Annotated in this window: 48 protein-coding genes (2 of these 48 only partly in view); 22 read left to right on the top strand and 26 right to left on the bottom strand. The window is 73.1% G+C overall.

All coding sequences use genetic code 11. The features are described from left to right. Positions 1-1461, bottom strand: the 5' portion of a protein-coding gene (lpdA, locus tag ACZ7N4_RS24110; RefSeq protein ID WP_471361123.1) for a dihydrolipoyl dehydrogenase. 6 nt of this gene lie to the left of the window's left edge; the window shows 1461 of its 1467 coding nt (coding positions 1-1461); its start codon is at positions 1459-1461; its stop codon lies beyond the left edge, outside the window. An 88-nt stretch (positions 1462-1549) separates the two neighbouring features. On the opposite strand from lpdA, the gene ACZ7N4_RS24115 reads away from it, so the two are divergent. After that, on the top strand, positions 1550-2509 hold the full coding sequence (locus tag ACZ7N4_RS24115) for a LysR family transcriptional regulator (RefSeq protein ID WP_471361125.1): 960 nt from the start codon (positions 1550-1552) through the stop codon (positions 2507-2509). Between the two features lie 214 nt (positions 2510-2723). On the opposite strand, the gene treY is transcribed toward ACZ7N4_RS24115, so the two are convergent. Further along, complete coding sequence (gene treY / locus ACZ7N4_RS24120; RefSeq protein ID WP_471361127.1) at positions 2724-5093, bottom strand: malto-oligosyltrehalose synthase; 2370 nt, start codon at positions 5091-5093, stop codon at positions 2724-2726. Positions 5094-5173: 80 nt separating this feature from the next. On the opposite strand from treY, the gene ACZ7N4_RS24125 reads away from it, so the two are divergent. Next, positions 5174-6499 (top strand): MFS transporter, encoded by a 1326-nt coding sequence (locus ACZ7N4_RS24125; protein ID WP_471361129.1) that lies wholly within the window; start codon positions 5174-5176, stop codon positions 6497-6499. Between the two features lie 98 nt (positions 6500-6597). Here ACZ7N4_RS24125 and glgX read toward each other — a convergent pair whose 3' ends face one another. Beyond that, the gene (gene glgX / locus ACZ7N4_RS24130) at positions 6598-8709 is read right to left on the bottom strand and encodes a glycogen debranching protein GlgX (protein ID WP_471361131.1); all 2112 of its coding nucleotides are present in this window, start codon (positions 8707-8709) and stop codon (positions 6598-6600) included. A gap of 199 nt (positions 8710-8908) precedes the next feature. On the opposite strand from glgX, the gene ACZ7N4_RS24135 reads away from it, so the two are divergent. The 4 genes from ACZ7N4_RS24135 (at position 8909) to ACZ7N4_RS24150 (ending at position 13578) form a co-directional block, all read left to right on the top strand. Next, the gene (locus tag ACZ7N4_RS24135; protein WP_471361133.1) at positions 8909-9721 is read left to right on the top strand and encodes a Tat pathway signal sequence domain protein; all 813 of its coding nucleotides are present in this window, start codon (positions 8909-8911) and stop codon (positions 9719-9721) included. 54 nt (positions 9722-9775) lie between these two features. Further along, entirely contained in the window at positions 9776-11143 is a 1368-nt protein-coding gene (locus ACZ7N4_RS24140) for a copper amine oxidase (protein ID WP_471361135.1), read from the top strand. Between the two features lie 116 nt (positions 11144-11259). Further along, a complete protein-coding gene (locus ACZ7N4_RS24145) occupies positions 11260-12498 on the top strand; it encodes an SAV2148 family HEPN domain-containing protein (RefSeq protein WP_471361137.1) in 1239 nt (412 codons plus the stop codon). A 354-nt stretch (positions 12499-12852) separates the two neighbouring features. Continuing rightward, complete coding sequence (locus ACZ7N4_RS24150; protein ID WP_471361139.1) at positions 12853-13578, top strand: exonuclease domain-containing protein; 726 nt, start codon at positions 12853-12855, stop codon at positions 13576-13578. A 25-nt stretch (positions 13579-13603) separates the two neighbouring features. On the opposite strand, the gene ACZ7N4_RS24155 is transcribed toward ACZ7N4_RS24150, so the two are convergent. Beyond that, complete coding sequence (locus ACZ7N4_RS24155; protein ID WP_471361141.1) at positions 13604-14470, bottom strand: phosphotransferase enzyme family protein; 867 nt, start codon at positions 14468-14470, stop codon at positions 13604-13606. A gap of 176 nt (positions 14471-14646) precedes the next feature. Here ACZ7N4_RS24155 and ACZ7N4_RS24160 point away from each other — a divergent pair, with 176 nt between their 5' ends. From ACZ7N4_RS24160 to mgt, 4 genes are all read left to right on the top strand, one after another. Then, positions 14647-15579, top strand: coding sequence for a carbohydrate ABC transporter permease (locus ACZ7N4_RS24160; protein WP_471361144.1), 933 nt, complete (start codon positions 14647-14649; stop codon positions 15577-15579). Beyond that, entirely contained in the window at positions 15576-16490 is a 915-nt protein-coding gene (locus ACZ7N4_RS24165; protein WP_471361147.1) for a carbohydrate ABC transporter permease, read from the top strand. Before ACZ7N4_RS24160 ends, ACZ7N4_RS24165 begins: the two co-directional genes overlap by 4 nt. Beyond that, positions 16490-17770: an ABC transporter substrate-binding protein gene (locus ACZ7N4_RS24170; protein ID WP_471361150.1), complete on the top strand. Its 1281-nt coding sequence runs from the start codon at positions 16490-16492 to the stop codon at positions 17768-17770. Before ACZ7N4_RS24165 ends, ACZ7N4_RS24170 begins: the two co-directional genes overlap by 1 nt. Before the next feature lie 69 nt (positions 17771-17839). Then, positions 17840-19054: a macrolide-inactivating glycosyltransferase gene (mgt, locus tag ACZ7N4_RS24175; protein ID WP_471361153.1), complete on the top strand. Its 1215-nt coding sequence runs from the start codon at positions 17840-17842 to the stop codon at positions 19052-19054. A gap of 242 nt (positions 19055-19296) precedes the next feature. Here the strand turns inward: mgt and ACZ7N4_RS24180 are convergent, their stop codons facing one another. Then, the gene (locus ACZ7N4_RS24180) at positions 19297-21540 is read right to left on the bottom strand and encodes an MMPL family transporter (RefSeq protein WP_471361155.1); all 2244 of its coding nucleotides are present in this window, start codon (positions 21538-21540) and stop codon (positions 19297-19299) included. Between the two features lie 425 nt (positions 21541-21965). On the opposite strand from ACZ7N4_RS24180, the gene ACZ7N4_RS24185 reads away from it, so the two are divergent. After that, on the top strand, positions 21966-22982 hold the full coding sequence (locus tag ACZ7N4_RS24185) for a ketopantoate reductase family protein (RefSeq protein WP_471361158.1): 1017 nt from the start codon (positions 21966-21968) through the stop codon (positions 22980-22982). A 1073-nt stretch (positions 22983-24055) separates the two neighbouring features. Continuing rightward, positions 24056-24379: a hypothetical protein gene (locus ACZ7N4_RS24190; RefSeq protein ID WP_471361161.1), complete on the top strand. Its 324-nt coding sequence runs from the start codon at positions 24056-24058 to the stop codon at positions 24377-24379. A 209-nt stretch (positions 24380-24588) separates the two neighbouring features. Here the strand turns inward: ACZ7N4_RS24190 and ACZ7N4_RS24195 are convergent, their stop codons facing one another. The 15 genes from ACZ7N4_RS24195 to ACZ7N4_RS24265 all read right to left on the bottom strand — a co-directional run bounded on the left by ACZ7N4_RS24195 (position 24589) and on the right by ACZ7N4_RS24265 (position 39619). Beyond that, entirely contained in the window at positions 24589-25329 is a 741-nt protein-coding gene (locus ACZ7N4_RS24195; RefSeq protein WP_471361163.1) for a sirohydrochlorin chelatase, read from the bottom strand. 2 nt (positions 25330-25331) lie between these two features. Next, positions 25332-26210: an ABC transporter permease gene (locus tag ACZ7N4_RS24200; RefSeq protein ID WP_471361166.1), complete on the bottom strand. Its 879-nt coding sequence runs from the start codon at positions 26208-26210 to the stop codon at positions 25332-25334. Next, positions 26197-27000 (bottom strand): ABC transporter ATP-binding protein, encoded by an 804-nt coding sequence (locus tag ACZ7N4_RS24205; RefSeq protein ID WP_471361168.1) that lies wholly within the window; start codon positions 26998-27000, stop codon positions 26197-26199. Before ACZ7N4_RS24205 ends, ACZ7N4_RS24200 begins: the two co-directional genes overlap by 14 nt. A 12-nt stretch (positions 27001-27012) precedes the next feature. Further along, positions 27013-28122, bottom strand: a complete 1110-nt coding sequence (locus tag ACZ7N4_RS24210) for an aliphatic sulfonate ABC transporter substrate-binding protein (protein ID WP_471361170.1) — start codon at positions 28120-28122, stop codon at positions 27013-27015. 234 nt (positions 28123-28356) lie between these two features. Continuing rightward, on the bottom strand, positions 28357-29691 hold the full coding sequence (locus ACZ7N4_RS24215; RefSeq protein WP_471361173.1) for a sulfate adenylyltransferase subunit 1: 1335 nt from the start codon (positions 29689-29691) through the stop codon (positions 28357-28359). 2 nt (positions 29692-29693) lie between these two features. Beyond that, complete coding sequence (gene cysD, locus ACZ7N4_RS24220) at positions 29694-30629, bottom strand: sulfate adenylyltransferase subunit CysD (protein WP_471361176.1); 936 nt, start codon at positions 30627-30629, stop codon at positions 29694-29696. Further along, positions 30626-31162 carry an adenylyl-sulfate kinase gene (gene cysC / locus ACZ7N4_RS24225; RefSeq protein WP_471361178.1) on the bottom strand — a complete coding sequence of 179 codons (537 nt, stop codon included), beginning with the start codon at positions 31160-31162 and terminating at the stop codon, positions 30626-30628. The genes cysD and cysC overlap by 4 nt, the downstream gene beginning before the upstream one ends. Positions 31163-31245: 83 nt before the next feature. Then, a complete protein-coding gene (locus ACZ7N4_RS24230) occupies positions 31246-31956 on the bottom strand; it encodes a phosphoadenylyl-sulfate reductase (RefSeq protein ID WP_471361181.1) in 711 nt (236 codons plus the stop codon). Continuing rightward, positions 31953-32135, bottom strand: a complete 183-nt coding sequence (locus tag ACZ7N4_RS24235) for a hypothetical protein (RefSeq protein ID WP_471361183.1) — start codon at positions 32133-32135, stop codon at positions 31953-31955. Before ACZ7N4_RS24235 ends, ACZ7N4_RS24230 begins: the two co-directional genes overlap by 4 nt. Beyond that, positions 32132-33829: a nitrite/sulfite reductase gene (locus ACZ7N4_RS24240; protein WP_471361186.1), complete on the bottom strand. Its 1698-nt coding sequence runs from the start codon at positions 33827-33829 to the stop codon at positions 32132-32134. The genes ACZ7N4_RS24235 and ACZ7N4_RS24240 overlap by 4 nt, the downstream gene beginning before the upstream one ends. 123 nt (positions 33830-33952) lie before the next feature. Then, the gene (locus tag ACZ7N4_RS24245; RefSeq protein ID WP_310739661.1) at positions 33953-34036 is read right to left on the bottom strand and encodes a putative leader peptide; all 84 of its coding nucleotides are present in this window, start codon (positions 34034-34036) and stop codon (positions 33953-33955) included. A 127-nt stretch (positions 34037-34163) separates the two neighbouring features. Continuing rightward, positions 34164-34736 (bottom strand): GNAT family N-acetyltransferase, encoded by a 573-nt coding sequence (locus tag ACZ7N4_RS24250; RefSeq protein WP_471361189.1) that lies wholly within the window; start codon positions 34734-34736, stop codon positions 34164-34166. 121 nt (positions 34737-34857) lie between these two features. Continuing rightward, a complete protein-coding gene (locus tag ACZ7N4_RS24255) occupies positions 34858-36192 on the bottom strand; it encodes a hypothetical protein (RefSeq protein WP_471361191.1) in 1335 nt (444 codons plus the stop codon). 167 nt (positions 36193-36359) lie between these two features. Continuing rightward, positions 36360-37643 (bottom strand): GAF domain-containing protein, encoded by a 1284-nt coding sequence (locus ACZ7N4_RS24260; protein WP_471361193.1) that lies wholly within the window; start codon positions 37641-37643, stop codon positions 36360-36362. A gap of 341 nt (positions 37644-37984) precedes the next feature. Beyond that, complete coding sequence (locus ACZ7N4_RS24265) at positions 37985-39619, bottom strand: acyl-CoA dehydrogenase family protein (RefSeq protein ID WP_471361196.1); 1635 nt, start codon at positions 39617-39619, stop codon at positions 37985-37987. 140 nt (positions 39620-39759) lie between these two features. On the opposite strand from ACZ7N4_RS24265, the gene ACZ7N4_RS24270 reads away from it, so the two are divergent. Together ACZ7N4_RS24270 and ACZ7N4_RS24275 are read left to right on the top strand one after the other, a co-directional pair. Beyond that, positions 39760-41073, top strand: coding sequence for a YihY/virulence factor BrkB family protein (locus ACZ7N4_RS24270; protein WP_471361199.1), 1314 nt, complete (start codon positions 39760-39762; stop codon positions 41071-41073). 557 nt (positions 41074-41630) lie between these two features. Then, the gene (locus tag ACZ7N4_RS24275; RefSeq protein WP_471361201.1) at positions 41631-42320 is read left to right on the top strand and encodes a helix-turn-helix domain-containing protein; all 690 of its coding nucleotides are present in this window, start codon (positions 41631-41633) and stop codon (positions 42318-42320) included. Here ACZ7N4_RS24275 and ACZ7N4_RS24280 read toward each other — a convergent pair. Genes ACZ7N4_RS24280 through ACZ7N4_RS24290 form a run of 3 tightly spaced genes read right to left on the bottom strand, consistent with a single transcriptional unit; the run spans position 42300 to position 44639 of the window. Continuing rightward, the gene (locus ACZ7N4_RS24280) at positions 42300-42704 is read right to left on the bottom strand and encodes a VOC family protein (protein ID WP_471361203.1); all 405 of its coding nucleotides are present in this window, start codon (positions 42702-42704) and stop codon (positions 42300-42302) included. The genes ACZ7N4_RS24275 and ACZ7N4_RS24280 overlap by 21 nt on opposite strands. Before the next feature lie 4 nt (positions 42705-42708). After that, positions 42709-43599 carry a DUF817 domain-containing protein gene (locus ACZ7N4_RS24285; protein ID WP_471361206.1) on the bottom strand — a complete coding sequence of 297 codons (891 nt, stop codon included), beginning with the start codon at positions 43597-43599 and terminating at the stop codon, positions 42709-42711. A gap of 35 nt (positions 43600-43634) precedes the next feature. Further along, positions 43635-44639, bottom strand: coding sequence for a LysR family transcriptional regulator (locus ACZ7N4_RS24290; protein WP_471361209.1), 1005 nt, complete (start codon positions 44637-44639; stop codon positions 43635-43637). Positions 44640-44769: 130 nt separating this feature from the next. Here ACZ7N4_RS24290 and ACZ7N4_RS24295 point away from each other — a divergent pair, with 130 nt between their 5' ends. The 5 genes from ACZ7N4_RS24295 (at position 44770) to ACZ7N4_RS24315 (ending at position 49230) form a co-directional block, all read left to right on the top strand. Beyond that, a complete protein-coding gene (locus ACZ7N4_RS24295; RefSeq protein WP_471361211.1) occupies positions 44770-46224 on the top strand; it encodes an MFS transporter in 1455 nt (484 codons plus the stop codon). A gap of 414 nt (positions 46225-46638) precedes the next feature. After that, positions 46639-47208: a membrane lipoprotein gene (locus ACZ7N4_RS24300; RefSeq protein WP_471361214.1), complete on the top strand. Its 570-nt coding sequence runs from the start codon at positions 46639-46641 to the stop codon at positions 47206-47208. A 67-nt stretch (positions 47209-47275) separates the two neighbouring features. Then, positions 47276-47932, top strand: coding sequence for a ThuA domain-containing protein (locus ACZ7N4_RS24305; protein ID WP_471361217.1), 657 nt, complete (start codon positions 47276-47278; stop codon positions 47930-47932). Positions 47933-48091: 159 nt separating this feature from the next. Then, positions 48092-48955, top strand: coding sequence for an isocitrate lyase/PEP mutase family protein (locus ACZ7N4_RS24310; RefSeq protein ID WP_471361220.1), 864 nt, complete (start codon positions 48092-48094; stop codon positions 48953-48955). After that, positions 48952-49230, top strand: a complete 279-nt coding sequence (locus tag ACZ7N4_RS24315; protein ID WP_471361222.1) for a hypothetical protein — start codon at positions 48952-48954, stop codon at positions 49228-49230. The genes ACZ7N4_RS24310 and ACZ7N4_RS24315 overlap by 4 nt, the downstream gene beginning before the upstream one ends. Before the next feature lie 82 nt (positions 49231-49312). Here ACZ7N4_RS24315 and ACZ7N4_RS24320 read toward each other — a convergent pair whose 3' ends face one another. Both ACZ7N4_RS24320 and ACZ7N4_RS24325 read right to left on the bottom strand, forming a co-directional pair. Further along, positions 49313-49516 (bottom strand): hypothetical protein, encoded by a 204-nt coding sequence (locus ACZ7N4_RS24320; RefSeq protein ID WP_471361225.1) that lies wholly within the window; start codon positions 49514-49516, stop codon positions 49313-49315. Positions 49517-49807: 291 nt separating this feature from the next. Beyond that, a complete protein-coding gene (locus ACZ7N4_RS24325; RefSeq protein ID WP_471361228.1) occupies positions 49808-50821 on the bottom strand; it encodes a hydroxyacid dehydrogenase in 1014 nt (337 codons plus the stop codon). Positions 50822-51254: 433 nt separating this feature from the next. Here ACZ7N4_RS24325 and ACZ7N4_RS24330 point away from each other — a divergent pair, with 433 nt between their 5' ends. Beyond that, the gene (locus tag ACZ7N4_RS24330; protein WP_471361230.1) at positions 51255-52826 is read left to right on the top strand and encodes a carboxylesterase/lipase family protein; all 1572 of its coding nucleotides are present in this window, start codon (positions 51255-51257) and stop codon (positions 52824-52826) included. Positions 52827-53016: 190 nt separating this feature from the next. Here the strand turns inward: ACZ7N4_RS24330 and mmuM are convergent, their stop codons facing one another. Beyond that, on the bottom strand, positions 53017-53943 hold the full coding sequence (gene mmuM, locus ACZ7N4_RS24335) for a homocysteine S-methyltransferase (protein WP_471361233.1): 927 nt from the start codon (positions 53941-53943) through the stop codon (positions 53017-53019). A gap of 461 nt (positions 53944-54404) precedes the next feature. Here mmuM and ACZ7N4_RS24340 point away from each other — a divergent pair, with 461 nt between their 5' ends. Continuing rightward, the gene (locus ACZ7N4_RS24340) at positions 54405-55493 is read left to right on the top strand and encodes a glycoside hydrolase family 43 protein (protein WP_471361236.1); all 1089 of its coding nucleotides are present in this window, start codon (positions 54405-54407) and stop codon (positions 55491-55493) included. A 1-nt stretch (position 55494) separates the two neighbouring features. Next, a protein-coding gene (locus ACZ7N4_RS24345) for an RICIN domain-containing protein (RefSeq protein ID WP_471361238.1) crosses the window boundary here: on the top strand, positions 55495-56900 show its 5' portion. 4 nt of this gene lie beyond the right edge of the window; the window shows 1406 of its 1410 coding nt (coding positions 1-1406); the start codon lies at positions 55495-55497; its stop codon lies beyond the right edge, outside the window.

Genomic DNA, 56900 nt, shown 5'->3' on the forward strand with positions numbered 1-56900 from the left:
CTGGTGCAGGCCGCGTCCCGCGAGCGTCAGGAACACCTCGCCCACCGCCTCCGACAGCGTGGGGTGCGCGTGCACGTGCCGGGCCACGTCCGCGGGCTCGGCGTCCCAGCCGACGATCAGCTGGCTCTCGGCGATCATCTCCGACACGTGCGGGCCGACCAGGTGGACGCCGAGCACCTGTCCGCCGCCGGCCTCCGCCACCACCTTCACCATGCCGCCCTGCCCGTGCACCATCCCCTTGGCGACGGCGGTCAGCGGCATGGTGTCGACGTCGACCTCGTGCCCGCGCGCGCGTGCCTCGGCCTCGGCCAGCCCGACCGAGGCGGTCTGCGGCGAGGAGTACGTCACCCGGGGCACGGCCGCGTAGTCGACCGGCGCGGACTCCAGCCCGGCCAGCGTCTCGGCCACCAGCAGGCCCTCCGCGAACGAGGCGTGGGCGAGGCCGAGCGAGGGCGGCGGCAGCAGGTCGCCGACGACGTGGACGCCCGGCACGGCCGTCTCCAGCCGGCGCCAGTCCGCCGGTACGACGAACCCCCGCTCGTCCGTCGTCAGGCCGGCCGCCTCCAGGCCCAGCCCCTCGGTGACCGGCGTCCGGCCCACGGCCATCAGCAGGCGGTCCGCGGTCACCGTCCGGGTCTCCCCCCGCGCCGTGCGCACGCGTGCGCGTACGCCGTCGTCCAGCACTTCCGCGTCGAGCAGCCGCGCACCCGCCTGCACGTCGATCCCGCGCTTCTTCAGGCCGCGCGTCAGATGCCGGCCGACATCGGCGTCCTCCAGCGGCACGATCCGGTCGGCGGCCTCCACCAGGGTGACCTCCGCGCCCATGGACCGGTGGAAGGAGGCGTACTCCGCACCGATCGCGCCCCCGCCCAGCACCAGGACGGACGCGGGGAGCCCCGGCGCGAACAGCGCGTCGTCGCTGGTCACCACGCGCCGCCCGTCGGGCGCGAGCCCCGGGAGCGTGCGCGGGCGTGAGCCGGTCGCGAGGACGATCCCACGGCGCGCGGTCAGGTCGCGTACGCCGGGCGCGATCTCGCCATGCGCGCCCATGCCGTCCGCGCGCACGCCCTCCACGCGCATCGTGCGCGCTCCCGTCAGCCGCGCGCTGCCCCGCACCACTCGTACGCCCGCGTGCGCGAGATGCGCCTCCACCCCCTTGTGGTTGCGCGCCACGATGTCGTCCCGGGTGGCCACCAGCGCGCCCCAGTCGACGGAGTCCACGGTCGCCTTCACGCCCCAGCGCTCGCGGGCCTCGGTGATCCCGTCGACCAGTCCGGCGGCGTGCAGCATCGCCTTGCTCGGGATGCAGCCCCGGTGCAGGCACGTCCCGCCGACCTTGTCGCGTTCGACGAGGACGACGTCAAGCCCCAGGGAGGCGGCACGCAGGGCGGTGCTGTAGCCGCCGGTGCCGCCGCCGACGACGATCATGTCGGATGTGTGGATGCCCGTATCGATGGTCATGGCATCCACCCTCCGTCCACCCCTTGTCATGAGTCCAAGGCAATGTTCTTGTGGAATCCATGCATGATCCTTATGGGAGGGCGTGAGGGTGAGCCTGCGTCAGATGGAGTACTTCGTGACGGTCGCCGAGGAGGCGTCGTTCACCCGCGCTGCGGACGCCCTGCACGTCACCCAGCCCGCGCTCTCCCACCAGATCAAGGCGCTGGAGAGGTCGGTCGGCGGCGCCCTGCTGGAGCGCCTGCCGCGGGGCGTGCGCCTCACCCCCATGGGCCGCGCCTTCCTGCCGCACGCCGAACTCGCCGTCCGCAGTGCCGCGCAGGCCCGCCGCGCGGCCCGCGCCACCGCGGGCGCCGAGGGCGGTGAACTGCATGTCGCCGCCCTGCACTCCATCGCGGTCGGCGCCCTGCCCGACGTCTTCGCCCGCTGGCGCACGGCACACCCGAGGGTCCTGCTGCGCCTGCACGAGTACGCCACCGCCGAGGCCCTGGAGGAGGCCGTGCAGCGCGGCACCGCCGACCTCGCCGTCGGCCCCGAGCCCACCGGCCGGCCCGGCACCGTCGTACCCGTCGGCGAGGAGGAACTGGTCCTCGTCGTGCCCTTCGACGACCGGTTGGCGGGCCGGAGGACGGTCGCGCTCCCGGAACTCGCCGACCGCCCGTGGATCCGCTGCGCCATGGAACCCGTCGTGCACGGCGAGCGCTTCCTCGACTGGGCCTGCGGGAAGGCCGGCTTCCGCCCCCGTACCGCCGTGTGGACCGAGCACACCTCGACCGCCGTCCGCATGGCCGCGGCCGGCGTCGGCGTGTGCACCGCGCCAGCCCACCTCGTGCGCGGCGCCGTCGGCGAGGACTGCGTGGTCCTGACCCCCGACCCGGCCTGGAAGCGCCCCCTGGCCGTCTACGCGCGCGTACCGCCCACCGGGGCCGCCGCGGCCTTCGTGGACCTCCTGAGCGCGACCTGGCCGGCCCTGAGCGCCGCTGGACCCTACGAGGACTGCGAGCTGCCCGCCGTACCGGCCACCCGACCCTTCCGGTCTGCGGCTACCTGATCCCTTCGGCCTGCGGGCACCTGACCCCGTCGGCCCGTGGCCACCTGCCCTTGCGGCCCGTGGCCGCTGACCCCGGCCCGCGGCCACCTGACCACCCCGGTCCACGGCCACCTGATCCTTCGGCGCGCGGGCACCTGATCTCCGGCCCGTGGGCACCCCTTCGGCCCGCGGGCACGGACCTCGGCCCGCGGGCGCACGGACCCCTCCGGCCCGTTCAGTCCTCCGCGACCCGCTCCAGCAGGGCCACCGGCAGGCGGTCCAGGAGGTCCGCCACGGGTACGTCCCCGGTGAACTCCCGTCCGGGGACGAGCGCGTCCGCCCACCGGCCGGGCGGCAGCGGCAGCCGTGTCTCACGCCAGCCGCCCGCCTCCGTCAGCCGCAGCGACAGCCGGGTCACCACCGTGACCGCCTCACCGGAACGCGCGAACGCGAGGCAGTGCTCGGCCGCCGGGCCCTCGGCGGCCAGCGGGCCGTACGTCGCGCCCGCCCCGAACGCGGCCGGCCGCCGGGCCCGCAGCCGCAGCGCCGCCGCCGTCACCGCGTCCTTCTCGCCGGGTGCCTCCGGCGGGAACGCCACCGGCCGCCGGTTGTCCGGGTCCACCAGCGCCCGGTACTCGCCCTCCGTGCCCTGGTACACGTCCGGCACCCCGGGCATCGTCAGGTGGACCAGCGCCGTACCGAGGACGTTGGCGCGGACGTGCGGGTCCAGCGCCTTGCGGAACGCGGCCACACGCTCGCCGGGCGGCCCGCACGGCCCCGCCGCGACGAAGGCCGCCACCGCCTCCTCGTACGGCGGCTCCTGCTCCGTCCAGCTGGTGTACATGCCGGCCTCGCGCACGTGCTTCAGCAGCGCCTCCCGGACCCGCTCCTCCTCCGCCGGACCCAGTCCGAACACCGTCTGCCAGGCCGCCCACGCCAGCTGCCCGTCCGGCACGCCCTCCTCGGCCGTCGTGACCTCGGCGAGCAACTTCGCCCAGCGGTCGGGGCACTCGGTGAGCACGGCCAGCGCGGCCCGCACGTCCGCGCTGCGCTTGGTGTCGTGCGTGGACACGACCGTGCCGGTGAGCGGCCAGTCGCGCTGCACGCGCGCGCAGTACGCGTGGAACTCCTCCGGCCACACACCCGGACTGCCCGGGTCGCCGCCCACCTCGGCCGTCGACAGCAGCGGCACGTAGCGGTAGAAGGCCGTGTCCTCCACCGACTTGGCGCGCAGTGCCGACGCGGTCTGCGCGAACCGGGTGCGGAACTCCACCCGGTCGGCGTGGTCCGGCGCCGACACCTCGCCGGGCGGTTCCACCAGCAGCCGGCGCACGATGCCGACGGCCTCGGCCTCCTCCGGCACCACGAACGCCAGCCGGGCCTCCTCGGCGGCCTCCTCGGTGACCACGGCCGAGGCGTCACCGGAGGCGTACGGCCGGTACACCCGCATCCGGACCAGCAGCTCCTCGACGGCCGTACGCAGCGCCCAGGGCGCCCGGTCGCGCAGCGACAGGTCGGGCGAGGCGGCGCACAGCCGGGCCGCCACCCGGGTGAGCCGGTCCGCCTCGGTGGCCAGTTCGTGGGTGAGCACCTTGTACGCGGCCCGTCGCGCCGTGGCCTCCCAGTTGCCGCCCCGGTCCGTCTGCGGCGCCGCGAACGCCCGGTAACGGCCCAGCAGTTCGTACGCTCCGGTGCGGTCCGTGAACAGGCCGTCGACGTGCCGCAGGGCGTCGTAGCCCGTGGTACCCGCGACCGGCCAGGAGGACGGCAGGTGCTCGCCGTCGGCGAGGATCTTCTCCACCACCGTCCAGCGCCCGCCGGTCGCCTCGTGCAGCCGCGCCAGGTAGCCGTCGGGGTCGGCGAGTCCGTCCGGATGGTCGATCCGCAGCCCGTCGACCACTCCCTCCGCCAGCAGCCGCAGGATCGTGCCGTGGGTGGCCTCGAACACCTCCGGGTCCTCCACCCGCAGCCCGATCAGCTCCGAGATGCTGAAGAACCGCCGGTAGTTCAGCTCCGTACGGGCCAGCCGCCACCACACCGGGCGGTACCACTGGGCGTCCAGCAGCTGCGGCAGCGGCAGGTGCTCGGTGCCCGGGCGGAGCGGGAAGACGTGGTCGTGGTAGCGCAGCACGTCACCGTCGACCACCAGGTGCGCCAGCTCCGAGCCGATCGGACCGCCGAGCACCGGCAGCAGCACCCGGCCGTCCTGTGCCTCCCAGTCGATGTCGAACCAGCGCGCGTACGGTGAACCGGGGCCCTCGCGCAGCACCTCCCACAGGGCCCGGTTGTGCCGGGGCGACACCGCCATGTGGTTCGGCACGATGTCCACCACCAGGCCGAGGCCGTGCTCCCGCGCGGTGCGTGCGAGCGCGCGCAGCCCCTCCTCGCCGCCGAGCTCCTCGCGCACGCGCGCGTGGTCCACGACGTCGTAACCGTGCGCGGAGCCCGGCACGGCCTCCAGGACGGGTGACAGATGCAGGTGCGAGACGCCGAGCGACGCCAGGTACGGTACGGCCGCTTCGGCGGCGGCGAACGGGAACGCGGGCTGGAGCTGCAGTCGGTAGGTGGCCGTGGGCACCCCCGGTCCGGGACGCGCAGAAGTCATGGGAACCTACGTACCCCGCTCACCGGCTTTCGTGTCATCGGCCGCTGCCCGGATCACGCGCGCGTGTCTACGTTCGAGCGATGGGGACGACGGGGGAACCGGGACGGCGCGGCACACGGGACACCTACCGGCGGGTGATCCGCCTGACGGGGCCGCTGCTGCCGTGCGTGTCGTTCCTGGGGCGGCTGCCGACGGCCACCATCCAGTTCGGCAGCGTGCTGCTCGTCGCCCGCACCAGCGGTTCCCTCGGCGCGGCCGGCCTGACCGGCGGCGCGCTCGCCCTCGGCCAGGTGGTCTGCGGACCGCTGGTGGGGCGGCTCGCGGACCGGCACGGCCAGCGGCCGGTGGTGTTCGCCTTCTCGCTCGCCAACGCCCTCGCCGTGGCCGCGCTCGTCACCGGCGCGCTCGCCGGGCTGCCGACGTTCGTCCTGGCCCTCCTGGGGGCCGCCGCGGGCGCCACCGTGCCGCTCGTCGGCCCGCTGGCGCGCGCCCGGCTGGTCGCCCTCGCCCGCCGCGCCGACGCCCCGGAGACCGTCGTCGGCGCGGCCCTCTCCTTCGAGAGCACGCTGGACGAACTGTCGTTCGTCCTTGGCCCCGCGCTCGTCGGCCTGGCCGCGGTACTCGCCCACCCGGCCCACGCGATGGCCGCCGCGGCGGTGCTGGTGGCCCTCTGCGGCAGTGCGTTCGCCCTGCACGGGACGGCCCGAGCGGTGGCGCCCGCGCGCGTGGCGCCCGGTCCCGGCGGCGCGGCCGCGTCCGAGCGCACGGGGCCGCACCCCGCCCGGACGCGGGCCAGGCATGCCCCCATGCCCCGCTGCGTGCCCGCCCTGTTCACCGCGCTGGCCCTCCAGGGCGCCGTGTTCGGGGCCTGCCAGGCGGGGATCACGGCGCTCACCGCCCGGCTCGGACAGGAGGACCAGGCCGGGCTCGTGTACGCCGCCATGGGGGTGATGAGCGCCGTGGCGGGGCTCGCCATGGCGGCCGTACCGGAGCGAGTCGGGGCCCGGACGCGGTGGCGGCTGGCGACCGCTGCCGGCTGCGCGCTCTCCCTGCCGCTGCCGGGCACGAGCGGCCTGCCCGGTCTGTACGCCGTCGTGACCGTCCTGGGCGTCGCCTACGCCCCGCACCTGATCACCGTGTTCGGCCTCGTGGAGCGCGCGGTCGCGCCGTCCCGGCTGGCCGAGGCGATGGGCGTGGCCACGAGCGCCCTCGTCGGCGGTCAGGCCCTGGCCGTCGCCGTCACCGGGCGCCTCGCGGAGGCCCACGGTCCCCGGGCGGCCTTCGCGGTGGCGAGCACGGCGGCCGGCCTCGCCTTCGTGCTCGCCCTCACGGTGCGCCCGACGACGTACGCGGCGGAGCCGGGGGAGGCGCCCCACGCGCGCGTGCGGGACGCGCAGCCCCGCTGAGGGCCTCTCTTCCGGATCGTGCCGGGGTCGCCCGACAGGCACGCTCACCCGGAGCCTGTCTGATCCGCGAGAGAGGCCCTGGGGGCTGCGGCACCCCGCTACGCCGGCCGCTGCAGCACGGTCAGGCTGCGGTCCGGCAGGGTGATGCGGTCGCCGGCCGCGACCTTCGCGCCGGCGCCCGGTGGCACCCCCTCCGGGCGGGCCGTGTCGACCACCACCTGCCACTGCCGGCCGTGGTCGACCGGCACCACGAAGTCCAGCGTCTCGGGCGAGGCGTTGAACATCAGCAGGAAGGAGTCGTCGGTGATGCGCTCCCCGCGCGGGCCGGGCTCGGAGATCGCGTTGCCGTTCAGGAACACCGTCAGCGCCGACGCCTGCGCCGAGTTCCAGTCCCGCTGCGTCATCTCGGCGCCCTCCGGGGTGAACCACGCGATGTCCGACAGGTCGTCGTGCGTGCCCTCCACCGGACGGCCGTGGAAGAACCGGCGCCGGCGGAAGACGGGGTGGTCACGCCGCAGCCACACCATCGCGCGCGTGAACTCCAGCAGATCGCTCTCCAGGGACTCCGGCCAGTCGACCCACGACAGCTCGTTGTCCTGGCAGTAGGCGTTGTTGTTGCCGCGCTGGGTGCGCGCGAACTCGTCCCCGTGGCTGATCATCGGCACGCCCTGGGACAGCATCAGCGTGGCGATGAAGTTCCGGATCTGCCGGGCACGCAGCCGCAGCACCTCCGGGTCGTCGGTCTCGCCCTCCTCCCCGCAGTTCCAGGACCGGTTGTGGCTCTCGCCGTCCCGGTTGTCCTCGCCGTTGGCCTCGTTGTGCTTGTCGTTGTACGACACCAGGTCGTGCAGGGTGAAGCCGTCGTGGCAGGTGACGAAGTTGATGGAGGCCAACGGGCGGCGGCCGTCGTCCTGGTAGAGGTCGGAGGAACCGGTCAGCCGGGACGCGAACTCCGCCAGCGTGCGCGGCTCGCCCCGCCACAGGTCCCGCACGGTGTCGCGGTACTTGCCGTTCCACTCGGTCCACAAGGGCGGGAAGTTGCCCACCTGGTAGCCGCCCTCGCCGACGTCCCACGGCTCGGCGATCAGCTTCACCTGGGAGACCACCGGGTCCTGCTGCACCAGGTCGAAGAACGACGACAGCCGGTCCACCTCGTGGAACTGCCGGGCGAGCGTCGCCGCGAGGTCGAAGCGGAAGCCGTCGACGTGCATGTCGGTGACCCAGTACCGCAGCGAGTCCATGATGAGCTGGAGCACGTGCGGGGACCGCATGAGCAGCGAGTTCCCGGTGCCCGTGGTGTCCATGTAGTACCGGGGATCGTCCGTGAGCCGGTAGTACGACGGGTTGTCGAGGCCCTTGAAGGACAGCGTCGGACCCAGGTGGTTGCCCTCGGCGGTGTGGTTGTAGACCACGTCCAGGATGACCTCGATCCCGGCCTCGTGCAGCGCCCGGACCGCCGACTTGAACTCCAGCACCTGCTGGCCGCGGTCACCCCAGGAGGCGTACGCGTTGTGCGGTGCGAAGAAGCCGATGGTGTTGTAGCCCCAGTAGTTGCTCAGCCCCATGTCGGCCAGCCGGTGGTCGTTGACGAACTGGTGCACGGGCATCAGTTCGAGCGCCGTCACGCCGAGCTTGGTCAGGTGTTCGATGATCGCGGGGTGGGCGAGGGCCGCGTAGGTGCCGCGCAGTTCCTCCGGCAGCCCCGGGTGGCGCATGGTGAGGCCCTTGACGTGGGCCTCGTAGATCACGGTGTGGTGGTAGTCGGTGCGCGGCGGACGGTCGTCGCCCCAGTCGAAGTACGGGTTGATCACCACGGAGGTCATGGTGTGCGGCGCCGAGTCCAGGTCGTTGCGCCCCTCCGGCGCGCCGAAGTGGTAGCCGTACACCTCCTCGCCCCACCGGACCGCGCCGCTGACCGCCTTCGCGTACGGGTCGAGCAACAGCTTCGCCGAGTTGCAGCGCAGCCCGCGCCCGGGGTCGTACGGGCCGTGCACCCGGAACCCGTACCGCTGTCCCGGCATCACGCCCGGCACGTACGCGTGCCGCACGAACGCGTCGCTCTCGCGCAGTTCCACCGCCGTTTCCGAGCCGTCGTCGTGCAGCAGACACAGCTCTACTCGGTCCGCGGCCTCCGTGAAGACCGCGAAGTTGGTTCCGGCGCCGTCATACGTGGCGCCGAGCGGATACGCCTCTCCAGGCCAGACCTGCATGGTGACGACTCTCCCAGGTGTGCCGTCCGACCGGGGCCGTGTCGGCCCCGAGTCTCGTCCGAAAGTGAGGCAACCTTCCGCGGCTCACCCGCCCTCTTATCAAGTGACCAGTACGCACGGCGGTTCTGGTACCCGCCGTGCGCCGAACATGCGGGGCAGACACGTACTCCCGGGGACCAGGGGGGAGTAGGGGGCAAATGTGCGCGAGAAAGTCCACCGCCATCTGGGCAAAGTACTGACCGGTGCGGCCCTCGCGGCGGCGGGTACCGCCGCCATGGTCGCGGTCACGCTGCCGGGCACGGCGGGTGCGGACGACTCCGGAGGGGCCGGCGGCGGTACGCGGGCCGCGGGGCGGACCGGGCAGGGCCCGGACGCCGCACCGCCGGGCGTCGTGGAGCAGGCACCCACCGAGCAGAAGCAGGGCACCGGCCGTGACCCGCTCACCGACGACGAGCTGCGGCGGGTCGAGAAGATCGCCGTGGCCGGACGGCTTTCGGCCACGGGCCGGGACGTCGAGGGGGACCGCGGACCGCAGAGGCTGAGCGTCGACCTGGCCGAGCCCGAGGCCGCCGAGGCGGACGACCCGCAGGCGCCACGGCGGGCCGACGTGACCTACTACGACTACAGGAACGACACACTCGTCACCAAGACCGTCGACCTGACGACCGGGAAGGTCGAGCAGACCGGCGTCCAGCACGGAGTCCAGCCGCCGCCCACCCGCGCCGAGAACGCCGAGGCGGCCCGGATCCTGATCGCCGACCCGCTGGGGGCGGGCCTGAAGGCGGACTACAAGGACGCCACCGGCAAGGCGCTCACCTCGCCGGACCAGCTGGACCTGAGCGGCGGTATCTACGAGGCCTCGCCCGGCGCCCAGCCCGCGGTGCTCGACAAGTGCGGCGAGCACCGGTGCGTGCGGCTGTTCTCCAAGGCCCTCAACGGGCCCTGGATCGACACCCGGGACCTCGTGATCGACCTGAGCGCCCGCAAGGCCGCCGCCCTCGACCGCGGCTGACCGGCCGCCGACCGACCTTCACACCCGTACCTCCGGTAAGGGAGTCACCTCTTCATGCCCGAACAGCACCTGCCCGGCGGTGTCCGGCCGCGGGCCCTCGGCCGCGCCGCCGTCAAGAGCCGCGCCGCTCGCAAGACCGCGGCCGTCGGACTGACCCTGGCCGCGCTGGCCGCCGGCGCGACCACGATGGCCGGCCCCGCCGCGGCCGGGCCGCAGACCGCGCCCGCGGCGGCGGCCCCCGGCTGCAGCGCCGCCTACACCATCGAACAGAAGCTCTCCACCGGCACCACCTGGCGGATGTGCTGGCGCTACGACAGCAAGGCCGGCCTCGTCCTGGAGAACGTCTCCTACCAGCCCAAGGGCGAGAGCAAGCCCGTCAAGGTCCTCAACAGCGCGAGACTCGCCCAGATCCACGTCCCCTACGACGACGGCAAGCACGAGTACTACGACCTCACGGGCCAGGACTTCGCCGCCGAGCTGATGGACCTGTCGCCCGCCGAATGCCCCGGCGGCACCATCAAGACCGTCAAGGTCCCGGACGGGGACCCGCGCCACCCCGACGTCAAGGGCCTGTGCACCACCACCCGTTCGCGTGGTCACGCCTACCGCATGCACGACCTCTTCCAGCCCGACAAGACCTACCAGCAGCAGGGCAAGGACCTGCTGGTCTACACGGTCAACCAGGTCGGCTGGTACGAGTACATCACCGAGTGGCGCTTCCAGGACGACGGCACGATCTCCATGAACGCCGGCGCCACCGGCAGCCTCTCCTACGAGGACTACAACGCCCAGGACGGCCGCGGCTGGCCCATCGGCAAGGGCGCCAGGGACTACGCCACCAGCCACAGCCACAACATCTTCTGGCGGCTCGACTTCGGCCTCGACGGCTCCTCGAAGACGAAGGTCGAGCAGTACGACTCCACCGTCAGCGCCCCCTCAGGCAGCCAGGAGGGCCCGACCGCCAAGACCACCCGCACCAAGGTCGGCAAGGAACTCGCGGCCGACTACAAGACCTACCGCTGGTGGCGGATGGTCAGCGCGACCGGCAAGAACAAGGACGGCCACGCCCGTTCCTACGAGCTGGTCCCCGGGCCCACCACCAAGTACCCGGGCCGCAGCTTCACCAAGCACGACATGTACGTCACCGAGTACAACAAGTGCGAACTGTTCGCCAGCGACAACCAGCAGTGCGCGGCCGGCCATCCGAAGTCCGTCGACAAGTGGGTCGGCGGCCAGACCCTCACCCACCCCGTGGTCTGGATGAACGTCGGTTTCCACCACATCGCCCGGGACGAGGACCAGCAGCCCATGCCCGTGCACTGGCAGGGATTCTCCATCTCCCCGCGGGACGTCACGGCTATGAATCCGCTCACTCCCAAGGAGCTGGCATGGCAGAACGGTCACTGGGAACCGCGTAGTTGAGCACACCCGTCGGGAAACCGACCTGTCCATCCGGCTGCACCGCCGACCGCTCGCGGAGTACCCTTCCTTGATCGTTGACACGGGAAAGGCCCGGGGGAGCGGAAGGCGGTGCACGGGTGGGCTCGGGAGGGCTGGAGCTGCCTCCTGGTGACGAGGGTCACGAGGGGAACTCCACAGACGTCCCGCCCGGCGCGGTGTCCCTGGCCCGCCCGATGGACGCGGGGTCCATCGGGCCGGAGCTGGAATGGGACGCCGACGCCTGGCTTGAGGTGCGCACCCGCGCCCAGCGGGCCGGCCGGGCCTACATCTGGCTGAACCTCGTGGAACAGCGGCTGCGCGCGGTCGTGGCCGCTGTGCTGCGGCCCGTCTACGAACCCGTCCACGGCGACGAGTGGGTGGTGGCCGCGGCCGGGCCGGCCGGGCAGGAGTGGGTGCAGCGGGCGGTCGCCGTGCGCGAGGTCAGCCGCCGCAAGGGCTACCTGCTCGACCCGGCCGACGACAACGTGCTCAGCTTCCTCACCCTGCCCCAGCTGCGCGAGCTGGTGGTGCAGCACTGGCCGTGCTTCGAGCCGTACTTCGACGAGCGCCGGGACCTCGAACTCGCCCTGGACGAGCTGGAGGTGACCCGGAACGTCGTCTCCCGCAACCGCGCCCTGTCCGAGGCGGTCCTCGGCCAGGCCGAGCGGGCCTCCGCCCGGCTGCTGGAGATGCTCGGCGCGGGCGGTGACGTCCCCTCCGCGCGCCGGCTGCCGGTCGACGCGGTCGAGGACCTGGTCGGCGACCGGTACGCCGACGTCGTCGCGGTCCACGCCGACCGGGTGCGGCTGATGCGGCAGTTCCCGGCCGAGGACATCTTCGGCGGTGCCCGCCGGCTCGACGCCATCGGCATCGGCCTCAACCTCCTGGTGCAGAACTTCTCCGGGCGCCGCCTGGTCCGGCTTGCCGAGTCCGGGTGCCGGGTCCGGCTGCTGTTCCTCAACCCGGCCTCCAGTTCGGTCAAGCGCCGCGAGCGGGAACTCGGGATGAGACGGGGCGAACTGAGCCGCTCGGTGGAGATGAACATCCTGCACATGCGCCGGGTCCGGTCCCGGCTGCGCGACCCGGACGCCTTCCAGATCCAGGTGTACGACGAGACGCCCCGCTTCACCGCCTACCTGGTGGACGGCGACGGCGCGGACGGCGTCGCCGTGGTGCAGTCCTATCTGCGCGGGGCGCGGGGGATGGAGTCACCGGTCCTGGTGCTGCGCAACGGCAGCCGGCTGGTCACGTCGGACGCGTTGGGTGAATCCGGCCTCTTCCCGACCTACCGCGAGGAATTCGAGCTGGCCTGGGCGGATTCGCGCCCGGTTTCCTGAACGGTCGGCGAGGGGCGGAGCCCGGTGCCGACCCGATCGAGGCCGGCTGCGGGCGCCTGTTCGGGGCGGTTGCGAGCCTGTGGGGATCGGCCGTGGGGTCGCTCGGGACCGGCCCCGGGCCTGTTCGGGATCGGCTCCGGCCTTGTTCGGGACGGGACGCGAGGCTGTCCGGGGCCGGCCCCGGGGCGTGTTCGGGGCCGGGCGCGGGGCCCGTTCCGGATCGGCCCGGGCCTGTTCGGGTTGGGCTCCGTGCCTGTTCGGGACGGGAAGCGGAAGGCCGGCATCGGATTGTCAGTGCCGCGTGCGATGGTGGAGGCCACTGGGGGAAAGCACCACCAAGAAGGGGGGCCGCCCATGGGCTGGCACCGGGAGCTGCTGATCGGCTTCGACCTGGAGACGACCGGGACCGATCCACGCGAGGCGCGCATCGTCACGGGTGCCGTGATCGAGGTCAGGGCCGGCGAGCCCATGGGGCGCCGGGAATGGCTGGCCGATCCGGGCGTGGAGATTCCGGCCGACGCGGTCGCCGTCCACGGCATCAGCAACGAACGCGCGACGGCCGAGGGCCGCCCCGCCGACCAGGTGGCCGACGCCATCGCGGACGTCCTGGTCTCGTACTGGAAGACGGGCGTCCCGGTCGTGGCCTACAACGCGGCCTTCGACCTCACCCTGCTCTCCGCGGAACTGCGCAGGTACGGCCTGCCGTCCCTGACCGACCGGCTGGGCGGTGTCCGCCCCGCCCCGGTCATCGACCCGTACACCATCGACCGCCGGGTCGACCGCTACCGCCGCGGCAAGCGGAACCTGGAGGCGGTCTGCGCCGAGTACGGCATAGTCCTCGGCACGGCCCACAACGCCACCGCCGACGCTCTCGCCGCGGCGCGGCTCGCCTCCGCGATAGCCGACCGCCACCCGAAGATCGCGTCACTGGGGCCGGCCGAGCTGCACCAGCGGCAGATCGAGTGGTATGCGGAGTGGGCGGCGGACTTCCAGGCGTTCCTGCGGCGCAAGGGGGAGACGGACGCGGTCGTGGACGGGGTGTGGCCGCTCCGGGAGCTGACCGAGAGCCAGCCCGCGTAGCGTGCGGCCGGCGGGGCGCCCGCCGTCAGAACGGATACCACCGCACCGTCTCGTCCCCGTCCCGCAGCGACGCCACCCTGCGACGGAACTCGGCCAGCGCCTTCGGGTTGGCCGGCGCGTGCTGGGCCACCCACGCGCAGCTCGCCGTCTCCCGGGCCCCCCGCAGCACCGCGCAGCCCTCCCACTCGCGCACGTCCCAGCCGTACGCCTCGGCGAAGGCGTCGTACGCCTCGGCGGGCAGCCCGTAGCGGTCGCGGGAGAGGGCCATGACCACCAGGTCGTGCTCGCGCAGGTCGGCGGAGAAGGTCTCCAGGTCGACCAGGACCGGCCCGTCCGGCCCGATGTGCACATTGCGGGGCAGCGCGTCGCCATGGATGGGTCCCGGCGCCAGACGCGGCGTCAGCGCCGCCGCCTGGGCCGCGAAGCCGTCGCGGCGCGCGCGGAGGTACGCGGCGTCCTCCGGCTCGATCGCGTCCCCCGCGAGCCGCAGCCAGCGCTCCACCCCGCCCAGCAGCTCACGGGGCGGCAACTCGAAGGGAGGAGAGGGAAGTGCGTGCACGACGCGCAGCAGACCGGCCAGGTCCCGCGGCTCGGCGGGCCGTACGGCATCCGGCAGCCGGTGCCACACGGTCACCGGACGGCCGTCCACCAGCAACGGCTTCGGCTCGGCCGCCCGCACCGCCGGCACACCGGCCTCGGCCAGCCACCCGGCGACGGCCAGCTCGCGCTCGGCCCGCGGCAGCAGCTCGGCGTCCCGGCCCACCTTCACCACCAGACCGCCGGCCGCGAACACCGCGTTCTCGCCGAGGGCCAGGAGCCGTGCGTCCCGGGCGGCCGGATCCGGCAGCACTCCCGCCGCGGCCAGTACGTCCCGCGCGCGTGCCTCGTCCATCGTCCCGCCTCCGTGCCGTCTTCCCGTTCCCTGTGTGTCCGGTCCTCGGCCAGTCTCGCATTCGTCCTGGTGGGCCGCCGTGCGCGGGCCCGGACCCCGGGCGCGCTCCCTTGACGGGGCACCGGGCCTTTACGACCATGAACACGCCAACCCAGGCCGGCAGAGGGGCTGATTCCGTGACATCAGTGGCCGAAGCGCGGACACCGCCGGCGGGGGCGCGGCGGCCTGCCGGGCGCCGGATCGCCGGTCACGGCACCTGGTTCCTGGTCCTGCCCGCCCTCGTCCCGATCCTCGTGCTCAGCGTCGGCCCGCTGCTCTACGGCATCCTGCTGGCCTTCACCGACGCCCAGTCCGGCCGGACGGCCGCAACCCGTTGGATCGGCGCCCTCAACTTCCGTGACCTGCTGCACGACACCCTCTTCTGGGAGTCGTTCCGGATCGGACTGGTCTGGGCGGCCGGCGTGACCGTTCCCCAGTTCCTGCTGGCGCTGGGCCTCGCCCTGCTGCTGAACCAGGACTTACGGCTGCGCGGCCTGGCCCGCGCCCTCGCGATCGTGCCCTGGGCGATGCCGGAGGTCGTCGTCGGCATCATGTGGCGGCTCGTCTACAACCCGGACGCCGGCGTGCTCAACGAGACGCTGCGCGACCTCGGCCTCGGTGCCGGCCGGGACTGGCTGAGCGGCCTGGCCACCGCGCTGCCCGCGGTCATCGTCGTCGGCGTCTGGGCGGGCCTGCCGCAGACCACGGTAGCCCTGCTCGCCGGACTGCAGAACGTGCCGCGCGAGCTCCACGAGGCGGCGGCGGTCGACGGCGCGGGTGCCTGGCGCCGCTTCCGCAGCGTCACCTGGCCCGCCCTCAGACCGGTGGCCCTCGCCATCACCGCCCTCCAGCTCATCTGGAACCTCAACTCCTTCGCCCTGGTCTACGTGCTCACGGGCGGCGGGCCCGGCGGGAAGACCCGGCTGCCGATGCTCTTCGCCTACGAAGAAGCCTTCCGCTACGGCCAGTTCGGCTACGCGGCGGCGATGGGCTGCGTGCTCGTCGCGGTCGTCTCGGTGTTGCTCGCGGTGTTCCTGGCGGGGCGGCTGCGGGGCGGTGACGAGGCATGACGGACACGAGGCCCCCGCGGTCCGGACGGCCCGCCCCGCTGACGCGGCCCGCGCCCGGGAGACTGCCCGCGCCGAGGAGGCGGACCCGCCGTGCCGCCCGCGCCGGCCAGTACGCCGCCCTCCTCGGCTATCTGCTCTTCCTGGCCTTCCCCCTCCTGTGGCTGCTGTCCACCGCGCTCAAGTCCCCGCGCGAGCTGGGCAGTCTGCACCCGGCTTGGATCCCGCGCGACCCGACCCCGGCCAATGTCCGGCAGGCCTTCGCGGAGCAGCCGCTGGCGCACGCCGCCCTCAACTCGTTGCTGGTGGCGCTCGGCACCGCCGTCGTCGCCGTACTCGTCGCGACCCCGATGGCCTACGTCATGGCCCGGCACCGCACCCGGCTGGCCCGCGCCGCCACGGGCTGGGTCGTGGTCAGCCAGGCGTTCCCCTTCGTGCTCGTGATCATCCCGCTGTTCCTGGTGCTCAAGAACCTGCGGCTCATCGACTCCCTGCTCGGGCTGACGCTGGTGTACGTGGTGTGGGCGCTGCCGTTCGCGCTGTGGATGCTCGTCGGCCACGTCCGGGCGGTGCCCGCCGAACTGGAGGAGGCGGCGGCCGTCGACGGGGCCGGGCGCCTGAGGACCCTCGTGTCGGTGACGGCGCCGCTGCTGGGTCCCGGCATCGCGGCGACGGCGCTGTTCGCGTTCGTCACCGCCTGGAACGAGTTCTTCTTCGCGCTGGTTCTGCTCAAGAGCCCCGGAAGACAGACCCTCCCGGTCGTGCTCACCCACTTCATCGGCGCGGAGGGGGTCGCCGACCTCGGTCCGCTGGCCGCCGCCGCGTTCCTCGCCACCCTGCCCTCCGTGGCCCTCTTCGGGCTCCTCCAGCGGCGGATCACGGGCGGGCTGCTCGCCGGGGCGGTGAAGAGCTGATGCGGACCTCAATCGCCACGGCCCTCGCCGCACTCCTGCTGCTTCTCGCCGGCTGCTCCCCGGGCGGCCGCGCCGACGGCGGCCCGATCACCCTGCGTTTCCAGTCCCTGGCCTGGCAGCAGGAGTCCGTCGCCGCCGGCAAGGAACTGGTGGAGGAGTGGAACGCCGCCCATCCGGACGTCAGGGTCGAGTACGTCCAGGGAAGCTGGGACGGCGTCCACGACCAGCTGCTCACCTCCTTCGAGGGCGGCGAGGCCCCGGACGTCATCCACGACGCCTCCGACGACCTCGCCGACTTCGCCTACGGCGGCTACCTCGCCGATCTGACGGACCTGCTGCCCGCCCGGCTCAGGTCCGACATACCGCGGAGCAGCTGGGAGACGGTCACCTTCGGGGACGGCGTCTACGGCGTGCCCTTCCTCCAGGAGCCCCGGGTGCTGATCGCCGACGCCGACCGGCTGCGCGCGGCGAAGGTGCGCGTCCCCACGCCCGAGCACCCCTGGAGCTGGGCGGAGTTCCGGCAGGTCGCCAAGCGGCTCAGCGGGCCCGGGAGGTACGGCGTGGCCTGGCCGCTGAAGGAGCCCGTCTCCGCGACGCTCAACCTGTCCCTGTCGGCGGGCGGGCGGCTCTTCCACCGGGGCGCGGACGGCAGGGTGACCGTGCGGTTCGGGGCCGGGGACGCGATCGTGCCGCGGACCATCCACGACCAGGTCGCCGTCGACCGCAGCGCGCCCGCCTCGACGCTCGGCAGCGGCGGCTCGGACACCCTGCCCGGCTTCTTCGGCGGCCGGTACGCGATGGTCCCGCTGGGCTTCTCCTACCGCCAGCAGATCGTGCAGCAGGCACCCAAGGACTTCCACTGGACGGTGCTGCCGGCCCCGGCGGGCGCCGACGGGCTCGCCCAGGGCGTCAGCCCGCAGACGCTGTCCGTGTCCGCCGACTGCCCGCACAAGAAGGAGGCGGCCGCGTTCATCGACTTCCTGCTGCGGCCGAGGAACATGGTCCGCCTCGCCCTCGGCGACTGGATGCTGCCCACCGGCACCCAGGCCCTGAAGGACCCGGCCCTGCACACCGGGACGTACGGCTGGGCCACCGGCACCGCCCTCGCCGCGCGGCTGCGCCCGGCGCCCGCCCGGTCCGTGCGCGGCTACCCGGAATGGAAGGACAAGGTGGCCACTCCGGCGTACCAGGAGTACTACAGCGGCGCCATCGGCCTCGCCGCACTGCGCAACCGCCTCGAGAGGGACGGCAATCTCGTGCTGGCCCGCTACCAGCGCTGAGGCCGGGCAGAGGAACCGCCCTCCGAAATACATTAGACGAGACGTATCGTCTCACCTAGTCTCTACGGCATGACCACAGTCACCGCACCCGCCCATATCGCGATGTTCTCCGCTGCCCTGCACGGCCATGTGAACCCCAGCATCGAGGTGATCCGCGAACTCGTCGTCCGGGGCCATCGGGTCACCTACGCCATCCCGCCGGCCTTCGCCGACAAGGTGGCCGCCACCGGTGCCGAGCCCGTGCCCTACACCTCCACGCTGCCCGGCCCCGACGCCGATCCCGAGGCCTGGGGGACCACCCTGCTCGACAACGTGGAGCCGTTCCTGGCCGACGCGATGCAGGCGCTGCCGCAGCTCGTCGAGGCCTACGCCGGCGACACCCCGGACCTCGTCCTGCACGACATCACCTCCTACCCGGCCCGCGTCCTCGCCCACCGCTGGGGCGTCCCGGCGATCTCCCTCTCCCCGAACCTCGTCGCCTGGGAGGGGTACGAGGAGGAGGTCGCCGAACCGATGTGGAAGGAGCCGCGGCAGACCGAGCGCGGACGGGCCTACTACGCCCGGTTCGAGGCCTGGCTGGCCGAGAACGGCATCACCCGGGACCCCGACTCCTTCGTCGGCCGCCCGGACCGGTCCCTGGTGCTCATCCCGAAGGCCCTCCAGCCGCACGCCGACCGGGTCGACGAACGGGTCCACACCTTCGTCGGCGCCTGCCAGGGCGACCGCGCCGACCAGGGCGACTGGCAGCGCCCCGCGGACGCTGAGAAGGTCGTGCTGGTGTCGCTCGGCTCGGCCTACACCAAGCGGCCCGAGTTCTACCGGGAGTGCGTGCGCGCCTTCGCGGACCTGCCCGGCTGGCACGTCGTCCTGCAGGTCGGCCGGCATGTGACCCGCGCCGAACTGGGCGACGTACCGGACCGTGTGGAGGTGCACAACTGGGTGCCGCAGCTGGCGATCCTGCGGCAGGCCGACCTGTTCGTCACGCACGCGGGCGCCGGCGGCAGCCAGGAGGGGCTGGCCACCGCCACGCCGATGATCGCCGTACCTCAGGCGGTCGACCAGTTCGGCAACGCCGACGTGCTCCAGGGCCTCGGGGTCGCCCGGCACCTGCCCGCCGAGGAGGCCACCGCCGACCGCCTCCGCGAGGCCGCCCTCGCCCTGGTGGACGACCCGGAGGTCGCCCGCCGGCTCAAGGAGGTGCAGGCGGGGATGGTCCAGGAGGGCGGCACCCGGCGGGCGGCCGACCTCATCGAGGCCGAACTGCCGAACCGTGACAGGAGCTAGGCGGGCGTCGGAGGCAGGCGGTGGTGCCGGGCCGTGCGGATCACCGCGCCCTGACGGACCCGGCCACCCCGCTCACGTCGAATCGGACGTACCGCGTCCCGAAGGCGATGCCGCCCGGGACCGCGCCCGTCCCCGTCTGTCCGCCGGAGACGTGGTGGGCGTACGACCTTGACCAGCTTGCGCCTGTGAGAGGTGGCCGGCCGCATGGCGGAGACCGACGGGCCCTGCGTCAACGGGCGGAATCAGACGGTCAGTCGCTCGCCCCGGTCCGGCACCGGCGGGGCGGCCGGCTCCGGCGTCTCGTCGTGGGTGAGGTCCGGCAGCCGGTGCAGCCACTTCGGCAGGTACCAGTTGCGCTCACCGAGCAGCGCCATCACCGCCGGCAGCAGCACCCCGCGGATGACGGTGGCGTCGATCAGCACCGCCGCGGCCAGGCCCACGCCCATCTGCTTCATGGACTGCATGGACAGCGTGCCGAAGATCGCGAAGACGGCGACCATGATGACCGCGGCACTCGTGACGACCCCGGCCGTGGTGACCACGCCGTGCCGGATCGCGTCCTTCGTCGTACGGCCGCGCATCCGGGCCTCGCGGATCCGGGAGACCACGAACACGTGGTAGTCCATGGACAGTCCGAACAGGATCACGAAGAGGAACAGCGGCAGCCAGGTGACGATCGCGCCGACCCCCTCCGCACCCACCAGTGAGGCACCCCAGCCGTGCTGGAAGACGGCGACGAGGATGCCGTAGGCGGCGGCCACCGACAGCAGGTTGAGCACGATCGACGTGATCGCGACGGTCAGCGAACGGAACGACAGCAGCATCAGCAGGAAGGCGAAGACGACCACGAACACGAAGACCGGGACGACGGAGCCCATCAGCTGGTCGTTGAAGTCGTGGTTGCCCGCGACCTGACCGGTGACCGGTGCCTGAACACCGTCGACCGTGCCGAGGGTGACGGGCCGCACCTCGTCGCGCAGCTTCTCCAGGCTCTGCGTCGCCCGGTCCATGTCGGAGCCGCCGACCAGCGGTACGGAGACGAGGGCGACGTTCTGCGCGTCGTACAGCTTGATGTCGACCGGACCGCGCGAGGCGCCCGAGGCGACCGCCTGCTTCCTGAAGTCGGCCAGCGCCTCCCGCACCTCGGGTGAGTTGACGTCCTTGGCCTTGACGACGACCTGGGCCGGTTCGCTGCCGCCCGGGAAGGCGTCGTTGAGGCGGTTGTACGTCTGCACCATCGGCAGCGAGTCGCCGAACTCCTGGTCCAGGGTGAGCTGCTGGGTCTTCATACCGAGCGCGGGCGCGGCGACCGCCAGCAGTGCGCCGGCCGCGACGAGGACCGAGACCAGCGGTTTGGCCAGCACGCCCCGCAGGACGGCCGTCCAGAACCGGCTCTCCCCGTTCCCGCGGCGCCTGCGGCGGCCCAGGAACGGGACGCGGCCCTTCTCGACGCGCTCGCCGAGCAGCGACAACAGCGCCGGCAGCACGGTCACCGAGCCGACCATGGCGACCGCCACGACCATCAGCGAGGCCAGGCCCATCGCCTCGAACTCGGCGAGCCCGGTGAACAGCATGCCCGCCATGGCCACGCACACCGTGACACCGGAGACGATGACCGCCCGCCCGCTGGTGGCGGCGGCGATCCGGAGAGCGGTGCCCGCGTCCCGGCCGGCCTCCCGCTCCTCGCGCTCGCGGCGCAGGTAGAACAGGCAGTAGTCGACGCCGACGGCCATACCGACCAGCAGCATCACGGAGTTGGCGGTGTCGCTCATCGGCTGGAGGTGGCTGACCAGGCCCATCAGGCCCATCGTCGCCATGATGGCGGTGATCGCGAGGGCCACCGGCAGCAGCGCCGCCACCAGTGCCCCGAACGCGATCAGCAGGATGCCGAGGGCGACCGGCACCGCCGAGTACTCGGCCTGCTGGAAGTCGTTCCCGAAGGCGTCCTTGTACTGCTTCTGCATGCTGGCGCCGCCGATCTCCTCGATCCGCAGGCTGCCGTGCTCCTTCTGCACCCCGGCGACGGCGTCCAGCACCGGCTGGATCCGGTCGGCGGCCGTCTCCGCGTCACCGCGCAGGTCGAACCGGACCAGGGCGGTGCGGCCGTCCCGGGAGACGGTGTGCGTGTCGTACGGCGAGGTCACGTTGGTGACCTGGCCGGTGCCCTCGACGGCCTTCACCACGTCGGCGACGGCGGCGCGGAACGGGGCACTGCCGGCCTTGACGGCGCCGTCCTTCGCCTGGACCAGGACGGTCTCCCCGGCCGGCTCCTTGATCCCGGCGTCATCGATGATCTTCGCGGCGGTGTGTGTCTCGCCCTTGAGCTGGTCGCTCTCGCTCACGTCGACCCGGCCCGCCGCCGAGCCGAGTCCCATCGCCAGGATGACGAACAGCACCCATATGCCGACGGCCGCCCAGCGGTGCCGGGCGCTCCAGCCGCCGGCGCGGGCGGCCAGTCCCCGCACCCGCACCTCTGTGTTCCCCATGACGGGCCTGCCCCCTCGTGTGCGGTGACGGCCCCCTGCCGCCACCTCTGTGCTTGCTCCGGTTCGACGGTAGGGGCGGAATAAAGCCATCTCGTCGTACTGTCCGGTGAACCGCGCGGGGCCCGGGTCACCGCTGGGGAGGACAGCGGCCCCTTACACCTGTCGACGGATCTCGGGGGCGGCCCTCAGGGACCCGGTGTCCGATCCGCCGACAGGGCCCCCCTTCGAGACGGCGAAAGCTTGTCGGACAAGTCACAGCCGCGTGGGGGAGTTGAACCGCACCCCGCTATCAGCCAGAGTTTCGAGCAACCCGGCGTACGCCGGGCGCGGACGTCGTGCCCGCCCCCACGGGGCACGACGTCCGCCTCCCACCACCGGGGTGCCCGGGCGCCGCGCGTCCGGCCCCGTGTGCGAGGCTCTGCGCCATGCGCCACATCGTGATCGGGGCCGGCGCGGTCGGCGGTACCGTCGGTGGCCGGCTGGCCCAGGCCGGGCGTGAGGTCGTGCTCGTCGCCCGCGGCCGGCACCTGGCCGCCCTGCGGGAGAACGGACTGCGACTGCGCGTCCCCGAGGGTGAGGCGACGTACCGCCTGCCCGCCGTCGACGGGCCGGCCCCGCTCGGTGAACTGCGCGCCGACGACGTCCTCTTCCTCGCCGTGAAGACCCAGGACACCGTGGCCGTCCTGGACAGCTGGGCCGACGTGCCCGTGGCCGGCGGTGGTACGGCGGCCGAACGGCTGCCGCTCGTCTGCCTGCAGAACGGTGTCGAGAGCTGCCGGCTGGCACTGCGCCGCTTCCGGCGCGTGTACGGCGTCTGCGTCTGGCTGCCGTCCACCTTCGTGGAACCCGGCGTCGTCTCCGCCGCCGGCGCCCCGCTCACCGGCATCCTGCACCTCGGCCGCATCCCGCACGGCACCGACGACACCGCCCGCCGGATCGCCGCCGACCTCGCCTACGCGCACTTCGAGGCGCCCGTCGTGCCCGACGTGGCCCGCTGGCAGTACGCCAAGCTGCTCGGCAACCTCGGCAACGCCCTCGAAGCGGTCAGCGGACCCGTGACGACCGAGGCCGCCCAAGTCCTGCTGACCCGCGTCCGGGCCGAGGGCGAGGCGGTGCTCGCCGCCGCCGGCATCCCCTACGCCGGCACGGAGGAACAGCGCGCGGCCCGCGGCGACAAGGTCACCCTGGTCCCGCTGGACGGGACCCCGCGCGGCGGCGGCTCCTCCTGGCAGTCCCTCGTCCGGGGCACCGGCACCATCGAGGCCGACCACCTCAACGGTGAGATCGTGCTGCTCGGCCGGCTGCACGGCGTCCCCACCCCGCTGAACGAGCTCCTGCAACGCCTCGCGAACCGGTTCGCCCGCGAACACCGGGCGGCGGGTTCCCTGCCGGTCCCGGAACTGACCCGGCTGGCCGACGAGGCGGTACGGCACGGAAGTTGAGCCGGACGCGCCCGTCGAGAGGCCGTCACCCGCCACCCCGGGCGCTTCACACGCGGGCGCCCCTCGCCGACCGACCCGAAGCAGAGTTGGCCGATAAACGCCGCTCCGGCGGACCGACCGCAGCGCACGTGTGACACGGCAGCCCCGACCGGCGCAGAACGAAGAGCCGCCTCGGTCCGACGTCACAGGGGAGCGCCGGACCGCGGCGGCCGTTACCACATTCCCGCCTGCCGGTACCGCTCCTCACCGAACCCCGCGACACGGTCGCGGCGCCGTCCCTAGGGTGAAACGCGCGGAACGCCTGAAGGGGACGGACGGATGAGTGTGACCGGCAGACCATGGCCGTCGGTGCCGCAGTACAGCGAGCCCGGGGCGGCCCGGCGTCCGAGCGCCTCGCTGCGCCTCGACGGCGGCTTCGCCCGGTACGCCGACCGGGTGTTCACCGGGAACCGGCCGAACGCCCTGGGGCCGGGCCTCGCCGTCGACGCCTGCCGTCGCCCGGCGGCCGTACCCGTCACGCCCCCCGTCGCGCACCGGGGACGGGTCAACGCGCACCCGTCACTCGGACGGGTGGCGATTTTCGGCCCACTCGGCGCCCGCACGGTCGCGCGGATCCCGGCCCGCCACACCGTGGCCCTGTGCCGCGGCACGGCACCCACCGCGTGCCTCTCCACCGGGAGACCCGAACCGACGGCACCCCCGGCGGACCCGAGGCCGAGGCCGTACCGGCCGTCCGCCCCCAACCGCCCACCGGCAGCGGCGACAAGACCCGGAGAGTCCTCTGGCAGTCCGTCGACACCACCAGACCCGCCGACGCCCCCGCCGGCGGAAACCCTCTCCACGCCGCCCGGCACACGGGCCCGCGCAAGGCCGTGCGGAGCACCGACATACGGACCCACGACATCGGTAACGTCAGCGGCCCCGGCAACTTCGGCGCGCACGGGACGGCCGTCCCGGGAGGACAGCACGGGCCCGGGGGACCCGGTCAGCCCGCGCCGACGCCGTAACCCCCTCCACCCGACGGCTCCTCCGGCCCGGAACCGAGCCGCCGGAGCGTAAGCGAGGAACAGGACATGAGCACCTACCACTTCGGCAACGTCAACGGCCCGGCCGACTTCGGCGACCACGGGCAGATCCAGACCGACTACGCCCGCCCCGACCTGCCGACCATGATGAACCTCACCGAGCGGCTCATCGAGTCGCTCCACGCGGAGTACCCGGAACTGGTCCCCCAAGGCGAGATCATCCAGGCGCAGTTCCAGGAGTCCGCCGACGACGGTCTGCCCCCGAACCGGGGCCGGATCCGCTCGGCGCTGGAGACGATCGCCATCGCGGCTTCGGCCGGCACCGGCAGCCTCGCCTGCACGCAGCAGATGTTCACCGCCCTCGGCCTGTGAGCGGCCGGGGCCCCGCCGCCACGGGGCTCCGGCTCACGGCAACCACCCCTCCCGCACCACCGCGCGGACCGCGCACGGCCGACAGCACCGCGGCGCCCCGGAGGAGCGCGGGGATCCGCGCGACAGGCCACAACGGACCCGCAGCCGGACAACGTCGCCGGGGCCGCGCAGCCGTCAACGCCGCAGACGCCGCAGAGGCCGCACGGCGCTCACGCGCCGAGTGCCGCCAGAGCCGGCCGCCTGGCCGCGTCGTACCGTGCCAGCAGCACCCGGGCCACCTCCGGCGCCGCCCCCAGGACGTCGGCCAGGACGTCCGCGCCGGCCGCGCCCCGCGCGATGCGGTCCGGCAGGAAACCGGGGGCCAGGACGTACGGCGCGACGGCGACCCGGCCGCAGCCGAGGGCGCGCAGCTCGGCCACCGCGTCCTCGGTGCGGGGAAGGGATGCGGAGGCGAACGCAGGCCGCACGGCGCACCAACCGGTGTGCCACCACTCCCGCGCGATGTCGGCGATCACTGCGATCGCCTCCGGGTCGGAGGACCCCGCCGAGGCCAGCACGACCCCGGTCGAGGACTTGTCGGCGGGCGTCAGGCCCGCCTCGTACAGGCGCCGTTCCAGCGCGGACAGCAGCAGCGGGGACGGTCCGAGGACCTCCGCCTGCCGGATCCGCAGCCGCGCCGGCGCCTCCCGCAGCACGGCCGGGATGTCGGCCTTGGCATGGAAGGCACGGGTCAGCAGCAGCGGCAGGGCGACGACCTCCCGCACCCCCTCCGCCGCCAGCGACTCCAGCACCCCGTGCACGGACGGGACGTTGAAGTCCAGGAACCCGGTCTCCACGCGCAGGCCCGGCCGCAGCGACCGTACCCGCTCCACCAGGGCGTGCACGGTCGCCGCGTGTCGCGGGTCGCGGCTGCCGTGGGCGATGACGAGGAGAACGGGCCTGTCGCGCATGGTCAGCCCTTCACCAGCAGGCCGCGGCTGCGCAGCACCCACCGCTCCAGCGGGCTGAAGATCAGCAGGTCGATCGCGATGCCGACGAACAGGATGAGCAGGATCGCCTCGAACACCATGGCCATGTCGCTGGCCGTACGGGCGTTCTCCAGCAACTGGCCGAGGCCCACGCCCAGGTCGGGGAAGCTCGCGATGATCTCGGCGGCCATCAGCGAACGCCAGGAGAAGGCCCAGCCCTGCTTGAGACCGGCCACGTAACCGGGCAGCGCGGCCGGCAGCGTGATGTGCCAGACGCCCCTCACGCCCGTCGCGCCCAGCGTGCGGCCCGCCCGCAGGAACAGCGGCGGCACCTGGTCGACACCGGACACCAGGCCGTTGGCGATGGACGGGACGGCACCGAGCAGGATCACCGCGTACATCATGGAGTTGTTCAGGCCGAGCCAGATCACGGCCGGCGGCACCCACGCCACCGACGGCAGCGACTGCAGGCCGGACAGGATCGGCCCGATGGCCGCGCGCACGAACCTCACCCGGGCCACCACCAGACCCAGCGGGGTGCCGATGAGCAGCGCGAAGACGAAACCCAGCAGACCGCGCGAGACGCTGGTCCAGATGTAGCCGAGCAGGTCGCCCTTGAGCCAGGCGTCCTGGAAGGCGCCGGCCACGGCGCCCGGCGACGGCAGCTTCGTCGGATCGTCGACGACCGGGTAGAGGATGTACCAGGCCACGAGCACCACCGCGATGGCGATGACCGGCGGCAGGATCTTGTTGACGAAGGTCTGCCGGAGGGTCGGACGGCCGGTGGCCGTGGTCTCCAGCGCGTCCAGGCCCGCCTCGACGCTCCCGGCGTCCTGGACCGGAGTCGTCTCAGTGCTGACCATGACGGCGGATCTCCCCACGCAGTACTTCGGTGATCTCAAGGGACAGTTCGGCCACCGGCGCGTCCTCGATACGACGCGGCTGCGGGATGTCGACCTCCCACTCGCGTGCGATCCGCCCCGGACGGGAGGACAGCAGCACCACGCGCTGCGCGAGCCGTACGGCCTCGCGCACGTTGTGCGTCACGAACAGCACGGACACGCCGGTCTCCGCCCAGATGCGGGTCAGCTCGTCGTGCAGCACGTCCCGGGTGATGGCGTCGAGCGCGGCGAACGGCTCGTCCATCAGCAGCAGATTGCTCTCCTGCGCGAGCGCGCGGGCCATCGCCACGCGCTGGCGCATACCGCCGGACAGTTCGTGCACGCGCTTGCCGTACGCGCCCTTCAGCCGGACCAGTTCGAGCAGTTCCTCCGCCTTGTCGCGGCGCAGCGGCTTGGGCACGCCCCGCAGTTTCAGGGCGAGTTCGATGTTCTTGCCCGCGGTCAGCCATGGGAACAGCGCGTGCTCCTGGAACATCAGGGCGGGCCGGCCGTCCGTGGTGATGGACCCGGCGGTCGGCCGGTCCAGTCCGGCCACCAGGTTCAGCAGCGTGGACTTGCCGCAGCCCGAGGCCCCCAGGAGGGTGACGAACTCGCCCGGCGCGACATCGATGCTGATGTCGTCCAGGACGAGCTGCTGCCCGCCCGGTCCGGTGAAGGACTTCGAGACGTGGTCGAGGCGTGCCGCGAAGTCGACGGTCTCGTCGGCCTTGGCGAGGGTCGTGGCCATGGTCGTCACCTCCTGGGGACTCATCGGGGAGCGGCGTCAGCTGGAGCCGAGGCCGGCGTCGTCGACCGGGCTCGCGCCCTCGGCCCTGAGGACCTGGTTGAGGATCGTGAGGTCGTAGATCCCCTTGAGGTTCGGCTTGTCCAGCAGTCCCGCCTTGACCGCGTGCCGGGCCTCGGTGTCGAGGGTGGCGGCCAGCGGGTCGTCGGTGAACCGGATGGACTTCCACGCCGGGTCCAGCACGTTCGCCGGCAGCGCCTTGCCGGAGTCGGTCTCCAGCTGCTGGTTCGCGGCGGCCTTCGCCCGGTCCGGGTGGGCGTTGATCCACTTGTTGGTCTCGACGGCCGCCTTCAGCACGGCCTCGACCGCCTTCGGGTGCTCCTTGAGGAAGCCCTGCCGCACGATGATGTTGGTGATGACGAACTTCTTGTCCGGCCACAGGTCCGACTCGTCCAGCAGCACCTTGCCGCCCTCGGCGACCAGCTTCGACGCGGTCGGCTCCGGCACCCAGGCACCGTCGACCGAACCGGACCGGTAGGCGTCCGGGGTGATCTTGTTGTCGGTGCGGACGACGGTGACGTCACCCCTGCCGCTCTGCGCGTCGACCTTCCAGCCCTGCTCGGCGGCCCAGTTGAGGAACGCCACGTCCTGCGTGTTGCCCAGCTGCGGGGTGGCGATCTTCTTGCCCTTGACGTCCTTCAGGGACGCGATCCTGTCCGGGTTCACCACCAGCTTCACACCGCCGGAGGCCGAACCACCGATGATCTTCAGGCTCTTGCCGTTCGACTTGGTGTAGCCGTTGACCGCCGGGGACGGGCCGATCCAGCCGATGTCGATGGAGCCGGAGTTGAGGGCCTCGATCTCGGACGGGCCGGCGTTGAAGACGGCGGGCTTGACCTCGGTCGCGCCCAGCTCCTTCTGGAAGAAACCCTTCTGCACGCCGACCAGCGCGGTCCCGTGGGTGAGGTTGCCGAAGTAACCGATCCTGACGGAGTCCAGCCCGTCGGTCTTCTCGGCGCCGGCGGCGACCTTGGCGGAGTTGTCGTCCTGGGACTCGGACCCGTAACCGCAGGCTGCGAGGGCCAAGAGGGGGAGTGCGGCGAGCGCGGCTGTGCCGCGGCGCAGGAAGGTGGAGCGGATGGCAGGCACGGGAGGCTTTCCTCTCGTTGGCCCGGCGGTCACGGTCTCTCAGGTCGTGGCCGGGAGTTCGGCAAAGGTCTTCGTCGCATCCGGGACGTCGGGTGGGGGGAGTGGGCGCGCGAGCGGTGCGCGTACGTCAGCACGCACATCGCGCGACCCCGCCCTGCCCGCTGCCGAGGGCGCCGCTGCCGACACGGCCGCCCTCCTTCGCGAACGTCGAGTAGACGTCGGGGGATGTCATGCTCAGAAGTCCCAGCCGTCGTCGTCGGCCTCGTCCTTGACCGGCTCCGGGGACGCGAACGACTCGCCGACCATGCCCGCGGTGAGCGTGGTGCCGTCGTTCGGGTCGATCAGGATGAACGAGCCCGTGCGGCGCGAGTCGGCGTAGGAGTCGACCGGCAGCGGCTCGGCGGTACGGATCTTTACCCGGCCGATGTCGTTGGCGACGAGCTGTCCGGGGTGCGGGTGCAGGGACAGGTCGTCCAGCGTCAGCCGGGACGGGATGTCCCTCACGATCGCCTTGACCGTGCGCGTGCCGTGCTTGAGCAGCACCCGGTGGCCGACGGTCAGCGGGGCGTCGGCGACATGGCACACGGTCGCCTCCACGTCCTGCGTGGTGGCCGGCGCGTCCTTCGTCGGCACGATCAGGTCGCCGCGCGAGACGTCGATGTCGTCCGCGAGCAGCACCGTCACCGACTGCGTCGTCCAGGCGGCGTCGACCGGCTCGCCGAGCAGGTCGATGCCGGAGATCGTCGAGGTGCGGCCGGACGGCAGGACGGTGACCGGCTCGCCCACCCGGAAGGTACCGGCCGCGATCTGGCCCGCGTAGCCCCGGTAGTCGGGGTGCTCTGCGGTCCGCGGCCGGATCACGTACTGCACGGGCAGCCGCGCGTGGCAGTGCGCCAGGTCGTGGCTGACCGGAACGGTCTCCAGGTGTTCCAGCACGGTCGGGCCGCCGTACCAGTCCATGTTCGCGGACGGCTCCACCACGTTGTCGCCGGCCAGCGCCGAGATCGGGATCGCGGTGACCTCGGGGACGCCCAGCTCGGTCGCGTACGCCGTGAACTCCTCGGCGATGGCGGCGAAGACCTTCTCCTCGTACCCGACGAGGTCCATCTTGTTGACGGCGAGGACGACGTGCGGGACGCGGAGCAGGGCGGCGATGGCCGCGTGCCGGCGGGTCTGCTCGACCACGCCGTTGCGGGCGTCGACCAGGATCACGGTCAGCTCGGCCGTCGACGCACCGGTGACCATGTTGCGCGTGTACTGCACATGGCCGGGGGTGTCGGCGAGGATGAACCGGCGGCGGGGCGTGGCGAAGTAGCGGTAGGCCACGTCGATGGTGATGCCCTGCTCCCGTTCGGCGCGCAGGCCGTCGGTGAGCAGCGCGAGGTCCGGTCCCTCCTGGCCGCGGCTCGCGGAGGCCCGTTCCACGGCCTCCAGCTGGTCGGCGAGGACCGACTTGGAGTCGTGCAGCAGCCGTCCGACGAGGGTGGACTTGCCGTCGTCGACGGAGCCGGCGGTGGCGAACCGCAGCAGCGTGGTGGCCGAGAGCGCCTCGGTCGTGGTCGTGCTCATGCTTAGAAGTACCCCTCGCGCTTGCGGTCTTCCATCGCGGCCTCGGACATCCTGTCGTCGGCGCGGGTCGCGCCCCGCTCGGTCAGCCGGGACGCGGCGATCTCGGCGATGACGGCGTCCAGCGTGGTCGCGTCGGAGTCGACGGCGCCGGTGCAGGACATGTCACCGACGGTGCGGTAGCGCACCTGCCGCTTCTCGACGGTCTCGCCGTCCTTCGGGCCGCCCCACTCGCCCGCGGTCAGCCACATGCCGCCCCGCTGGAACACCGCGCGCTCGTGCGCGAAGTAGATCTGCGGCAGCTCGATGCCCTCGCGGGCGATGTACTGCCAGACGTCCAGCTCGGTCCAGTTGCTGAGGGGGAAGACCCGGACGTGTTCGCCGGGGGCGTGCCGGCCGTTGTACAGGTTCCACAGCTCGGGGCGCTGGCGGCGCGGGTCCCACTGGGAGAACTCGTCGCGCAGCGAGAAGACGCGCTCCTTGGCGCGGGCCTTCTCCTCGTCCCGCCGTCCGCCGCCGAAGACCGCGTCGAACTTCTCCGACTGGATCTTCTCGGTGAGAGGGAGCGTCTGGAGCGGGTTACGGGTGCCGTCGGGGCGTTCCTTGAGCACACCGCGGTCGATGTAGTCCTGGACGGAGGCCACATGGAGGCGCAGCCCATGTGCGGCCACCACACGGTCCCGGTACTCAAGAACTTCCGGGAAGTTGTGTCCCGTGTCCACATGCAGCAGGGAGAACGGCACCGGCGCGGGCGCGAACGCCTTCAGCGCGAGGTGCAGCATGACGATGGAGTCCTTGCCGCCGGAGAACAGGATCACCGGGTTCTCGAACTCGCCCGCCACCTCACGGAAGATGTGCACCGCCTCGGACTCCAGAGCGTCCAGGTGCGACAGGGCGTACGGGCTGTCCGTGCCTTCTTCCACCTTGGCGACCGTGGTCATGCCAGTCCCCTCTCGCTCAGCAGCGCGTACACCGACGCGGCGGACTCCTGCACCGTCTGGTGCTGCGACTCGATCCGCAGGTCGGGCGTCTCCGGCTCCTCGTACGGGTCGTCCACGCCGGTGAGCCCGGACAGCTCGCCCGCGGCCTGCTTGGCGTACAGGCCCTTCACGTCCCGCACGCTGCACACCTCGACCGGGGTCGCCACATGGATCTCCAGGTACGGCGTCCCGTTCTCCTCGTGCCGCTTCCGTACCGCGTCCCGGCTGTCCGCGTACGGAGCGATCACCGGCACCAGCGCCTTGACGCCGTTGCGGGCGAGCAGCTCGGCGACGAAGCCGATGCGCTGCACGTTGGTGTGCCGGTCCTCCCGGGAGAAGCCGAGGCCCGCCGAGATGAACTCGCGGATCTCGTCGCCGTCGAGCACCTCGACCCGGTGGCCCTCGCCGCGCAGCCGGGCCGCCAGCTCGTGGGCGATGGTGGTCTTGCCGGCGCTCGGCAGACCCGTGAGCCAGACGGTGGCTCCGGTCGTCACGTGGTTCTCCTGAATCGCAGTGGTCGTGTCCGCCGCAGCGGTGGCGGCGGCTGCGGACGACGTGCGCGTCGCTGTGTGCGCCGTCATCCGTGCAGCCCGCACTCGGTCTTGGCGCGGCCCGCCCAGCGGCCGGCCCGCGCGTCCTCGCCCTCCAGGACCCGGCGGGTGCAGGGGGCGCAGCCGACGGAGGCGTAGCCGTCCATCAGCAAGGGGTTGGTGAGCACGCCGTGTTCGGTGACGTACGCGTCCACGTCGTCCTGGGTCCAGCGGGCGATCGGCGAGATCTTGACCTTCCGCCGCTTCTCGTCCCAGCCGACGACCGGGGTGTTCGCCCGGGTCGGGGACTCGTCGCGGCGCAGGCCCGTCGCCCACGCCTGGTAGCCCTTCAGTCCCTCTTCCAGGGGCCGCACCTTGCGCAGCGCGCAGCACAGGTCGGGGTCGCGGTCGTGCAGCTTCGGGCCGTACTCCGCGTCCTGCTCGGCGACCGTCTGCCGGGGGGTGAGGGTGATGACGTTGACGTCCATCACGGCCTCCACGGCGTCCCGGGTGCCGATGGTCTCCGGGAAGTGGTAGCCGGTGTCGAGGAACACGACGTCGACGCCCTTCAGCACGCGCGAGGCGAGGTGGGCGACCACGGCGTCCTCCATGGAGGAGGTGACGCAGAACCTCGCGCCGAAGGTGTCCACGGCCCACTGGAGGATCTCCAGCGCGGACGCGTCCTCCAGGTCACGGCCCGCCTGTTCGGCGAGCGCCTTCAACTCGTCGGTCGTTCGCTCTTCCTGAGCGGTCGTCATATCCGGTCGTCCCCTCCGTCGTCGGCTCGCCGAAGGCCCCGGGCCAGCAGCCCGAGGAACTTCAGCCGGAATGCGCGGTTGCACGCCCCGCATTCCCAGGCGCCGTGGCCCTCGTCGCTCGGACGCAGGTCCTCGTCGCCGCAGTAGGGGCAGTGGAAAGGTGCGGCGCGCTCGCTCATGACAAGGCCTCCTCGGAGGCCCGGGAGGCCCAGGTCGCGAACCGTTCGCCGTCCTCGCGCTCCTCCTGGAACCGCTTCAGCACCCGCTCGATGTAGTCGGGCAGTTCCTCCGATGTCACCTTCAGACCGCGCACCTTGCGGCCGAAGCCGGGCTCCAGGCCGAGCGCGCCGCCGAGGTGCACCTGGTAGCCCTCGACCTGCCGGCCCTGGTCGTCGAGGACCAGCTGGCCCTTGAGACCGATGTCCGCGACCTGGATACGGGCGCAGGCGTTCGGGCAGCCGTTGAGGTTGATGGTGATCGGCTCGTCGAAGTCCGGCAGGCGCCGCTCCAGTTCGTCGATCAGCTGCGAACCGCGCTGCTTGGTCTCCACGATGGCGAGCTTGCAGAACTCGATGCCGGTGCAGGCCATGGTGCCGCGCCGGAAGGAGGACGGCCGGGCGGTGAGGTCCAGCGCCTCCAGGCCCTCCACCAGCGAGTCGACCTGGTCCTGCTCGACGTCGAGAATGATCATCTTTTGCTCGACGGTGGTGCGGACCCGGCCCGAGCCGTGCGCCTCGGCGAGGTCGGCGACCTTCGTCAGCGTCGCCCCGTCGACCCGTCCGACGCGCGGGGCGAACCCGACGTAGAACCGGCCGTCCTTCTGCCGGTGCACACCGATGTGGTCGCGCCACTGCTGTACCGGCTGCTCCGGGGCGGGCCCGTCGACCAGCCCGCGCCGCAGGTACTCGTCCTCCAGCACCTGCCGGAACTTCTCCGCGCCCCAGTCCGCGACGAGGAACTTCAGCCGGGCGCGGTTGCGCAGCCGGCGGTAGCCGTAGTCACGGAAGATCGAGACGACGCCCTCGTAGACGTCGGGGACCTCGTCGATCGGCACCCACGCGCCGAGCCGCACGCCCAGCTTGGGGTTGGTGGACAGGCCGCCGCCCACCCACACGTCGAAACCCGGCCCGTGCTCGGGGTGGCGCACGCCGACGAACGCGACGTCGTTGATCTCGTGCACGACGTCCAGCAGCGGCGAACCCGAGATGGCCGTCTTGAACTTCCGGGGGAGGTTCGAGTACGCCTTGTTGTTCAGGACCCGGCGCTTCATCTCCTCCAGCGCCGGCGTGGCGTCGATGATCTCGTCCTCGGCGATGCCCGCAACCGGGGAGCCGATCATCACGCGCGGGGTGTCACCGCAGGCGGTCACCGTGGACAGGCCGACACCCTCCAGCCGGTCCCAGATCTCGGGCACGTCCTCGATCCGGATCCAGTGGTACTGGACGTTCTGCCGGTCGGTGATGTCCGCCGTGCCGCGCGCGAACTCCTGCGAGATCTCACCGATCACCCGCAGCTGCCGCGTCGTCAGGGCCCCACCGTCGATCCGGACGCGCAGCATGAAGTAGCTGTCGTCCAGCTCCTCGGGCTCCAGGATCGCGGTCTTGCCGCCGTCGATCCCGGGCTTGCGCTGGGTGTACAGCCCCCACCAGCGCATCCGACCGCGCAGGTCGTTGGGGTCGATCGAGTCGAAGCCCCGCTTGGAGTAGATCGTCTCAATACGTGTCCGCACATTGAGACCGTCGTCGTCCTTCTTGAACTGCTCGTTGCCGTTGAGGGGCGTGAAGTGGCCGGCGGCCCACTGGCCCTCGCCGCGGTGACGGCTCACCTTGCGGCGCGGCGCGGAGGCGGCGGGATTCTGTGGGGTGGCGGCCATGGTTCTACGTCCTTCGGACCGGTGGGAGTCAGGTCTGACCTGCACGGACGCGCGCACGCGGGCAGGCGTGCGCGTCCTTGCGCAAGGAAAGGGGAATGCGGGGTTCGCGGCGGTGCTGGTGCGTCAGCTCGCCGGACAAATGGCGCTGGACATGCGGCCGAGGTCGACGTGCCGCCGACTCACCAAGGCAATTCCAGTTCCAGGCATGACGGCAGCGTGTCACGGCGATCTGGACACAGTCCAGCTTCGTCCATCATGCGGACACCCTTGTCCCGAAGAATGGGACAAGGGTGTCGTCGCTCACATGCGCTGCCGGAAGGCTTGTCCCGGCAGGTCAGACGGGGTATGCACCGGGCCACGGCCCCGGCGTGGCCACGTCCGGCTCCGGCTCCACCTTGGTGTCGAACAGCTTGAAGCCGCGCCGCTGGTAGTTGTCCATCGCGAACTCGCCGTCCTTGCTGCACGTGTGCAGCCACACCCGCTTGGTCGGCGTCCGCCCCGGCCACCGCTCGGCCAGGTCCCAGGCGCGGGCCGTGCCCTGCGCCAGCAGATGACCGCCGATGCGCCCGCCGCGGAAGGCGGGGATCAGCCCGAAGTAGACGATCTCGACCACCCCCTCGTCCTGCGGCTCCAACTCGACGTAGCCGGCCGGGGTGCCGCGGTCGTAGGCCACCCAGGTCTCCACACCGGGCCGCTCCAGGTACTCCTGCCACCGCGCGTACGTCCAGCCCAGCCGGTCGGTCCAGCGGATGTCGCCGCCGACCGAGGCGTACAGGAACCGGCTGAACTCGGGGGAGGGCACCTCGGCGCGGACGATGCGGACCTCGCCGTCGGGCGCGGCGGCGGGCAGGAGGTCGGCCGGGGAGGTCTGCTCCAGGGACCAGGTGGTGACAGGGACGCTGCTCATGCGGCCAGGGAACCATCCCGCGGGCCGGTCTGTCGATCGGCTCCCGGGGGCGGGGACCGGGCGGCCTGAGCCTCCCGCGACGAGACCCGGGCCCGCCGCGCTTCGGTCCGGGCGCGCGTGGTCAGTCCAGGGAGCGGTCGAGGTCGGCCAGCGGCAGTGCGAAGAGCATCCGGTCGGACAGCGACCACACCTCGCCGGTCGCCGGCCAGGAGGAGAGGGAACCCGCCTCCCGCGCCCAGCAGCGGTCCGAGGCGTCGGCGCCGCACCGGGCCGGCCGGGCTCCCCCGGTGTCCTGTCGCCACAGCCCGCCGTGTCCGTCCCGCGACTCGGGCAGCCGTCCCACATACCAGGACGCCCGGTCCGCCCCGGCCGGCCGGTGCGACAGCACGCCCCGGATGCCGCCCGCCCGGGTCCGGAACGCCTCCACCGCGTCCACCCGTCCCCGGGCGTCGGTGGCGAGCAACCCCGGGCGCGCCGGATCGGCGCTGAACGCGTACCTCCACAGCCGGGCGTGCCGGTCGGCGCCGGGCTCGGTCCACTCCGCGGCGACCAGGCTGTCGGGCGCCGTGCCGCGGTCGAGGGCGAGCGCCCCGGGGCAGGGCGGGCCGGCGGGGGTGCAGCGGCCGTCCGTATAGCGGTACGAGCCGACGGCGGGCAGTACGTAGCGGTAGCCGTCCGCGGACCAGCCGCCGGGCACCCGTCCGATCGCGGGTCCGTCGACCGTGGTGCGCTGGATGCGGTCGAGGTCGTAGACGTAGAGCGCGTCGGCGCCGCCCGCCGTGGTGGTGACCAGCAGCTTGTCCTCGTACCAGACCATGCCCGAGACGCCGGAGGCCAGGCCCCGGTAGTCCCGGCCGCCGTCGACCGGTACCACCAGCAGCACCCAGCGGTAGGCGAGGTGCCCGGGGTCGCCGGCGTCGACGAAGGCGACCCGGGCGAGGCCGCGCTCGGCGGGGCGGCCGGCGGTGGTGCTGTGGGTCCAGCCGGCGAGGAGGACGCGGTGGGTGTCCCGGACGCCGTCGTGGCCGGCGGCCCCGGAGGTGGTCACCGAGGCCGGCCGCCAGGCGTCACCGGAGGTGTCGGCCGGGTCCCAGCAGTAGGCGCGGGCGGCGGCCGGTGCGACGGGCAGGGAGGCGCGGTCGCCCGAGGAGCAGTCGGCGGCCTCGCGCAGGCCGCGGTCGGAGCTCCGCAGGACGGCGTCCACACCGACCGGGCGGCCCATCGCGGCGGTGAGCCGGTCCAGCGCGCGGGCCGGCACCAGGTGTTCCTGGAGTCGGAGGGGACCGGTGTCGGCCGGGGAGGTCAGCGGCTTCAGCGCGCCCGGGTTCTCGGTGACGTCGGCCTGGGAGACGCTGATCAGCGTGGCGGCGGCGGTGAGCGCCAGCGCGGTACCGGTCAGGACGGCGCGCAGTGCCGCGCCCCGCCTGCGCCTGCGGTGTCTGCCGCGATGCTTCATCTCTCCTCCAGACGGCGGGCCAACTGCGCCTCGTGATCCGTACGTTGACGCGAGGAGCAGGTGGGGGGCCCGTACCGGATGCTACGGCAGGAACGGGCCGGGCAGGGCCAAGACCCCGCAGATGGGCGGAAGACGCGCGGGCGGGGCCGTGCCGGCCCGCTCGGCGGCTACCCGCGCCGGCCGCCGTTCTCCGCATTCCGTTTCCGGGCCACCGCCGGTGCCGTCGACTGCATGAGCAGGTCACGTGGATCGTCCGGGAGAACAATCGCGACTTCCGCATCCTCGCTGAAACGATACGGCCGATGCTGGAGGAGCTCCCCCAGATACCGCCGGATCCTGGACATTTCCGCCCGTACGGTGACGGTCCGGGATGGATCACCGAACAGGTCCTCGGCCAGCTCCGCAGCCCCGCGCCCGGCGCGGTGCTCGGCGAGCAGGAACAGCAACTCCGCGTGGCGCGGGCTCAGTTCCCGGGACCAGGAGACCTCCGACTCCTCGACCGCCACCGTGCAGCGCCCCGGCCGGGCGAGGTCCAGCACGACCCGGCGGACGGTACCCGCCCGCGGCTCGTCCTCCGCCCGCAGCAACCAGCCGCCGGCCAGCGGCTCCACCGCGCACGACCCGAGCGAGGGCAGCCACCGGCGGCCCGGGGCCAGGGACTTCGGCAGCGTCACCCTGCGTACGTACGGCATTCCGGTCACGGCCGCCGACCAGCCGTCCCGGTCCACCACCAGCGCCCGCCCGGCCAGCCGGGCCAGCACCGGCGCCGCCACCGCCCGCAGCCGCTCCAGCGAGGCCAGGTGCAGCTCGCGCAGCCGGGCCTCGGCCAGCTTGGCCACCGAGTCCACCCAGGCCAGGGTGGCCGGGTGCATGCTCTCCAGCGGACCGCTGAGATCCACCACACCGAGCAGCCGGCCGTCCCGCGGATCGGTGATCGGCGCCCCCGTACACGTCCAGGCGGTCTGCGACCGTACGAAGTGCTCGCCGGCGAACACCTGGACCGGCCGCCGCACCACCGCCGGGGTGCCCACCCCGTTGGTGCCGACGACGTCTTCCCGCCAGTCCGCGCCGAGTTCAAAACCGAGCCCGTCGGCCTTGCGCAGCACCGCGGCCGCCCCCTCCCGCCACAGCACGCGCCCGTCGGCGTCCGCCACGACCATGATGTGCTGGGCGACGTCCGCGACCGAAAGCAGACCCTCCCGCAGCACCGGCAGGACGTGCCGCAGCGGCGACTCCTCCCGCCTGCGCCGCACCTCCTCGGACGGCAACAACCCCGAGCGGACGTCGCGTTCCGGGTCGACGCCGCTGCGCAGCACCCGCCCCCACGACTGCTCGATCACCGGCCGGGGCGCGATCCGCGCACGTCGTCCGGAGAGTGCGGCCTCGCGCATTTCGCTCAGCAACCGCGCCGCCTGTGCCGCGTCCAGGGCGGCCAGGCGCGCCACGTTCATCGGCGGGTTCCCCACTGCGGTCCTCCCGGAAAGGGCGTCGAACACACTTGTCAAGCCGTCCGGGCGGCGGAATCCGGTCCGGCTGTGCCCCTCATACTGCCGCTCCGGACATGGCGGAGGCACAGACTCCGCGCACGTGCCCCCATAAGTTGCAACCCCCTGCAACCCTGGTGGACCGCCGCGGGGTGGCTGAGACTTGACCCAGGCGGTGGGGGGTGGTGCCGTGTCGGCGCAGCATCACCCCCTCCCTCCGGGGAACCGTCGGGTGCGCGGCCCGGGCGTGCGGCCCGGAGTGCGGGGCCGGGGCGTGCGCCCAGGAGTGCGCGGGTGCCCGAGGGCGGTCAGACCGGCCTTGCCCGGCCCACCACCGACTCCAGGTCCAGCCCCGCCGGCAGTGTGCCGAACGACGCTCCGTGATCGCCGCCCAGGCGGGAGGCGCAGAAGGCGTCGGCGACCTCCGGGGGCGCGTGCCGTACCAGGAGGGAGCCCTGGAGGGCGAGGGCCAGCCGCTCCACCAGACGCCGGGCCCGGCCCTCGATGCCCTCCAGGTCGGCGAGTTCGGTGAACAGGTCCTTCACCGCACGGTCCAGCCGGTGGTCGGCGCCGTGGGCCCGGCCGATCTCGGTGAGGCAGGCGTCCAGCGCACCCGGTTCCCGCTGCAGGGCCCGCAGCACGTCCAGCGCCTGTACGTTCCCGGCACCCTCCCAGATGGAGTTCAGCGGCGACTCCCGCACCAGCCGGGGCAGGCCGGAGTCCTCCACGTACCCGTTGCCGCCCAGGCACTCGGCGGCCTCCACGGCCACCGGGGCACAGCGCTTGGTGATCCAGTACTTGGCGGCGGGCACCGCGAGCCGCAGGAACGCCCGCTCCTGCTCGCCCCCGTCGTCGTACGCGGCGGCCAGCCGCAGCGCGAGCGCGGTCGCCGCCTCGGACTCCAGCGCGAGGTCGGCGAGGACGTTGCGCATCAGCGGCTTGTCGACCAGCTTCCCGCCGAAGGCCTCCCGGTACGTGCAGTGGTGCACGGCCTGCGCCACCGCCTGTCGCATCAGGCCCGCCGAGCCGAGCGCGCAGTCCAGCCGGGTCGCGGCGACCATCCCGATGATCGTGCGCACCCCGTGCCCCTCCTCACCGACCCGGCGCGCCCAGGTGCCGTCGAACTCCACCTCGGCCGAGGCGTTCGCACGGTTGCCCAGTTTGTCCTTCAGCCGCTGGATCAGGAAGGTGTTGCGGCCGCCGTCGGGCAGGACCCGCGGGACCAGGAAGCAGGTGAGCCCGTCCGGCGCCTGCGCGAGCACCAGGAAGGCGTCCGACATGGGCGCCGAGCAGAACCACTTGTGCCCGGTGAGCGCGTACGTCCCGGATTCCGCGAGGGGCCGTGCGCCGGTGGTGTTCGCGCGGACGTCGCTGCCGCCCTGTTTCTCGGTCATGCCCATCCCGAACAGCGCGCCGGGCTTCTGGCCGGCGGGCCGCAGCTCCCGGTCGTAGACCGTGGACGTCAGCCGGGGCTCCCACTCGGCGGCCAGCTCCGGGTCGGCGCGCAGTGCGGGCACGGCCGCGTGCGTCATCGACAGCGGGCAGCAGGTGCCCGCCTCGACCTGCGCCCAGACCAGGAACCCGGCCGCCCGGCGCACGTGCCCGGAGGGCCGCGTCCAGGCGCCGGTCAGGCCGGCCGAGACGCCCTTGCCGAGCAGCCGGTGCCAGGCGGGGTGGAACTCGACCTCGTCGGTCCGGTGGCCGTACCGGTCGTGGCTGCGCAACCGGGGCGGGCAGTCGTTCGCCTGTACCGCCCACTCCTGCAGCTGTGCCGATCCGGCGGCCCGGCCGAGCGCCGACAGCTCGCCGCGCACCTCGTCCAGGACGTCCGGGCCGGTGTACCGGTCGACGGCCTCCACGAGGGCCCGGTCGGCGGCGAAGACGTCGTAGCCGACCAGCGGGGGCGGCTGGTTCGTCACGGTGTGGGTGGAGGTGCCTGCCATGACTGGGAACCTACCCGGGACGGCGGCGATGATGGCAGTGACGGCCTCCAGAGTGGCACAGCGCGGCCGACCCGGGGCGGAGAACCGTCGACCGGGCCCGGAAGGTGAGGGCGGCCCCGTGCGGCGGATACCGTTAGGACGTGCAGCCAGCAAGTGACATCCCCGAGCAGCCGGCCGGTCGGCTCCACCGGGCCAGAGCCCTCTACCGGAACGTATCCAAGCGCAGGACCGCCTGGCTGTTGCTCAAGGACACCGTCAACTCCTGCATGGAGTACCGCATCCTGGGCCTGGCGGCCGAGGCGGCGTTCTTCACGCTGCTGTCCGTGCCGCCGCTGTTGCTGAGCCTGATCGGACTGCTCGGCTACGTCGACGACTGGACCGGCGCCGACACCATCCACAGCCTGGAGACCAACCTGCTGGAGGCGTCCCGCACGGTGCTCTCCGACAAGGGCGTCAAGGAGATCGCCGAGCCGATCCTGGACGACGTGATGAAGGGCGGCCGGCCCGACGTCATCTCCATCGGCTTCCTGTTCGCCCTGTGGTCGGGTTCGCGCGCCGTGAACGTCTTCATCGACACCATCACCGTCATGTACGGCCTGGACGGCGTCCGGGGCATCGTCAAGACCCGGATCATGGCGTTCCTGCTGTTCATCGTGGCCCTGCTGATCGGCTCGGTGGCGCTGCCGCTGATGGTGGCGGGGCCGGACGCGGTGGTCCGGTTCGTGCCCTGGTCGGAGACGGTCGTCCAGGTGCTGTACTGGCCGGTCGTGATCGTCCTGTCCATCGTCTTCCTGACGACGCTGTACCACGTGTCGGTGCCGGTCCGCTCCCCGTGGATCGAGGACGTGCCGGGCGCCCTGGTCGCCCTCGCCATGTGGGTGCTGGGCAGCTTCCTGCTGCGCATCTACCTCACGCACTCCATCGAGGGCGCCACCATCTACGGCTCCCTCGCCGCCGCCGTCGCCGTGCTGCTGTGGATCGGCGTGTCCGCCTTCGCGGTGCTCGTCGGCGCGGCGGTGAACGCGGCCATCGACCGGGTCTGGCCCGCCGCGGCCACGGCCGCGGCGCGCGAGGCCAACGAGCGGGTGCGGCACGCGCAGGTCGCCGAGTACGTCGCCCGCGCCGCGGCGGCCCGCGAGGCCGACCCCGACGATCCCGACGACCCGGACATGCCCTCCGAGTTCCCCGAGCGCTGGTCCCGCTTCCTCCCCCCGGAGGACGTGACGGCCCGCCTGCGCACCCATGCGAAGAACCCCCACCACGCCCACAAGGGCGGCGGGGGGCACGGAGGCCATGGCGGACACGGTGAGGATGGCGGCCACGGGGGGTACGGCGGACACGATGACCGTGGCGGCCACGGGAGCTTCGGCGGATACGGTGACCACGGCGGCCACGGTGCCTTTGGCGGCCACGGGGGCCATGATGGCCGTGGCGGCAGCGACAGCCCTTCCTGAGCGGCGGTCCCGGTTCCTCGCGGCGGTCTCCGGCTCCTCCCGGCGGTCTCCGGTTCCTCGCGGCGGTCTCCGTCTCCACCCTGGGTGCCTCGGGCGTCGACCCCGCGGTGGAGAAGGCGGCTGTGCTTGTCCCCGGGATGTCCGCCCCGGGCTCCACCCCTGCGCCGATCCGCCGGACGCGGTGCCGCGCCTAGCGTGATGGCACAGGCGTCACGGCTCAGGGAGCGGCGGGGAGGCAGCGGACATGGTGGAGCGCATGGGACTGACGGGGCCGGGGAACGCCCTCCCACTGTCCGGAGCCCCGGCGTCGGACCCGCCACCGGCATCGGCACCGGCCGCGGCGTCGGCCCCGGCGACGGATTCAGCCTCGGCACGGGCGGGCCCCGTCGGCCCCCCGGCCCGGGAACGGGCCTCGGTACTGGCCCCGAGCCCCGGCGTCAGTCCTGCCCACGGCTCCGGCGTCGGCCGCGCCGGGCGTTCTCGCCGTCCGTGGTGCGCCGACCGGGCTGCGCGGGGACGCCGCACAGGGGCACCGTCGGCGACGTACGCTGGGTCCCGTGTACGCGGAGCGGGCGTCCCGGCTGGCCGGCGCCGTCGTGTGGACGAACTCCCCGACCGGCCCCGGTGTGCGGCCCGTGCTGCCCGACGGCTGCATGGACCTGCTCTGGAGCGAGGGCCGACTGCTGGTCGCGGGGCCCGACACCCGCCCCTACGCCCCCGAGGGCCCGGCCCGTTCCTGGGCCGGCGTCCGTTTCCTCCCCGGGACCGCGCCCGCGCTGCTCGGCGTTCCGGCGCACGAACTGCGTGACCTCAGGGTGGAGTTGGCGGACCTCTGGCCAGCGGCCCGGGTCCGGAGGCTGTGCGACCGGATCGCGGCGGCTCCCGACCCGGTGGGCGCGCTGGAGGACATCGCCCTCGACCGGGCGGCGGAGGCCGGGCCCCCGGACCCGGTACTGCGCCGGCTGGTGGAGTGCCTGGGCGAGGGCCGCCCGGTGGCCGCGACGGCCGCGGAACTGGGCCTCGGTGAGCGCCGCCTGCACCGCCGCTGCCTGACCGCGTTCGGCTACGGCCCGAAGACCCTGGCCCGCATCCTGCGTCTCCGGCGGGCGCTGACCCTGGCCCGCTCCGGGACGCCGTACGCGGAGACGGCCGTCCGCGCCGGCTATGCGGACCAGCCCCATCTGGCGCGGGAGCTGCGGCAGCTGGCGGGGATGCCGCTCGGGGAGCTACTCGCCTCGGACGGGTAGCGGGGCGAGGAGGGCGACCTCGTTGCCGTCGGGGTCGTGCAGGACGGCGTACCGCTGGCCCCAGAAGGCGTCCCAGGGCTTCAGTTCCCCGTGGTGGCCGGCGGCCACCAGCTCCTCGTACCGGGTGTCGACCTCGGCGGGGGAGTCGCAGCGGAAGGCGAGCGAGACCCGTCCTCCGCCGGCGGGCGGCTGCCAGTCGGGCAGGCAGGAGCGGATGGTCTCCTCGGTGTCCAGGGCGAGCACCAGCCCGCCCGGCAGTGCGGCCTCGACATGCGGCTGGTCCTCGGCTCCTTCGGGGAAGACCAGTCCGAGGCGGCGGTAGAAGGCGAGCGAGGCGGCCAGGTCGGAGGCCACCAGGCCGGTCACGGCGAATCGTACGGTCATGCGGTCACCGTAGGCGGCGGCCGGTCAGCCGGTCTTGAAGGAATCGGACACCGGGAACACCCGCGGCGGCGGCCACCGCCCGGATCCGGGGCGCCCGGCGCGGCGGTCCGGGCCGGGAGGCCCCGAGACGCTCGACGAGTACGAAGGTCACGCTGATCAGCAGGGACCAGGCGCCGAACTTGGTCAGCGGCACCGGCTGCCAGCCGCCGAGCTGCTGCGGGTAGCTCCAGGCGCCCGCGTACGTCGCGGCGTTCTCGGCGATCCACAGGAAGAAACCGATCAGGACGAAGGAGACGGCGAGTGGCATGCGGTAGCGGTGGGCGCCCACGCTGAAGCCCACCCAGGTCCCGGCGGTCGCGGCGGTCATCGCCGCCGCGAGCGGCCAGCGCAGGTCCGGTATCCAGTGGTGGGTGAAGAAGTTGAGGTAGACGGCGGCGGCCACCAGTGTCGTGGCGGCGGCGCGGTAGCGGGTGTAGCGCAGTCGCATCAGCCGTCGGGCCCGGCAGACGTAACCGGCGACCGCGGCGTACATGAAGCCGCCGTACAGCGGCACCCCGGCGATCTTCGTGAGGGCGTCCTCCGGGTAGCTCCAGGATCCCAGACGCACCTTGACCAGCTCGAACAGGAGGCCCAGCACATGACAGACGGCGATCACGGCGGTGTCCCGCCGGGTCTCCCAGCCGACCCGGCGGGCGACGAGGGTGAGCAGGACGCCGTACACCAGGACCAGGTCGTAGCGCGCCACGGGCAGCGGGGGCAGCAGCCGGGAGGCGCCGATCCCGGCCAGCAGCGCCCCGGCGAAGGCGCAGGCGCGGACCTGGACCACGCCGAACCGGACCAGTTGGGCCGCCCCGTGCCGGAGCCCGCCCACGGCGGACCACTGCTCGTCGCGCATGCCCCCTCCTTCGTGCGACAGCGAGGGGGCTGATCCTAGGCATGGAATTGAACATGTTCAAACACCGGGTGCGGTGCCGGCGTGGCCGGGTCCGGGTGGCCGTGCGCCGTGGACGCGGTCCCGGGAGCCACGGGTCGCGGAGGCTGCCGCGCCATGGTCCGGGCGATCTCGCGGGCGGCTCCGGCGAAGGCCTGGAGGGCGCCGGTGGTGTGTCCGGCCCGCCACACCAGGCCGTAGCCGGTCGGCTCCGCGTCCGCGAAGGGAACGTAGGCGACACCGGGGCGGGCGTGGTACAGGGCCGTGTGCGCGGGTGTGAGCATCGCGCCCCTGCCGGCGGCGACCAGCATCAACGCCTCCTGCATGTTGGTGATGCCGGGGCCGCGGGCGATGGGCCGGCCGCTCGGTGTGCGAGCGGGGGCGTGGTGTTCGAGCCGGTGGTCGGGAACGTTGCCGGTGATCGTGAGCAGCGGTACGCCGGCCAGGTCCTCGAGCGACACCGAGTCCCGGGCGGCGAGTGGATGCGCCGAGCCGACCGCGAGGACGCGTGCCTCCGCGAGCAGCGCCGGACCCTCGACGAGATCCGCCTCCCGTACGGGGAGTTCGGTGATCTGGAGGTCGAACTCGCCCTTGCGCAGCTGCCCGTACGGGTCGGCGAGCGGCACCTCGCAGATCTCCACGGCGAGCCCGGGGCGGCTGACGCGCAGCACCTCGGTCGTCTTCATCACGATCTCGCCGGTCAGCGGGTTCGAGAAGCCGACGTGCAGCACGGTGTCGATGCCGCGCGCGGTGGCGGCGGCCCGCTCCAGGGCGGCCTCGATCGCGCGGTGGTGCGGCTCCAGGTCGGCGCGCAACTGCCGGCCGAGCGAGGAGAGGGCGACGCGGCGACTGGTCCGGATGAACAGCGGGGCGCCGACGCGGCGTTCGAGGCGCTGCACGAGCTGGCTCACCCGGGCCCGGGACAGCCTCATGCGCTCGGCCGTCCGCCCGAAGTGCAGCTCCTCGGCGAGCAGGAGGAAGCATTCCAGTTCATCGCGTTCCATCGACGTCCCCGGGTCCCTCGGATCGGTAAGCGTAACTGAACGAACGTTGCGATCTTCGCCGTTGTTCCTTCTCCGCGTCCGATCGAAGGTGGTCGAGCCGACAACGTCCCCAGACCTGCGAGGAACCGACATGAGTTCACGGAAACCGACGGCCGCCCTGAGCACACGCGACTGGGGGGTCCTGTTCGTCCTGTGCGGCGCGATCTTCCTGGAGGGCATCGATGTGGCCATGCTCAATGTGGCCCTGCCGTCCATCCGGGCCGACCTCGGTCTGTCCACCGGCGCCCTGCAGTGGGTCATGAGCGCGTACGTCCTCGGATACGGCGGCTTCATGCTGGTGGGAGGACGCGCCGCCGACCTCTTCGGGCGCCGCCGGATGTTCGTCCTCTGGCTCTCGGTCTTCCTGTTCTTCTCCGGGCTGGGCGGATTCGCCACGGAGGGCTGGATGCTGATCGTCGCCCGGTTCGTCACCGGAGTCGCCGCCGCCTTCATGGCCCCGGCGGGCCTCTCCCTCATCACCACCGGCTTCGAGGAGGGCCCGCAGCGCAACAAGGCCCTGCTCCTCTACTCGGGCACCGCGGCCGGCGGGTTCTCGGTGGGCCTGGTCGTCGGCGGGCTGCTCACCTCGGTCGACTGGCGCTGGGTGTTCTTCGCACCGGTCGTGCTCGCCGCGCTGATCCTCCTCGCGGCGCTCGTCCTCGTGCCCGGGGCGCCGCGTCCCGACCGCGCCGGCCGGAGTGTCGACCTGGCCGGCGGTCTCACCATCACCGCGGCCGTGATCCTGCTCGTCCTCGGCGTGGAGCGCGCCGGCCACACAAGCCTGCCGTGGACCCTCGGGACACTGGGCGCGGGCCTCGTCCTCCTCGCCGCGTTCGTCGCCGTGGAGCGCCGCTCGGCATCCCCGCTGGTCCGGCTCGGCATCTTCCGCAGCGGCGCCCTGGTCCGCGCCAACCTCGTCGGACTGCTCTTCGCGGCGGGCTTCTTCGGCTTCCAGTTCCTGGTCGTCCTCTACCTTCGGGAACTGCGGGACTGGTCGACGGTGCAGACCAGCTTCGCGATGATCGTCATCGGTGTCGACGCGATCCTCTCCCCGGTCCTCACCCCGAGGCTGGTGAACCGCTTCGGCAACGCACGGGTGATCTTCGCCGGACTGCTTCTGGCCTCGCTGTCGTACGCCCTGTTCCTGCCGCTCGGGGCCGACTGGACGTACCTGGCGATGCTTCCCGGCCTGCTCACCCTCGGCATCGCCTTCTCCCTCGCCTACGGCCCTCTCACCATCGTCGCCACCGAGGGCGTCGATGAGGAGGAGCAGGGCCTGGCCGGCGGACTGCTCTACACCTCTTTCCAGTTCGGCGCCGCGATCGGCCTCTCCACGGCGACCGCCGTCAATGTGTCGGCCACCGCGTCGTCGTCACCGGCCGCGCTGCTCGACGGTTACCGGGCGGCCCTGTGGGTTCCGCTCGCCGCGGCCCTGCTCGCCGCGCTGATCGGTGTCTTCGGACTGCGCGGCCGGCCGGCGGTCACGGTCGCCGCGTCGGGCGCACCCGCCGACCGCACCGCCGACGAACTTCCCGCCGCCCCCTGAGCTCTCGTTCGGCGAGGTGGGACGCGGCTCGGAGCCGCGGAACCACGTCCGGCGGCCGGAGGCTCCCGGACGGCAGGCGGGTCCGGCACTCGGCCGGAGGCGACCGGTCCGTCCGGGAGGCGACGGTGAAGGGCCGGGGGCCGCGTGCGCGGGCCGGTCCGGATCGGGTCCGGGGATCTCCGGGTGGCCCCGACCGCCCAGGTCCACCAGGTGACCGAGCGTCCCAGTCCCCGGCGCGTCCCGCCGGGTGCCGAGGGTGACCCCGGTCCGCCGGGCGAGGTGCGCGACCGTGACGCCCCGGCCGCGGGCATGGTTGGGGGGAGATGCTCCGGCAGTGGCGGAATGGCGTGCATCGCCGAGGAGGTCAGACGACCGGGGCCACCGCGGGGAACGGCTGTGCGGCACCATGGGCACATGATCCGTACCGCACGCGTCCTGCCGCTGCTCCTGCTCCCCGCACTGCTCGCGGCGTGCGGCACCGAGAAGACGGACACCGGTGACACCCGGGGCCCGGCGCCGGCCACCGCCCGGCAGTCCCCGCCGGCCACCGTCCGGCAGTCCGAAGCGGGCGCGCGGCTGCGGGCGTTGGGCATCGCGCCGGAACTGGTCTACGTCACGGAAGTACCGGGCTTCACGCTCGCGCAGCAGTCGGTCGGGGTGAACGGGGACGACGGTTTCTCCGCCGCGTACTGGGCGAAGGACGGTGCGGTGCTCCACCTCTACGCCGAGCGGGGCAGCGCCGCCGACTGCCCCGCGGGCTACGCCTGCCTGGCACCGGCGAAGGGCCGAGTGGTGCGGATCTACGGCGAGAAGCTCGGGTCCGGTGTGCTCCGCAGGGCCGCGGACGCCGTCCACCGTCCCACGCCGGCGGAACTCGCCGCCCTGCTGCCGCCGGCCCCCACGGCCACGGCCCCGGTGCGGCGCGGTGACCTTCCCTCGTACGGGGACGGAGCGCCCGACAACCACGTGGGCGAGGGAGGTTGACCGGTCCGGCCACTGTTCGCCGAACGCGTCCGCCGTGCGGGCGCCCGTCCGCCCGGAGCGCCGTGGCATGCCTCCTCGTCTCCTCGTGTACACCCGCACCGCCGACTACCGTCACGACTCCATCCCGGACGCCGTCGCCGCCGTCCGGGCGTCAGGCCGGTTCGCCGTCGAGCACACCGAGGATCCCGCGGACCTCGAACGGCCGCTGGACGGCTTCGCCGCCGTGGTCTTCCTCTCCACCAGCGGTGACGTACTGACCCCGGCCGGGCGCGCACGGCTGGAGCGGTACGTCGGCTCGGGCGGCGGCTTCGCCGGCGTGCACGCGGCGGCCTGCACCGAGTACGGGTGGCCGTACTACGGCGAGCTCCTCGGCGCCCGCTTCACCCGGCACCCGGCCTGCCAGCCCGGCCGGATCCTCGTCGCGGACCCCGGCCATCCCGCCACCCGGCGGTTGCCGGCCGAGTGGCGGTTCACCGACGAGTGGTACGACTTCGACCGCGCCCCGGGCGTCGGCGCCCGGGTGCTGCTGCGCGCCGACGAGACGTCGTACGAGGGCGGCGGGATGGGCGCCGACCATCCGCTGGCCTGGTGCCGTGAGCACGGCCCCGCGGGCGGCCGCGTCTTCTACACGGCCCTGGGCCACCGCGCCGACGCCTACCGCGACCCGGTCTTCCTGACCCACCTGAACGGCGGACTCGTCTGGGCGGGACGGCTCGCCGAGTGACGTTTCTGCGGTGAACCGGTTCCGCCATTGGAGTGAGTAAAGCTGGCGTAGGCGGATGGTCACGTGACTATCTAGAGATGCTCTTGTCTTGGCAAAGGGCGCCGGACGCGGCGGCCACCTCTTCCGCCCGCGTCACCCACCCACAGGAGGAGCCGGACCTTGACTTACGGGAACAAGCTGCGCGAGGCCATCGCCGGGCCGGGGACCACACCGCTGATCGGCGTGTACGACATGTACTCCGCGTCGATCGCGGCCAAGCACTACGACGGGATGTTCGTCTCGGGCTTCGGGTTCGCGGCCTCGTACTACGGACTGCCGGACATCGGATTCATCGCCTGGCCCGACATGGTGGCCTTCGTCCAGCGGCTGCGGGGCGCGTTCCCGCACCACCACCTGCTGGTCGACATCGACGACGGCTACGTCGACCCCGAGGTCGCCTGCCATGTCGTCGAGGGACTCGAACGCATCGGTGCCTCCGGGGTGATCCTGGAGGACCAGAAGCGACCCCGCCGCTGCGGCCACGCCGACGGCAAGCAGGTGCTGCCGCTGGAGGAGTACCTGGAGAAGCTGCACAAGGTCCTGGAGACCCGCAAGGACCTGGTCGTCGTCGCCCGTACGGACGCCACCGACGAGCACGACATCCTGCACCGCGCCAAACACCTGGCGGCCACCGACGCCGACGTGGTACTGGTCGACGGGGTGCGCAGCGTCGAGTGGATCGCGCGGATCCGCGAGGTCGTCGGGGACAAGCCGCTGCTGTTCAACCAGATCGCCGGCGGCAAGTCGCCCCGCCTGTCCCTCGGTGAACTGTCCAGCCTCGGTGTGGACGTCGCCATCTACAGCACCCCCTGCCTGTTCGCCGCGCACGAGGCGATGGACTCCGCGCTCTCGGACCTCAAGGCCGCCGACGGCCGGCTGCCCGAGGTGGACCCCGCGAGCGGGGTCGGCGTGAAGGCCTCCACCAGCCTGCTGGAGCGCAACATCGCCCGCGACCGGCTCGCCCCCGAAGGCGTGGGCGTGTGACCCGTGCGCTGCCCCGGTTCGGCGTGGCCACGGCGGTCGCCGTCGCGCTCCTCGGAGCCGGCGCCGTACCCGCCGTCGCCTCGGGGGGAAGCCTGATCACCGTGATCGACAACTCGCGCACCGGCACCGACAACTCGGAGACGGACTCGATCCTGGAGGTCGACCGCACGGCCAACGCGCAGACCGGCAGCGGCACCGCCGGAAGCGACCACGACGGCAGCGCCGTGGACGTGGTGGAGGCCCTCGTCGGCGCCGACCGGGGCGAGGAGGACTGAACGACAGGGAGCAGCCGAGCGGCCGGGCACCCCGTGCGGGCGGTGCCCGGCCGTTCGCGCGCGGCCGGGCACCTTCCGGGACTCAGTCCTCGGTCAGGTCGGGGCGGCCGTTCTCGTCCGACTCGACGTCCTCCTTCGGGTCGTGCTCGTCGGCGGGCGAGGCCACGGTGGCGCGGTGCGGGCCGGGAGCGAGGATGCGGCCCGCGGCGTGCGCCGAGCCGTAGGCGGTGACCAGGGCGACTGCGGCCGCGGCCAGGGCCGCGGCGGTACGCGTGGTGTGGTTCATGCCCGGCAAACGATCTCCGTGGGGGCGGGTCACCGCCGAGTGCCGGAACCGGCCTCCGGCGTCACGCGGTCGGCCGCCCGGCCCGCACGGTGGCGCGGGCCGGGCGGCGTGCCGGGGGCCGCGCGGTGCTGCCCGGGTCCCGGCCGGCCGCGGGTCCCGGCTGCCCGGACCCCACCGGGCCCGGCTCGTGTCCGCCGGGTCCCACCGGCCCGGGCTCCGCTCACGCGGGCCGGAAGCCGTATCCCGTGGCCGCTCCGGACAGGCGGGTCCGTCGGCGGCGGACCGTCGGTGTCAGGCGACCCGGGACAGATCCGCGTGCCGCACCTCGTGTCGCGGCGGCAGCCCCTCTGCCAGCCGCTCCAGTTCCTCCACCACGATCACACCCAGCCGCTCGAGCTCGTTGCCGAGCGAGCCCGCGATGTGCGGGGTGAGGAAGACGTTGGGCAGCCGGTACAGCGGCGAACCGGCGGGCAGCGGCTCGGGATCGGTGACGTCGAGCACCGCGGACAGGCGTCCTGAGAGCAGCTCCTCGGCCAGCGCCTCGTGGTCGACCAGCGCACCCCGCCCGGTGTTGATCAGCACGCCCCCGTCCCGGACGAGGGCGAGCCGGGCGCGGTCGAGCATGTGGTGGGTCTCGGGGGTGTCGGGGGCGTGCAGGGTGACGATGTCGCTGCGCGCCAGCAGCTCGTCCAGCGGCAGTGGTTCCGCTCCCAGGGCGGCGGCCTCGGCGGGGTTCACATAGGGGTCGTACAGCAGCACCGTGAGGTCGAACGGCCGGAGCAGCTCGAGGAGTCGGCGGCCCACCCGGGAGGCGCCGACGACCCCGACGCGGCGGCCGAGGTTGCCGGTGGCCGCGGTCTCGGCGGGGGTCGGCCGGGCGTGGGTGCGGCGGTAGCGCTCGCGGTGGCCGAAGGCGTCCTTGCCGGCGAGCAGGATCATCGCGAGGGTGTACTCCGCCACCGGCAGGGCGTTGCCGGTGACCGCGCTGGACACGGTGACGCCGTGTTTCCACAGGGCCTCGCCGACCAGGGAACGGACCGAACCCGCGGCGTGCAGGACGGCCCGCAGCCCGGGGGCGGCGGCCAGGACGCCGCCGTCCAGGGGCGGGCAGCCCCAACCGGTGATCAGGACCTCGGCCGCGGCCAGGGTGCCGGCCACCGCCGGATCGGCGAAGTCCCGTACGACGAGCGCCGGGTCGAGGTCGGCCGTCCGCCTCAGCCGGTCCATGAGCGGCGGGGGGAAGAGCAGCGGGAGGTGTACCGGATCCATCGCGAACACGGCCCGCGGCGGCTGAGGGCTGGGCATGGCTCCCCTGACGAACGGCGTGGAAACACTTTCAGAAAGCGCCTTCTACCGTAGATCCGCCGGGAACGACGGGTCAATCGTCGGATGCCGGGCGGCAGTTCCCCGACGCCGCCGACTACATGCGACCGCGCCGCGTTCGACCTGCCCGCGACCCGTGCACCACGGCCTCGGTGAGGAGCCCCCGCCGTCTCAGCCACCACTGCGTCCGGCGTCCCCACTTCGATGACACGTGCGTCGCACGGATGTGCCCTTCGGTGGCCCGGGGGCGGTGACTACCCGGCGACCACGGCTCCGCCTCCGGCGGGTGCGACCGGCCGGGCTCCGGCGCCCTGATGTACGCCACATGGCCCACAGGCGGGGCCGCACCGGAATACCTCCGGCCGGTGTGGTGCTCTGAAGGAACACTGCACGCGCGGCGAAGGGCTGGTGGGCGATGACGGCAGACCAGACGGGCCCCGTGGTCAGAACGCCCCACGGAGCCGTACGCGGCCGGTACGAGCGGGGGGTCGCGGTCTTCCGCGGCATCCCGTACGCCGCCCCGCCCTTCGGCCCCCGCCGGTTCCGCCCGCCCCGGCCGCCCGAGCCGTGGGACGGGGTGCGGGACGCCGGCGCGTTCGGGCCGACCGCGCCGAAACCGCCGTACTCCGAGGCCTTCGCCCCGTACCTGTCCGATCCGGTGATCCCCGGCGACGACTGCCTCAACCTCAACGTCTGGACCCCCGAGCCGGGGCCCGGCGCGCGGCTCCCGGTGCTGGTCTGGCTGCACGGCGGCGCGCTGACCAGGGGCTCCTCGGCGGTATCGGTGTACGACGGCAGCGCCTTCGCGCGCGACGGCGTCGTCTGCGTCTCGGTCAACTACCGGCTGGGGGTGGAGGGCTACGGACTGTTCCCGGACGCGCCCCCGAACCCCGGCCTGCGCGATCAGCTCGCCGCCCTGTGCTGGGTGCACGAGACGATCGAGGCGTTCGGCGGCGACCCCGGCCGGATCACCCTGTGCGGCCAGTCGGCCGGTGCCATCAGCGTGGGCGCCCTGCTCGCCGCGCCCCGGACGCAGGGACTGGTCCGGCGGGCGGTGCTGCAGAGCGGCCCGCCCGAGGTCGTCGACCGCGAGAAGGTACGGCGGATGGTGCGCCGGATGGCCACCCGGCTCCGCGTCCCCGCCACCGCCGAGGCGTTCGCCGCCGTCGACCGCGAACTCCTGCTGCGCACCCAGGCCGAGGCCGCCCGGCTCAGCGGCCCGGTGCTGGGCGGACCGGCGTTCGGCATCGTCGTCGACGGCGACCTCGTGCCCCGCGACCCGCTGAAGGCGCTGGCCGAGGGCGCCGCCGCCCGGGACGTCGAACTGCTCATGGGCTGGACCCGGGACGAGTACCGGCTGTGGCTGGTGCCGGGCGGGCTGCTGGAGCGCGTCGACCGGCTCGGCGCGGTCGCCCTGGCCGCCGCCATGGCCCGCTGCCGCGCCGGCCACGAGATCCCGCGCGGCTACCGTGCGCTGCACCCCGACGCCGGGACCGCCGAGATCGTCGGCCAGATGATCACCGACCACGTGCTGCGGGTGCCGCTGCACCGGCTCGCCGACGCCCGCCCCGGCACGTCCTACGCGTACGAGTTCGCCTGGCCGTCCCGCCTCCCGGGCCTGGGCGCCTGCCACGCCCTGGAGCTGGGGTTCGTCTTCGGCACCGGGGACGCGCCCGAGTCGAAGCGGCTGGCCGGCGAAGGCGCCCCGCAGGAGCTGTCCGACGCGATGCACGCCGCCTGGGTGCGGTTCGCGACGGCCGGGGACCCCGGCTGGGCGGCCTGGGACGCCACCCACCCGGTGCGGGTCTTCGGCGACGGCGTCCCGCACACCGCGTACGGCCCCCGGGACGCGGAGGTCGCCCTGTGGTCGGCCGCGCCCGCGCTTCCGGAGCCCCCGCGGTCTTCCGTGCCCCGGGCCCCCGGCGCCGAACTCGCCGCCGCGATGCGCCGGCTGCGCCGCTCGGTGGGCACCACGCTGCGCCGCTGAGCCGCCTCGCACCGGCACGGCACCGGCCCGGCCGGCACAGCCGGCCGACCGGCTCCCCGCAGGCCTCCGGTTCGCGCACGGCCCGTACACCCGGGCAGGGGTGCCCGCGCCCACCGCGCTCGCAGCACGGGCGGGCACACCCCGCCCACCCGGCCCCCGCCGCGCATCCCCGCCGGCGCCAGCATGCCGCTCACACCGTGCCCAGCGCCCCCGCGATCGCGCCGATCGCCTCCGGCCCCACCCGGCAGCAGCCCCCGATCAACCGCGCCCCCGCCTCCCGCCACGCCTCGACCTGCTCGGCGCCGAACGTGCCGTGCCCGCGCCAGGCCCGTGCGTCGGCGTCCCAGGCCTCCCCGCTGTTGGGGTACACCACGACGGGCTTGCCGGTGACGCGCGCCGCGATCTCCACCGCGTCCCGCACGTCCTCCGGCGCGCAGCAGTTGACACCGACCGCGATCACCTCGTCCGCGTCGGCGGCGAGACCGAACGCCTCCTCCAGGGGCTGTCCGGCCCTCGTCCGCAGGCCGTCGACGGTGTACGACAGCCAGGCCGGCACCCCGAGCCCGCGCACCGCCCGCAGCAGCGCGGCGGCCTCGTCGGCGTCCGGGACGGTCTCCAGGGCCAGGACGTCCGGCGCGGCGGCGGCCAGCGCCTCCATCCGCGGCCGGTGGAACCGCTCCAGTTCGGCCACGCCCAGCCCGTAGCGGCCCCGGTACTCGGAGCCGTCCGCGAGCATCGCCCCGTACGGCCCGACCGACGCGGCCACCCACAGCGGGCGCGCGACACCCGCCGCGTGGGCCTGCCGGGCCGCTTCCCCGGCCAGTTCCACGCTCAGCCCGAGCAGCCGCGCGGCCTCGTCCCGTCCGATGCCGCGCTTGCCGAAGCCCTCGAAGGTGGCCTGGTAGCTGGAGGTGATCGCCACGCTCGCGCCGGCGAGGAAGTAGGCGAGGTGGGCCTCGGTGACCGCTTCGGGCCGTTCGGCGAGCAGCCGCGCCGACCACAGCTCGTCACTCAGGTCGTGTCCGGCCGACTCCAGCTGGTTGGACATGCCGCCGTCGAGCACGACGGCCCCGGCGGCGAGGGCGTCGGCGAGGCTGGGGGAGGTGTCGCTGGTCATGTCACGACGCTAGTCGAAGCGCGGCGGCGACGGGCCCCGGTGTCCAGTGGGTGAGCAGCCGCCATGTTCCGTCTGACCTGCGCAAACCGAGTGCGGGGCGGCGAGGGCGGGGCAGTCGGTGCGTACCGTTCGTGAACGGGTCGACCAGATCGACCGGAACGACCGGCATGTGGGCGCCCGCGCTTCGATCGCCGCCGCCCCGTTGCCCCTCCGTTCTCCGCGGCCCGGTCGTCCTGGCTCGTCCGGGGTCCCGCGCCCGGGTCCGCCCGGCCGGCCCGTCCCGCGACCTCGCCGCGCTCTTCCTCGCCTTGCCCTTCCTCGCCTTGCTCCTCCGCGCCTCGCCCTTCCTCCCTCCCGGCCCATTGACCCTCTCGCGGCTCGCCCTTACCTTTTCGGCGTTCGGAATGGCAGATGATGTTCGAAATATCGATCATACGCTTCGTCATCGAGAGGCGGTCCGCATGAGCCGCGACCCCCACCTCCCCCCGTCCCCCGCCCGCCGCCTGCTGTTGAAGGGCGCCGCGGCCGCCGGCGCCCTGGCGGCCACCTCCGCGTCCCCCGCGCTCGCGTCCCCGTCCCCGTCCGCGTCCGGCAGGGCGGCCCCCTACGTGAACCCCCTCGTCCTCCAGCGCGCCGACCCGCACATCACCCGGCACATGGACGGCCACTACTACTTCACGGCGACCGTCCCCGAGTACGACCGCATCGTGCTGCGCCGCGCCCGGACCCTGAACGGCCTGTCCACGGCCGCCGAGTCGGTGATCTGGCGGGCGCACGCGACCGGTCCGATGGGCGCGCACATCTGGGCGCCGGAGCTGCACCGGATCGGCGGCAAGTGGTACGTCTACTTCGCCTCGGCCCCCGCCGAGGACGTGTGGGCCATCCGCATCTGGGTGCTGGAGAACTCCCACGCCGACCCCTTCCGGGGCACGTGGGTGGAGCGGGGCCAGATCAAGACCGCGTGGGAGACCTTCTCCCTCGACGCCACCACCTTCAAGCACGGTGGCACCCGCTACCTGGTGTGGGCCCAGCATGAGCCGGGCATGGACAACAACACCGCGCTGTGGATCTCGAAGATGGCCGACCCGTGGACGCTGACCGGCCCCCAGGTCCGGCTGTCCACGCCCGAGTACGACTGGGAGTGCGTCGGCTACAAGGTCAACGAGGGCCCGTACGTCCTCCAACGCAACGGCCGAATGTTCCTCACCTACTCGGCCGGCGCCACCGACTGGCACTACTGCATGGGCCTGCTCACCGCCGACATGCACAGCGACCCCATGGACGCGCGGAGTTGGAGCAAGTCGCCCGTCCCGGTCTTCACCGGCAACGACACCACGCGGCAGTACGGCCCCGGACACAACTGCTTCACCGTCGCCGAGGACGGCCGTACCGACGTCCTCGTCTACCACGCCCGCCAGTACAAGGAGATCACCGGCGACCCGCTGCAGGACCCCAACCGGCACACCCGGATCCAGAAGCTCGGCTGGAAGCCTGACGGCACCCCGGACTTCGGCGTCCCCGTGGCCGACACCGTGCAGGAGGGTGCCTGAGATGAGACGCGCGTACGCGATCCTGCTCGCCCTGTGCTGCGCCCTCGGCGCCGCACTGGCGACGTCCGGACCGGCCCAGGCGGCACCGCAGACGATCGCCAACGGCACGCGGTTCACCGACGCGTCGGGAGATCCGGTGCACGCCCACGGCGGCGGAGTCGTCAAGGCCGGCGGCTACTACTACTGGTTCGGCGAGGACCGGGGCGGCGACAACACCTTCCGGTCCGTGGACGCCTACCGCTCCACCGACCTGAAGAACTGGGAGTTCCGCGCCCACGTCCTGACCCGGTCCTCCGCCCCCGAACTGGCCACCGCCTACATCGAACGCCCGAAGGTCGTCCACAACGCGGCCACCGGCAAGTTCGTGATGTGGATGCACAAGGAGAACGGCACCGACTACAGCGAGGCGCGCGCCGCCGTCGCCGTCTCCGACACGGTCGACGGCAGCTACGCCTACCAGGGCAGTTTCCGCCCGCTCGGCCAGTACATGTCCCGCGACCTGACCGCGTACGTGGACACCGACGGCACCGCCTACCTGGTCTCGGCCGCCAACGAGAACCACGACCTGCACATCTACCGGCTCACCGCCGACTACACCGGCATCGCCGGCCTGGTCGCCAACCCCTGGCCCGGCGGCCACCGCGAGGCACCCGCCCTGTTCAGGCGGGGCGGGGTGTACTTCATGCTGACGTCGGGCGCCACCGGCTGGAACCCCAACCAGCAGCAGTACGCCACCGCCACCTCCCTCGCCGGCCCCTGGACCTCCTGGCGGAAGGTCGGCGACTCCACCGCCTACGGCTCCCAGACCGCCTACGTCCTTCCCGTGCAGGGGAGTTCCGGCACCTCGTACCTGTACCTGGGCGACCGCTGGGGCAACTCCTTCGGCGGCGAGGTCAACGACTCCCGGTACGTCTGGCTGCCGCTGACCTTCCCGACCTCCACCTCGATGAGCATGTCCTGGTACCCCGAGATCACCGTGGACACCACCGCCGGGACGGTCACCGGCACGAACGCCACCTACGACACGCTGATCGCCCGGCACAGCGCCAAGTGCGCCGACGTGCCGAGCCGGTCCCTGTGGCAGGGCGTCGCCGTCCACCAGTACACCTGCAACGGCGGCGCCAACCAGAAGTGGTGGTTCAAGGACCTGGGCAACGGCTACCGGGCGCTGGTGGGCCGGGGCAGTTCCCTGTGCCTCCAGGAGAACGCGGGCGACGTCACCCAGGAGAACTGCACCGGCGTCACCGGCCAGCAGTGGTCTCTCACCGCCGCCGGCTCGTACGTCACCGTCAGGTCCCGCGCGAGCGGCGAGTGCCTGGACGTGTCCGGCGGGTCCACCGCCGACTCGGCCGCGATCATCACCTACGCCTGCAACGGCGGCACCAACCAGCAGTGGACGCGCGGCAG

It is taken from the genome of Streptomyces sp. NPDC107654 (assembly GCF_055639035.1).

What these genes read in the sequence shown, in the direction of transcription:
- ACZ7N4_RS24330 (WP_471361230.1), top strand. Translation starts at nt 51,255, where the DNA reads ATGACGGCAGACCAGACGGGCCCCGTGGTCAGAACGCCCCACGGAGCC.
- ACZ7N4_RS24320 (WP_471361225.1), bottom strand. Translation starts at nt 49,516, where the DNA reads ATGAACCACACCACGCGTACCGCCGCGGCCCTGGCCGCGGCCGCAGTC.
- ACZ7N4_RS24230 (WP_471361181.1), bottom strand. Translation starts at nt 31,956, where the DNA reads ATGACGACCGCTCAGGAAGAGCGAACGACCGACGAGTTGAAGGCGCTC.
- treY (WP_471361127.1), bottom strand. Translation starts at nt 5,093, where the DNA reads ATGACTTCTGCGCGTCCCGGACCGGGGGTGCCCACGGCCACCTACCGA.
- ACZ7N4_RS24150 (WP_471361139.1), top strand. Translation starts at nt 12,853, where the DNA reads ATGGGCTGGCACCGGGAGCTGCTGATCGGCTTCGACCTGGAGACGACC.
- ACZ7N4_RS24280 (WP_471361203.1), bottom strand. Translation starts at nt 42,704, where the DNA reads ATGACCGTACGATTCGCCGTGACCGGCCTGGTGGCCTCCGACCTGGCC.
- ACZ7N4_RS24215 (WP_471361173.1), bottom strand. Translation starts at nt 29,691, where the DNA reads ATGAGCACGACCACGACCGAGGCGCTCTCGGCCACCACGCTGCTGCGG.
- ACZ7N4_RS24325 (WP_471361228.1), bottom strand. Translation starts at nt 50,821, where the DNA reads ATGCCCAGCCCTCAGCCGCCGCGGGCCGTGTTCGCGATGGATCCGGTA.
- ACZ7N4_RS24240 (WP_471361186.1), bottom strand. Translation starts at nt 33,829, where the DNA reads ATGGCCGCCACCCCACAGAATCCCGCCGCCTCCGCGCCGCGCCGCAAG.
- ACZ7N4_RS24295 (WP_471361211.1), top strand. Translation starts at nt 44,770, where the DNA reads ATGAGTTCACGGAAACCGACGGCCGCCCTGAGCACACGCGACTGGGGG.
- ACZ7N4_RS24305 (WP_471361217.1), top strand. Translation starts at nt 47,276, where the DNA reads ATGCCTCCTCGTCTCCTCGTGTACACCCGCACCGCCGACTACCGTCAC.
- ACZ7N4_RS24190 (WP_471361161.1), top strand. Translation starts at nt 24,056, where the DNA reads ATGAGCACCTACCACTTCGGCAACGTCAACGGCCCGGCCGACTTCGGC.
- ACZ7N4_RS24170 (WP_471361150.1), top strand. Translation starts at nt 16,490, where the DNA reads ATGCGGACCTCAATCGCCACGGCCCTCGCCGCACTCCTGCTGCTTCTC.
- ACZ7N4_RS24265 (WP_471361196.1), bottom strand. Translation starts at nt 39,619, where the DNA reads ATGGCAGGCACCTCCACCCACACCGTGACGAACCAGCCGCCCCCGCTG.
- ACZ7N4_RS24140 (WP_471361135.1), top strand. Translation starts at nt 9,776, where the DNA reads ATGCCCGAACAGCACCTGCCCGGCGGTGTCCGGCCGCGGGCCCTCGGC.
- ACZ7N4_RS24200 (WP_471361166.1), bottom strand. Translation starts at nt 26,210, where the DNA reads ATGGTCAGCACTGAGACGACTCCGGTCCAGGACGCCGGGAGCGTCGAG.
- ACZ7N4_RS24125 (WP_471361129.1), top strand. Translation starts at nt 5,174, where the DNA reads ATGGGGACGACGGGGGAACCGGGACGGCGCGGCACACGGGACACCTAC.
- ACZ7N4_RS24255 (WP_471361191.1), bottom strand. Translation starts at nt 36,192, where the DNA reads ATGAAGCATCGCGGCAGACACCGCAGGCGCAGGCGGGGCGCGGCACTG.
- ACZ7N4_RS24165 (WP_471361147.1), top strand. Translation starts at nt 15,576, where the DNA reads ATGACGGACACGAGGCCCCCGCGGTCCGGACGGCCCGCCCCGCTGACG.
- ACZ7N4_RS24290 (WP_471361209.1), bottom strand. Translation starts at nt 44,639, where the DNA reads ATGGAACGCGATGAACTGGAATGCTTCCTCCTGCTCGCCGAGGAGCTG.
- ACZ7N4_RS24155 (WP_471361141.1), bottom strand. Translation starts at nt 14,470, where the DNA reads ATGGACGAGGCACGCGCGCGGGACGTACTGGCCGCGGCGGGAGTGCTG.
- ACZ7N4_RS24205 (WP_471361168.1), bottom strand. Translation starts at nt 27,000, where the DNA reads ATGAGTCCCCAGGAGGTGACGACCATGGCCACGACCCTCGCCAAGGCC.
- ACZ7N4_RS24185 (WP_471361158.1), top strand. Translation starts at nt 21,966, where the DNA reads ATGCGCCACATCGTGATCGGGGCCGGCGCGGTCGGCGGTACCGTCGGT.
- ACZ7N4_RS24235 (WP_471361183.1), bottom strand. Translation starts at nt 32,135, where the DNA reads ATGAGCGAGCGCGCCGCACCTTTCCACTGCCCCTACTGCGGCGACGAG.
- mgt (WP_471361153.1), top strand. Translation starts at nt 17,840, where the DNA reads ATGACCACAGTCACCGCACCCGCCCATATCGCGATGTTCTCCGCTGCC.
- ACZ7N4_RS24245 (WP_310739661.1), bottom strand. Translation starts at nt 34,036, where the DNA reads ATGCCTGGAACTGGAATTGCCTTGGTGAGTCGGCGGCACGTCGACCTC.
- ACZ7N4_RS24260 (WP_471361193.1), bottom strand. Translation starts at nt 37,643, where the DNA reads ATGAACGTGGCGCGCCTGGCCGCCCTGGACGCGGCACAGGCGGCGCGG.
- ACZ7N4_RS24340 (WP_471361236.1), top strand. Translation starts at nt 54,405, where the DNA reads ATGAGCCGCGACCCCCACCTCCCCCCGTCCCCCGCCCGCCGCCTGCTG.
- ACZ7N4_RS24180 (WP_471361155.1), bottom strand. Translation starts at nt 21,540, where the DNA reads ATGGGGAACACAGAGGTGCGGGTGCGGGGACTGGCCGCCCGCGCCGGC.
- glgX (WP_471361131.1), bottom strand. Translation starts at nt 8,709, where the DNA reads ATGCAGGTCTGGCCTGGAGAGGCGTATCCGCTCGGCGCCACGTATGAC.
- mmuM (WP_471361233.1), bottom strand. Translation starts at nt 53,943, where the DNA reads ATGACCAGCGACACCTCCCCCAGCCTCGCCGACGCCCTCGCCGCCGGG.
- ACZ7N4_RS24285 (WP_471361206.1), bottom strand. Translation starts at nt 43,599, where the DNA reads ATGCGCGACGAGCAGTGGTCCGCCGTGGGCGGGCTCCGGCACGGGGCG.
- cysD (WP_471361176.1), bottom strand. Translation starts at nt 30,629, where the DNA reads ATGACCACGGTCGCCAAGGTGGAAGAAGGCACGGACAGCCCGTACGCC.
- ACZ7N4_RS24195 (WP_471361163.1), bottom strand. Translation starts at nt 25,329, where the DNA reads ATGCGCGACAGGCCCGTTCTCCTCGTCATCGCCCACGGCAGCCGCGAC.
- ACZ7N4_RS24250 (WP_471361189.1), bottom strand. Translation starts at nt 34,736, where the DNA reads ATGAGCAGCGTCCCTGTCACCACCTGGTCCCTGGAGCAGACCTCCCCG.
- ACZ7N4_RS24300 (WP_471361214.1), top strand. Translation starts at nt 46,639, where the DNA reads ATGATCCGTACCGCACGCGTCCTGCCGCTGCTCCTGCTCCCCGCACTG.